At 70.0% G+C, this 55133-nt stretch carries 56 protein-coding genes, 2 tRNA genes, 4 pseudogenes and 1 riboswitch (1 of these 63 running past the window's edge); of the genes and pseudogenes, 30 read left to right on the top strand and 32 right to left on the bottom strand.

The annotated features are described in order from the left end of the window. The 4 genes from ACFU53_RS11495 to ACFU53_RS11480 all read right to left on the bottom strand — a co-directional run. Window positions 1-345 carry the start of an RNA polymerase sigma factor gene (locus tag ACFU53_RS11495; RefSeq protein ID WP_383989269.1) on the bottom strand. Its footprint begins 882 nt before the window's first position, so the window shows 345 of its 1227 coding nt (coding positions 1-345); its start codon is at window positions 343-345; its stop codon lies off the left edge, out of view. Between the two features lie 44 nt (window positions 346-389). After that, window positions 390-803: a YciI family protein gene (locus tag ACFU53_RS11490; protein WP_383989266.1), complete on the bottom strand. Its 414-nt coding sequence runs from the start codon at window positions 801-803 to the stop codon at window positions 390-392. A gap of 283 nt (window positions 804-1086) precedes the next feature. Beyond that, window positions 1087-1332: a hypothetical protein gene (locus ACFU53_RS11485; protein ID WP_383989263.1), complete on the bottom strand. Its 246-nt coding sequence runs from the start codon at window positions 1330-1332 to the stop codon at window positions 1087-1089. A 103-nt stretch (window positions 1333-1435) separates the two neighbouring features. Beyond that, window positions 1436-2020 carry a dihydrofolate reductase family protein gene (locus tag ACFU53_RS11480; protein ID WP_383989260.1) on the bottom strand — a complete coding sequence of 195 codons (585 nt, stop codon included), beginning with the start codon at window positions 2018-2020 and terminating at the stop codon, window positions 1436-1438. A 126-nt stretch (window positions 2021-2146) separates the two neighbouring features. Between ACFU53_RS11480 and ACFU53_RS11475 the strand changes: the two genes are divergently transcribed. Next, window positions 2147-2737, top strand: coding sequence for a TetR/AcrR family transcriptional regulator (locus tag ACFU53_RS11475; protein ID WP_383989257.1), 591 nt, complete (start codon window positions 2147-2149; stop codon window positions 2735-2737). 305 nt (window positions 2738-3042) lie between these two features. Here ACFU53_RS11475 and ACFU53_RS11470 read toward each other — a convergent pair whose 3' ends face one another. Continuing rightward, entirely contained in the window at window positions 3043-4116 is a 1074-nt protein-coding gene (locus ACFU53_RS11470) for a family 2 encapsulin nanocompartment cargo protein polyprenyl transferase (protein ID WP_383989302.1), read from the bottom strand. Window positions 4117-4734: 618 nt separating this feature from the next. Then, entirely contained in the window at window positions 4735-6141 is a 1407-nt protein-coding gene (locus tag ACFU53_RS11465; protein ID WP_383989253.1) for a family 2B encapsulin nanocompartment shell protein, read from the bottom strand. Between the two features lie 302 nt (window positions 6142-6443). Between ACFU53_RS11465 and ACFU53_RS11460 the strand changes: the two genes are divergently transcribed. Beyond that, entirely contained in the window at window positions 6444-7034 is a 591-nt protein-coding gene (locus ACFU53_RS11460; RefSeq protein ID WP_383989251.1) for an N-acetylmuramoyl-L-alanine amidase, read from the top strand. A 56-nt stretch (window positions 7035-7090) separates the two neighbouring features. After that, entirely contained in the window at window positions 7091-8026 is a 936-nt protein-coding gene (locus ACFU53_RS11455; RefSeq protein ID WP_383989248.1) for a 1-aminocyclopropane-1-carboxylate deaminase/D-cysteine desulfhydrase, read from the top strand. Here the strand turns inward: ACFU53_RS11455 and ACFU53_RS11450 are convergent. Next, a complete protein-coding gene (locus ACFU53_RS11450) occupies window positions 8023-9618 on the bottom strand; it encodes a Na+/H+ antiporter (RefSeq protein ID WP_383989245.1) in 1596 nt (531 codons plus the stop codon). The two genes, ACFU53_RS11455 and ACFU53_RS11450, sit on opposite strands and share 4 nt — an antisense overlap. A gap of 59 nt (window positions 9619-9677) precedes the next feature. Between ACFU53_RS11450 and ACFU53_RS11445 the strand changes: the two genes are divergently transcribed. The 3 genes from ACFU53_RS11445 to ACFU53_RS11435 all read left to right on the top strand — a co-directional run bounded on the left by ACFU53_RS11445 (window position 9678) and on the right by ACFU53_RS11435 (window position 11823). Next, on the top strand, window positions 9678-9938 hold the full coding sequence (locus tag ACFU53_RS11445) for a UBP-type zinc finger domain-containing protein (protein ID WP_383989242.1): 261 nt from the start codon (window positions 9678-9680) through the stop codon (window positions 9936-9938). A 317-nt stretch (window positions 9939-10255) separates the two neighbouring features. Next, entirely contained in the window at window positions 10256-10669 is a 414-nt protein-coding gene (locus ACFU53_RS11440) for an anti-sigma regulatory factor (protein ID WP_200304968.1), read from the top strand. Continuing rightward, window positions 10666-11823 carry a SigB/SigF/SigG family RNA polymerase sigma factor gene (locus ACFU53_RS11435; protein WP_383989239.1) on the top strand — a complete coding sequence of 386 codons (1158 nt, stop codon included), beginning with the start codon at window positions 10666-10668 and terminating at the stop codon, window positions 11821-11823. The genes ACFU53_RS11440 and ACFU53_RS11435 overlap by 4 nt, the downstream gene beginning before the upstream one ends. A gap of 50 nt (window positions 11824-11873) precedes the next feature. On the opposite strand, the gene ACFU53_RS11430 is transcribed toward ACFU53_RS11435, so the two are convergent. Next, complete coding sequence (locus ACFU53_RS11430; protein ID WP_383989236.1) at window positions 11874-12326, bottom strand: hypothetical protein; 453 nt, start codon at window positions 12324-12326, stop codon at window positions 11874-11876. Window positions 12327-12532: 206 nt separating this feature from the next. On the opposite strand from ACFU53_RS11430, the gene ACFU53_RS11425 reads away from it, so the two are divergent. Beyond that, window positions 12533-13504 carry a diacylglycerol/lipid kinase family protein gene (locus ACFU53_RS11425; RefSeq protein WP_383989233.1) on the top strand — a complete coding sequence of 324 codons (972 nt, stop codon included), beginning with the start codon at window positions 12533-12535 and terminating at the stop codon, window positions 13502-13504. A gap of 318 nt (window positions 13505-13822) precedes the next feature. Next, window positions 13823-14080, top strand: a complete 258-nt coding sequence (locus ACFU53_RS11420) for a WhiB family transcriptional regulator (protein ID WP_003992873.1) — start codon at window positions 13823-13825, stop codon at window positions 14078-14080. A gap of 233 nt (window positions 14081-14313) precedes the next feature. Here ACFU53_RS11420 and ACFU53_RS11415 read toward each other — a convergent pair whose 3' ends face one another. Further along, complete coding sequence (locus ACFU53_RS11415; RefSeq protein ID WP_383989231.1) at window positions 14314-15789, bottom strand: sensor histidine kinase; 1476 nt, start codon at window positions 15787-15789, stop codon at window positions 14314-14316. A gap of 498 nt (window positions 15790-16287) precedes the next feature. Further along, window positions 16288-16884, bottom strand: coding sequence for a TetR/AcrR family transcriptional regulator (locus ACFU53_RS11410; protein WP_383989228.1), 597 nt, complete (start codon window positions 16882-16884; stop codon window positions 16288-16290). Window positions 16885-16980: 96 nt separating this feature from the next. Here ACFU53_RS11410 and ACFU53_RS11405 point away from each other — a divergent pair, with 96 nt between their 5' ends. Next, window positions 16981-17730, top strand: a complete 750-nt coding sequence (locus tag ACFU53_RS11405; RefSeq protein WP_383989225.1) for an SDR family oxidoreductase — start codon at window positions 16981-16983, stop codon at window positions 17728-17730. Between the two features lie 153 nt (window positions 17731-17883). Beyond that, on the top strand, window positions 17884-18669 hold the full coding sequence (gene nagB, locus ACFU53_RS11400; protein WP_383989222.1) for a glucosamine-6-phosphate deaminase: 786 nt from the start codon (window positions 17884-17886) through the stop codon (window positions 18667-18669). A 208-nt stretch (window positions 18670-18877) separates the two neighbouring features. Here nagB and ACFU53_RS11395 read toward each other — a convergent pair whose 3' ends face one another. From ACFU53_RS11395 to ACFU53_RS11380, 4 genes are all read right to left on the bottom strand, one after another. Continuing rightward, window positions 18878-20425: a glycoside hydrolase family 3 protein gene (locus ACFU53_RS11395; RefSeq protein ID WP_383989219.1), complete on the bottom strand. Its 1548-nt coding sequence runs from the start codon at window positions 20423-20425 to the stop codon at window positions 18878-18880. 7 nt (window positions 20426-20432) lie between these two features. Then, a complete protein-coding gene (locus ACFU53_RS11390) occupies window positions 20433-21275 on the bottom strand; it encodes a carbohydrate ABC transporter permease (RefSeq protein WP_383989216.1) in 843 nt (280 codons plus the stop codon). Beyond that, entirely contained in the window at window positions 21272-22264 is a 993-nt protein-coding gene (locus ACFU53_RS11385) for a carbohydrate ABC transporter permease (protein ID WP_383989213.1), read from the bottom strand. Before ACFU53_RS11385 ends, ACFU53_RS11390 begins: the two co-directional genes overlap by 4 nt. Window positions 22265-22489: 225 nt before the next feature. Continuing rightward, entirely contained in the window at window positions 22490-23770 is a 1281-nt protein-coding gene (locus ACFU53_RS11380; protein ID WP_383989210.1) for an extracellular solute-binding protein, read from the bottom strand. Window positions 23771-24138: 368 nt separating this feature from the next. On the opposite strand from ACFU53_RS11380, the gene ACFU53_RS11375 reads away from it, so the two are divergent. The 10 genes and pseudogenes from ACFU53_RS11375 to ACFU53_RS11330 all read left to right on the top strand — a co-directional run bounded on the left by ACFU53_RS11375 (window position 24139) and on the right by ACFU53_RS11330 (window position 33735). Continuing rightward, a complete protein-coding gene (locus tag ACFU53_RS11375) occupies window positions 24139-24903 on the top strand; it encodes a GntR family transcriptional regulator (protein ID WP_383989207.1) in 765 nt (254 codons plus the stop codon). A gap of 176 nt (window positions 24904-25079) precedes the next feature. Further along, window positions 25080-25524: pseudogene (locus ACFU53_RS11370) on the top strand (carbon starvation CstA family protein); the annotation flags it as partial. A gap of 79 nt (window positions 25525-25603) precedes the next feature. After that, a pseudogene (locus ACFU53_RS11365) lies at window positions 25604-25732 on the top strand (carbon starvation CstA family protein); the annotation flags it as partial. Window positions 25733-26000: 268 nt separating this feature from the next. Continuing rightward, window positions 26001-26147 carry a YbdD/YjiX family protein gene (locus tag ACFU53_RS11360; RefSeq protein WP_383989299.1) on the top strand — a complete coding sequence of 49 codons (147 nt, stop codon included), beginning with the start codon at window positions 26001-26003 and terminating at the stop codon, window positions 26145-26147. A gap of 120 nt (window positions 26148-26267) precedes the next feature. Then, on the top strand, window positions 26268-26540 hold the full coding sequence (locus tag ACFU53_RS11355; protein ID WP_383989204.1) for a DUF3311 domain-containing protein: 273 nt from the start codon (window positions 26268-26270) through the stop codon (window positions 26538-26540). Next, entirely contained in the window at window positions 26537-28162 is a 1626-nt protein-coding gene (gene mctP, locus ACFU53_RS11350) for a monocarboxylate uptake permease MctP (RefSeq protein ID WP_383989201.1), read from the top strand. The genes ACFU53_RS11355 and mctP overlap by 4 nt, the downstream gene beginning before the upstream one ends. A 195-nt stretch (window positions 28163-28357) precedes the next feature. After that, entirely contained in the window at window positions 28358-29347 is a 990-nt protein-coding gene (locus tag ACFU53_RS11345; protein WP_383989198.1) for a nucleoside hydrolase, read from the top strand. Between the two features lie 107 nt (window positions 29348-29454). Further along, window positions 29455-29961 carry a GNAT family N-acetyltransferase gene (locus ACFU53_RS11340; RefSeq protein WP_383989195.1) on the top strand — a complete coding sequence of 169 codons (507 nt, stop codon included), beginning with the start codon at window positions 29455-29457 and terminating at the stop codon, window positions 29959-29961. 88 nt (window positions 29962-30049) lie between these two features. Next, window positions 30050-30127: riboswitch (cobalamin riboswitch) on the top strand. Window positions 30128-30271: 144 nt separating this feature from the next. After that, a complete protein-coding gene (locus tag ACFU53_RS11335) occupies window positions 30272-32725 on the top strand; it encodes a ribonucleoside-diphosphate reductase subunit alpha (protein WP_383989192.1) in 2454 nt (817 codons plus the stop codon). Next, complete coding sequence (locus tag ACFU53_RS11330) at window positions 32725-33735, top strand: ribonucleotide-diphosphate reductase subunit beta (protein ID WP_383989189.1); 1011 nt, start codon at window positions 32725-32727, stop codon at window positions 33733-33735. The genes ACFU53_RS11335 and ACFU53_RS11330 overlap by 1 nt, the downstream gene beginning before the upstream one ends. Window positions 33736-33747: 12 nt before the next feature. On the opposite strand, the pseudogene ACFU53_RS11325 reads toward ACFU53_RS11330, so the two are convergent. Together ACFU53_RS11325 and ACFU53_RS11320 are read right to left on the bottom strand one after the other, a co-directional pair. After that, a pseudogene (locus ACFU53_RS11325) lies at window positions 33748-34547 on the bottom strand (hypothetical protein). A 63-nt stretch (window positions 34548-34610) separates the two neighbouring features. Then, the gene (locus ACFU53_RS11320) at window positions 34611-34781 is read right to left on the bottom strand and encodes a hypothetical protein (RefSeq protein ID WP_383989186.1); all 171 of its coding nucleotides are present in this window, start codon (window positions 34779-34781) and stop codon (window positions 34611-34613) included. A gap of 93 nt (window positions 34782-34874) precedes the next feature. Between ACFU53_RS11320 and ACFU53_RS11315 the strand changes: the two genes are divergently transcribed. Further along, on the top strand, window positions 34875-35837 hold the full coding sequence (locus tag ACFU53_RS11315) for a GlxA family transcriptional regulator (RefSeq protein ID WP_383989183.1): 963 nt from the start codon (window positions 34875-34877) through the stop codon (window positions 35835-35837). A gap of 52 nt (window positions 35838-35889) precedes the next feature. Here ACFU53_RS11315 and def read toward each other — a convergent pair whose 3' ends face one another. From def to ACFU53_RS11300, 3 genes and pseudogenes are all read right to left on the bottom strand, one after another. Next, a complete protein-coding gene (gene def, locus ACFU53_RS11310; RefSeq protein ID WP_383989180.1) occupies window positions 35890-36540 on the bottom strand; it encodes a peptide deformylase in 651 nt (216 codons plus the stop codon). Window positions 36541-36687: 147 nt separating this feature from the next. Next, complete coding sequence (locus ACFU53_RS11305; RefSeq protein WP_383989177.1) at window positions 36688-37695, bottom strand: tetratricopeptide repeat protein; 1008 nt, start codon at window positions 37693-37695, stop codon at window positions 36688-36690. 127 nt (window positions 37696-37822) lie between these two features. Next, window positions 37823-38440 (bottom strand): annotated as a pseudogene (locus tag ACFU53_RS11300) (HD-GYP domain-containing protein); the annotation flags it as partial. On the opposite strand from ACFU53_RS11300, the gene ACFU53_RS11295 reads away from it, so the two are divergent. Continuing rightward, entirely contained in the window at window positions 38422-38661 is a 240-nt protein-coding gene (locus tag ACFU53_RS11295) for a hypothetical protein (RefSeq protein WP_383989305.1), read from the top strand. The pseudogene ACFU53_RS11300 and the gene ACFU53_RS11295 overlap by 19 nt on opposite strands. Window positions 38662-38741: 80 nt before the next feature. Here ACFU53_RS11295 and ACFU53_RS11290 read toward each other — a convergent pair whose 3' ends face one another. The 5 genes from ACFU53_RS11290 to ACFU53_RS11270 all read right to left on the bottom strand — a co-directional run bounded on the left by ACFU53_RS11290 (window position 38742) and on the right by ACFU53_RS11270 (window position 41623). Beyond that, window positions 38742-39029 (bottom strand): hypothetical protein, encoded by a 288-nt coding sequence (locus tag ACFU53_RS11290; RefSeq protein WP_383989174.1) that lies wholly within the window; start codon window positions 39027-39029, stop codon window positions 38742-38744. A 288-nt stretch (window positions 39030-39317) separates the two neighbouring features. Further along, on the bottom strand, window positions 39318-39707 hold the full coding sequence (locus ACFU53_RS11285) for a roadblock/LC7 domain-containing protein (protein ID WP_383989171.1): 390 nt from the start codon (window positions 39705-39707) through the stop codon (window positions 39318-39320). A 217-nt stretch (window positions 39708-39924) separates the two neighbouring features. After that, on the bottom strand, window positions 39925-40449 hold the full coding sequence (locus ACFU53_RS11280) for a hypothetical protein (RefSeq protein ID WP_383989169.1): 525 nt from the start codon (window positions 40447-40449) through the stop codon (window positions 39925-39927). Further along, window positions 40449-41285 carry a hypothetical protein gene (locus tag ACFU53_RS11275; protein WP_383989166.1) on the bottom strand — a complete coding sequence of 279 codons (837 nt, stop codon included), beginning with the start codon at window positions 41283-41285 and terminating at the stop codon, window positions 40449-40451. Before ACFU53_RS11275 ends, ACFU53_RS11280 begins: the two co-directional genes overlap by 1 nt. After that, entirely contained in the window at window positions 41282-41623 is a 342-nt protein-coding gene (locus tag ACFU53_RS11270) for a hypothetical protein (protein WP_383989296.1), read from the bottom strand. The genes ACFU53_RS11275 and ACFU53_RS11270 overlap by 4 nt, the downstream gene beginning before the upstream one ends. 196 nt (window positions 41624-41819) lie before the next feature. On the opposite strand from ACFU53_RS11270, the gene ACFU53_RS11265 reads away from it, so the two are divergent. Further along, window positions 41820-42185: a hypothetical protein gene (locus ACFU53_RS11265; protein ID WP_383989163.1), complete on the top strand. Its 366-nt coding sequence runs from the start codon at window positions 41820-41822 to the stop codon at window positions 42183-42185. 134 nt (window positions 42186-42319) lie between these two features. On the opposite strand, the gene rsrA is transcribed toward ACFU53_RS11265, so the two are convergent. The 4 genes from rsrA to ACFU53_RS11245 form a co-directional block, all read right to left on the bottom strand. Beyond that, the gene (rsrA, locus tag ACFU53_RS11260; RefSeq protein ID WP_383989160.1) at window positions 42320-42631 is read right to left on the bottom strand and encodes a mycothiol system anti-sigma-R factor; all 312 of its coding nucleotides are present in this window, start codon (window positions 42629-42631) and stop codon (window positions 42320-42322) included. After that, window positions 42628-43299 carry an RNA polymerase sigma factor SigR gene (sigR, locus tag ACFU53_RS11255; protein WP_045559042.1) on the bottom strand — a complete coding sequence of 224 codons (672 nt, stop codon included), beginning with the start codon at window positions 43297-43299 and terminating at the stop codon, window positions 42628-42630. Before sigR ends, rsrA begins: the two co-directional genes overlap by 4 nt. A gap of 268 nt (window positions 43300-43567) precedes the next feature. After that, window positions 43568-44212: an alpha/beta family hydrolase gene (locus ACFU53_RS11250; RefSeq protein WP_383989157.1), complete on the bottom strand. Its 645-nt coding sequence runs from the start codon at window positions 44210-44212 to the stop codon at window positions 43568-43570. 1 nt (window position 44213) lies between these two features. Then, window positions 44214-45029 (bottom strand): SOS response-associated peptidase, encoded by an 816-nt coding sequence (locus tag ACFU53_RS11245; RefSeq protein WP_383989154.1) that lies wholly within the window; start codon window positions 45027-45029, stop codon window positions 44214-44216. Window positions 45030-45132: 103 nt separating this feature from the next. Between ACFU53_RS11245 and ACFU53_RS11240 the strand changes: the two genes are divergently transcribed. The 4 genes from ACFU53_RS11240 (at window position 45133) to ACFU53_RS11225 (ending at window position 48908) form a co-directional block, all read left to right on the top strand. Then, window positions 45133-45855 carry a M50 family metallopeptidase gene (locus ACFU53_RS11240; protein WP_383989151.1) on the top strand — a complete coding sequence of 241 codons (723 nt, stop codon included), beginning with the start codon at window positions 45133-45135 and terminating at the stop codon, window positions 45853-45855. Between the two features lie 238 nt (window positions 45856-46093). Further along, window positions 46094-47425 (top strand): 3-phosphoshikimate 1-carboxyvinyltransferase, encoded by a 1332-nt coding sequence (gene aroA, locus ACFU53_RS11235; protein WP_383989148.1) that lies wholly within the window; start codon window positions 46094-46096, stop codon window positions 47423-47425. A gap of 16 nt (window positions 47426-47441) precedes the next feature. After that, window positions 47442-48455, top strand: a complete 1014-nt coding sequence (gene rsgA / locus ACFU53_RS11230) for a ribosome small subunit-dependent GTPase A (RefSeq protein WP_383989145.1) — start codon at window positions 47442-47444, stop codon at window positions 48453-48455. A 129-nt stretch (window positions 48456-48584) separates the two neighbouring features. Continuing rightward, window positions 48585-48908: a multidrug efflux SMR transporter gene (locus tag ACFU53_RS11225; protein ID WP_200304996.1), complete on the top strand. Its 324-nt coding sequence runs from the start codon at window positions 48585-48587 to the stop codon at window positions 48906-48908. Between the two features lie 37 nt (window positions 48909-48945). On the opposite strand, the gene ACFU53_RS11220 is transcribed toward ACFU53_RS11225, so the two are convergent. Further along, window positions 48946-49572, bottom strand: coding sequence for a TetR/AcrR family transcriptional regulator (locus ACFU53_RS11220; protein ID WP_383989293.1), 627 nt, complete (start codon window positions 49570-49572; stop codon window positions 48946-48948). A gap of 560 nt (window positions 49573-50132) precedes the next feature. Here ACFU53_RS11220 and hisN point away from each other — a divergent pair. The 3 genes from hisN to ACFU53_RS11205 all read left to right on the top strand — a co-directional run bounded on the left by hisN (window position 50133) and on the right by ACFU53_RS11205 (window position 52235). Next, window positions 50133-50933, top strand: coding sequence for a histidinol-phosphatase (gene hisN / locus ACFU53_RS11215; protein WP_383989141.1), 801 nt, complete (start codon window positions 50133-50135; stop codon window positions 50931-50933). Between the two features lie 233 nt (window positions 50934-51166). Next, a complete protein-coding gene (locus ACFU53_RS11210) occupies window positions 51167-51559 on the top strand; it encodes a cyclic nucleotide-binding/CBS domain-containing protein (RefSeq protein WP_383989138.1) in 393 nt (130 codons plus the stop codon). Between the two features lie 259 nt (window positions 51560-51818). After that, window positions 51819-52235: a Fur family transcriptional regulator gene (locus ACFU53_RS11205; RefSeq protein WP_383989135.1), complete on the top strand. Its 417-nt coding sequence runs from the start codon at window positions 51819-51821 to the stop codon at window positions 52233-52235. A gap of 139 nt (window positions 52236-52374) precedes the next feature. Here ACFU53_RS11205 and ACFU53_RS11200 read toward each other — a convergent pair. The 3 genes from ACFU53_RS11200 to ACFU53_RS11190 form a co-directional block, all read right to left on the bottom strand. Next, window positions 52375-52448 (bottom strand) — tRNA-Met (locus ACFU53_RS11200). Between the two features lie 428 nt (window positions 52449-52876). Next, window positions 52877-54865 carry a sel1 repeat family protein gene (locus ACFU53_RS11195; protein ID WP_383989131.1) on the bottom strand — a complete coding sequence of 663 codons (1989 nt, stop codon included), beginning with the start codon at window positions 54863-54865 and terminating at the stop codon, window positions 52877-52879. Between the two features lie 171 nt (window positions 54866-55036). Beyond that, window positions 55037-55110, bottom strand: a tRNA-Met gene (locus ACFU53_RS11190). Window positions 55111-55133: the final 23 nt, after the last annotated feature.

Here is a 55133-nt window from a genome sequence, read left to right as displayed (position 1 = left end):
ACAGCACAGGAAGAGCAGGGTCAGGGTGTCGTCCTCGTTCGGCGCCCGGTCCACCCCCGGCTCCGGCGCCACGGACGCGTCGCGCGGCGTCAACGCGGCCGCCCTCTCCTCCCGCAGCCGCCGCGCCTCCTCGCTGCGCAACGCGTCCGTCAGCCGCCGCGAGGCCACCTTGATCAGCCACCCGCGCGGATTCTCCGGCACCCCGTTCGACGGCCACTGCCCGGCCGCCGCGAGCAACGCCTCCTGCACGGCGTCCTCAGCGGCGTAGAAATGCCCGTACCGCCGCACAAGCGCGCCGAGGATCTGCGGCGCACACCGGCGCAACAGGCCCTCGACCTCGCTCATCCCGACCTACCGAACCTCTCGGAGTCCGGCCGTCTCCGGTCGGCTCAGATGTCCCCCGCGCCGTCCAGCACCGGCCGGATGACCACGGGGTACTCCGTGAGCCCCTCGGGGCCGGGGCACTGGGCGACGCGGGCCGCGATCTCCGTGACCCGGTCCAGGCTCGCGCAGTCCAGGAGCCAGTAGCCGGCGAGCAGCTCCTTGGTCTCCGGGTAGGGCCCGTCCGTGATCACCGGCTTGCCGTCGGCGTCGGCCGTGACGAACCGGGTCCGCGCCGGCTCGGCCAGCCCCTGCCCGTCGATCATCTCTCCGGTCTCGGCGAGATCGTCGTTGATCGCGCCCATGTGGGCGTACATGGCCTGCAGCTGCTCCCGCGTCCAGGCCGGGGAGTGCTCGGATCCCTCGCCGCGCATGCCCTCGTAGTCCGCCTGCGTGCCCAGGACCATCACCAGGTACTTCATGAGTCCGCTCCTTCGTCTTCCTCGGTTCGAACCACCCGCGGCGGGCGGCTCTCACAGGAGACGTCGGAGCCGCCCCACACTTCTCGACACACCCGGGCGACTTTCCCCGAGTTCTCTCCGGAGCCACGAACCCACGTGTCCGGCGAGGCCCGTCAGGTCTTCTCTTCGGTCTTCACTTCGGTCTTCGCTTCGGTCTTCGCTTCGGTCTCTCTTCGGTCTCTCTTCGGTCTTCGCCTCGGCCGACACCTCAGTCGTCGCCTCGGGCGTCACCTGGGTCTGCACATCAGCCCTCGCCATGGTGCGCGCCATGGTCGCCGTGCATACCGTGGCTCCCGTGCGTCCGCCGGGCCACGGCCCGGGGCTTCTCCGCGGCGGCCTCCGCGGCCTCGTCGACGTACACCGCACACTCGTGATTCCTGCACGGACCCGGACTCCATACGGGTACCCACGCGCCCAGCGTCTTGTGCCGCCGTACGACCGTGGCCACAGGCTGTCCGCAGACCGGGCAGACATGCTCGTCGATGCCCATACCCTCAGGGTATGACCGTCGGGGGCGGGGCGCTCCCCGCCGTACCCCGGCAATCGGCGACCGGCTCGAGTGCGCGGCGGCTCGAGTACGCCGCGACCGCCCGTCAGCGCTTCCTGCTGTACTTCCGCACCAGCACCCCGTTGTCGAAGCTCCGCACCTCGTCAGGCGTGAAGTCGGAGATCGCGAACCCGGAGCCGAACATCGGCATGCCGCTGCCCTGCACGACCGGGTACGTCTTGATGATCAGCTCGTCGATCTCGTCGATCAGGGCGCCCGCGACGGCCGAGCCGCCGCAGAGGTAGATGCCGAGTTCGCCTTCCTCCGCCTTGAGCTCGCGGACCTTGCCGACCAGGTCGTCCGAGATGATCTCGACGTTCGGGTCGGGCGACTCCTTCAGCGTGCGCGAGGCGACGTACTCGCGCAGATGGGCGTACGGACTGGTGATGCCCGCCTTCAGCGCCACGTCGTAGCTGGCGCGGCCCTGGATGACCGTGTCGTATTCCTTGTTCGGCAGGCCGTCGGTGCCGATGAGGCGCCGCACATGGCTCGGGCTGGTTTCCGGGTACTCCGTATTGAGGTACTCGGCGAAGTCCCCCACCACGAAGGGGTACATGAACGACGCGTCGCCGTCCTGGTCTCCGATGAAGCCGTCGATCGAACAGGCGATGAAGTACGTGAGCTTGCGCAAACCGGTCTCTTTTCGTCGTCCGACGGGTGGATCACCAGGTGACCACCACTCAACCACGTCAGTTATAGTACTTCAATCGTAGTGGTTGCAAGGTATTAGGTAATACCCAGGCGTTAAGGAGCCCGGATGGTCAGGAACCCGGAGCGCAGGGCCGCTCTGCTGGACGCGGCGGTGGAGGTGCTGGCGCGGGAGGGCGCTCGCGGGCTGACGTTCCGGGCGGTGGACGCCGAGGCCGGGGTACCGGTGGGCACCGCGTCGAACTACTTCGCCGACCGTGACTCCCTGCTCCACCAGATCGACGCCCGGCTCAAGGAACGTCTGACCCCCGACCCGGCCGTGGTCGAAGGCCTGCTCGAGTCACCGAAGGACCGGACCCTGGTGATGGCCTTCATGCGCGACCTGCTGGCCCGCGTCACCGGGGACCGCACCGGCTACCTCGCCCACCTCGAACTGCGCCTCGAAGCCACCCGCCGCCCGGCCCTGCACACCTCGTACACCGAGTCGGTACGCGGCGAACTGGAGTTCGGGATGCGCTTCCACCGCGAGGCAGGCCTCCCCGGCGGCGACGAGACGGTCATGGTCCTCTACCTGGCCATGCAGGGCCTGCTCCTCGAACACCTCACCCTGCCGGAGGTCCTCGACGACGCCCTCCCCGGTGTCACGGCCCCCGAGGGTCTGATGGAACGCATCGTGGAAACGATCGTCCCCGAGCACTGACTCCGGCCAAGCAGAACCCCGCCGCCCCGAAAGGGGCGCGGGGAACTGCGCGAGCAACCACGCACAACCCGCACCCGCCGAACACCCCGATCCCCGAGCTCTCAGACGCCAGGAGGGCGAAGGGGCACAGCAGCACAGCCCCTGGGATGGGACGGACAGGGGCGGCGGAGGCGAAAAACCGGCGGGCCCCGCACACCGTGGGGATGTGCGGGACCCGCCGACCATCCGAAGGCACCGGTACCGCGCAGGGTCAGGTCAGCACGGCGCCAACACCTCCGGAGCATCACCCGGCACTCGGCCCCACCTCAACTGCTGCGACGCGTCACGAACTCGGCCAGCGCCAGGAGCCCACCGGCCGACTCCGGGTCCGGGACCGCACGGGCGAGTTCGTGCATGGCCCGGGCCATACGGTCGGCGGCCTGGATCTGTGCCCAGTCGCGACCGCCGGCCCGCTCCACCACGAGCGCCGTACGCTCCAGATCTCCCTCCTCGTACGGCAGTCCGTACAGCTCGGCGAGTTCGGCGGCCTCCGGGGTGCCGGAGGTGAGCGCGGCGACCACCGGGAGGGACTTCTTGCGGACCATGAGATCCGCCCCGGCCGGCTTGCCGGTGCGGCTCGGGTCCCCCCAGATACCGATAACGTCGTCGATGAGCTGGAAGGCGAGCCCGGCCTCCCGCCCGAACGCGTCCAGGGCCTCGACGTCCTCCTCACCGGCGCCCGCGTACAGCGCCCCCAGCGCACAGGCGCAGCCGAGCAGCGCGCCCGTCTTCGCCTCGGCCATGGCCAGCACCTCGTCGAGGGTGACCTCCTCGGGCCGACGCCCCTCCATCTCGGTGTCCGTGTGCTGTCCCGCGCACAGTTCGACGACACAGGACGCGAGCCGTGCGGAGGCCGCGGCCGACGCCGGATGCGGGTCCTCGGCGAGCAGCAGCTGAGCCAGGGCCTGCAGCGCGTCCCCGGCGAGGATCGCGTCGGGGACACCGAACACGGTCCACGCGGTGGCCCGGTGCCTGCGGGTGGTGTCCCGGTCCATCACGTCGTCGTGCAGCAGCGTGAAGTTGTGCACCAGCTCCACCGCGGCGGCGGCCCGGACGGCGGCGGACTCGCGCCCGCCGAGCGCGGCGACGGCGGCCAGGACCAGCGCCGGGCGTATCGCCTTGCCCGCGTTCCCCGCGGCCGGGTTGCCGTCCGCGTCCTCCCAGCCGAAGTGGTAGCGCGCGACCCGGCGCATCGAACCGGGCAACGACTCGACGGCCCGGCGCAGTTCGGGGTCGACGGACACCCGAGCCTGCTCCAGAATCCCCGCCGCCTCCTGCCCGTCGAATCGGCTCGCCCCACCCGCCCGACCGACCGAACCCCGGTCACCGGCGGGAGACACAGCCCTCACCGGCTCCCCGGCTCCCTTCGGATCCTCCGCTCCCTCCGAACCCAGAGCGCTCCTCCGCTTTCGGTCCGCGGCTCCCGCCGAGCTCAGGGCCCCATCCGGATCCAAGCCCCCTGCTAAATCCACGACACCCGGCAGATCCGCAGGCCTCGTCGACGGCCCGTTCCCCGGCGGATGCACGGGCCTCGACGTTTCCCCGTCCCCAGGCAGATTCCCGGACCTCGTCGATTGTCCCTTCCCTGGCGAATCCACAGCTCCCGCCGGTTCCACCACCCGTACCGGTTCCACCACCCGTACCGGGCCCACCACCCCCGTAGGCTCCTCGGCCCCGGACGGCTCCTCGGCCCCCGCCGGATCCCCCGCTTCGACCGGGCCCGGGGCAACCCGGACGGGCCTCCGCCTTTCCGGGATGTCGCCGCTCAACGCGCCGCCGCTCAACGCGCCGCCGCCGTCCAGCGTTTCGGTGGGGCTCTGCTTCGTCTCCGTCATGAACTCACCCATGGGATCGCCTCGGAGAGTCTGCGGACGGTGGCGGTTCCGCTGCCGATGGGCGCGTACCCCCGGAGTGTCCCCGCCCTGACCAGCGGGGACACGGCGTCCGGTCGGACAAGGTCACCGCCAGCGGCCGATCTCGACGTTCTCCAGAACGCCGAGCGCGTCGGGGACCAGGACCGCGGCCGAGTAGTAGGCCGTCACGAGGTACTTGATGATCGCCTGTTCGTTGATGCCCATGAAGCGCACGGACAGGCTGGGCTCGATCTCGTCCGGGATGCTCGCGGCCCGCAGACCGATGACGCCCTGGTCGTCCTCGCCGGTACGCATGGCGATGATCGACGTGGTCCTGGCATCGGTCACCGGGATCTTGTTGCACGGGTAGATCGGTACGCCGCGCCAGGTGGGGATGCGGTTGCCGGCGATGTCGATGGTCTCCGGGACCAGTCCGCGCTTGTTCAGCTCGCGGCCGAACGCGGAGATCGCGCGCGGGTGGGCGAGCAACAGCTTGGTGCCCCGTCGGCGGCAGAGCAGTTCGTCCAGGTCGTCCGGGCCGGGCACACCGTCGTGCGGCTGGAGCCGCTGTTCGTACTCGCAGTTGTGGAGGAGGCCGAACTCGCGGTTGTTGATGAGCTCGTGCTCCTGGCGCTCCTTCAACGCCTCGACCGTGAGCCTGATCTGCTGCTCGGTCTGGTTCATCGGCTGGTTGTAGAGGTCGGCCACGCGCGTGTGGATGCGCAGTACGGTCTGGGCGACGCTGAGTTCGTACTCGCGCGGCGCTGCCTCGTAGTCGACGAAGGTGTGCGGGATGTCCGGCTCACCGCTGTGGCCGGCGGCGAGGTCGATCTCCTTCTCGCCGTACTTGTTGGTGCGCTGCGACGGGATCGCACGCTGCTCCCGAAGGTGCTCGCTCAGGGTCTCGGCGCGCTCCGCGAGCTGCTCGACGGCCTGACGCGGCAGGACGAGCACCGTGCACGCGGTGACCGCGCGGGCCGTGTACTCCCAGATCGCGTCGGGGTCGAGCAGGGACTGGTCGCCGAAGTAGGCCCCGTCGGCCAGCACACCGAGGACCGCGTCGTCGCCATAGGGCCCGGTCCCGATCTTCTCGACCTTGCCGTGCGCGAGCAGGAACACCTCCTCCGCCTGACTGCCGAACTCGGCCAGCACGTCACCGGGCGCGAACTCCCGCTGCTCGCACCGCTGGGCCAGCTCACCCAGCACGTCGATGTCCTCGTAAGTCCGCAGGACCGGCAGTTCGCCGAGCTCCGCGGGGATGACGGCCACCCGGTCGCCGGTCTTCACAAAGGTGACGCGGCCGTCACCGACCGCGTAGGTGAGCCGCCTGTTCACCCGGTACGTACCACCCTGCACGTTCACCCAGGGCAGGGTGCGCAGCAGCCAGCGCGAGCTGATCTCCTGCATCTGGGGTGTGGACTTCGTGGTGGTGGCCAGGTTCCGGGCAGCGGCCGTGCCGAGACTCTGCTGCGGCTTGTCCTGCTGCGAGCGAACCTCTTCGCCTACCGACATACGGATTTCCCCTCCGGGTGTGCACTGATATCGCGGTCACCGATCTCGCGATCCAGCCTCGCATCACGGAGCGTGCCGGTGGTATTACCCGAAAGAGCGGGAATGGATCTTAGAAGACTGGGCATATCAGGGGAGTTTGTCGACCACTCGCGCCCTCACCCGTTCCTGTGCCTCTCGCCGAATCTGACCGGATCGACTCGCACGTCCCACCGACAACTGGCTCCCGCCGGGAGTCGGGGGTACAAGCCTGCGTACGAGGCGGCCACGACCAGCGGCCGTCGCACAGCACGAAGGAGTCGGCCATGGCCCCACCCATGTCCGCGGGCAGGTTTCTCACCGTCCTCAAGAACGAGGGCGTCCGGGTCGTCGAGGTCGGCGACTGGGAACATCACAACCGCAACCACGTGGGCCCGTGGGGGCCCGTCCACGGCGTGATGATCCACCACACCGTCACCTCCGGCAGCGAACGCACCGTGCGCATCTGCCGCGACGGGTACTCGGGCCTGCCCGGCCCGTTGTGCCATGGCGTCATCACCAAGGACGGCCGTGTCCACCTCGTCGGCTACGGCCGCGCCAACCACGCCGGTCTCGGCGACGACGACGTGCTGCGGGCGGTGATCGCCGAGAAGGCACTCCCGCTGGACAACGAGGCCAACACCGACGGCAACCGCCACTTCTACGGCTTCGAGTGCGAGAACCTCGGCGACGGCGAGGACCCCTGGCCGGAGGCCCAGCTCGACGCCGTCGAACGGGTCTCCGCCGCCGTCTGCCGCCACCACGGCTGGAACCAGCGGTCCGTCATCGGCCATCTCGAATGGCAGCCCGGCAAGGTCGACCCCCGGGGCTTCACGATGGCCCATATGAGAGACCGCGTACGGGCCCGCCTGAAGTAGGGGCCCGATCGCGGGCGAACCCCACGCCGACCGGTCATGTGTCCGACAATGGGCACGTGACCGGCCAGCCCTCCGCCCCCGATCCCACCGCCGCCCTGAACCCCCGGCTGCCGTCCCCCCTCCAGGAAGTCGTGGACGAGCGCTTCGCCCGCCACGGTGTCCGGCTGCTCCTCAAGCGCGACGACCTGATCCACCCGCAGCTCGTCGGCAACAAGTGGCGCAAGCTGGCCCCCAACCTGCGTGCGGCGGCCGGCCGCCCGCTGCTCACCTTCGGCGGCGCGTACTCGAACCACCTGCGGGCCACCGCCGCCGCGGGCCGCCTCCTTGGCGTGCCCACCATCGGGGTGGTCCGCGGCCAGGAACTGGCCGATCGCCCCCTCAACCCGTCCCTGGCCCGCTGCACTGCGGACGGCATGCGGCTGCTCTTCATCGACAGATCGATGTATCGCCACAAGTCCGACCCGGCCACCCTGGCCGCCGTCCTCCACGCCGCCGACACCAAGGACGCGTATGTCGTCCCCGAGGGCGGCAGCAATGTGCTCGCTGTGCGCGGCTGTCAGGACCTCGGCGCGGAACTGCGCGGCCGGACCGACGTCGTGGCCATCGCCTGCGGCACCGGCGGCACCCTCGCCGGTCTGGCGGCCGGACTGGCCCCCGACCAGCGCGCTCTCGGAATCCCGGTCCTCAAGGGCGGCTTCCTCGAAGAGGAGATACGACGGCTCCAGGACCAGGCCTTCGGCGGCCCACGCGGCGACTGGCGTCTCGACGACCGCTTCCACTTCGGCGGCTACGCCCGCACCACCCCCGAACTGGACGCCTTCGCCACCGACTTCGAGGCCCGCCACTCCCTCCCCGTGGAACGTCTATATGTCGCCAAGTTGCTCTACGGACTGGTCGCCCTGACAGCGGAAGGCGCCTTCCCGCACGGGACGACGATCGCCGCGGTGATCACGGGCCGCCCGTTCCAGGACGTCGCGGGGCGCCCGTCCTAGGACGCCTCCCGGTAGACCGCGGCCTCCTCCAGGTCCAGCCTCCGCAGCAGCGTGCGCAACATCTCGTCGTCGATGTACCGGCCGTCGCGCAGCTTCACGAAGACCTCGCGTTCGGCGCCGATCATCTCCCGGGAGAGGCGGCTGTAGGTGTCGTCGACGCTCTCCCCGGTCACCGGGTTCACCGCGCCGAGCCGCTCCCAGACGGCGTTGCGCCGCCGTTCCAGGACCGTGCGGAGGCGGTCGACGAGCGGTGGCGGCAGTTCGTTGCGCTCGTTCGCGAGGAGTTCGTCGAGGCGGGCCTCGGCGGCCCGGGACGCCTGGGCCTGGGCGTTGGCCTCCGCTAGGGTCTCGGCCTGCTGGTCGCGTCCCGGCAGCTTCAGAATCCGGACCAGCGGCGGCAGGGTCAACCCTTGGATGACGAGCGTCCCGATGACCGTCGTGAAGGTCAGGAAGAGGATCAGGTTCCGCTCGGGGAAGTCGTCCCCGCCGTTCACCGTGAGCGGGATCGAGAAGGCGATGGCCAGCGAGACGACGCCCCGCATGCCGGCCCAGGCGATGACGAACGGCCCCTTCCAGGTGGGGTTGTCCTCCCGTTCCCGGATGCGTCGCGACAGCATCCGGGGCAGGAAGGTCGCCGGATACACCCACACGAACCGGGTTGCGACCACGACGAGGAAGACGGCCACGGCGTACCAGGACGCGCTGACCCCCTCGTACTCGCCCAGCCCTTCGAGGACGACCGGGAGTTGGAGGCCGATGAGGGCGAACACGGTGGATTCCAGCAGGAAGGCGACCATCTTCCAGACGGCCTCCTCCTGGAGGCGGGTGGCGAAGTCGACCTGCCAGTTGCGGTGGCCGAGGTACAGGCCGACGACGACCACGGCGAGCACCCCGGAGGCGTGCACCCACTCGGCGAGCCCGTAGGCGACGAAGGGGATCAGCAGGGAGAGGGTGTTCTGGAGCAGCGCTTCCTTCAGGTGCGTGCGCAGCCAGTGGATCGGCACCATCAGCAGCAGGCCCACCGCGACGCCGCCGACCGCCGCCACCAGGAAGTCGACCGTCCCGCCGGACCAGCTCGCGCCCTCGCCGACGGTGGCTGCGAGGGCCACCCGGTAGGCGGTGATCGCGGTCGCGTCGTTCACCAGGGACTCACCCTGCAGGATCGTGGTGACCCGCGACGGCAGCCCCACCCGCCGGGCGATCGCCGTCGCCGCGACCGCGTCCGGCGGCGCCACCACCGCGCCGAGCACCAGCGCGGCGGTCAGCGGCATGCCCGGCACGATCAGGTACGCGGCCCAGCCGACGGCGAGGGTCGCGAAGAGCACGTAGCCGACCGACAGCAGCGCCACGGGCCGCAGTTGGGCCCGCAGGTCGAGGTAGGAACTGTCGCTGGCAGCCGTGTACAGCAGCGGGGGCAGGATCAGCGGCAGAACGATCTCGGGGTCGAGCTCGTAGTGTGGCACTCCGGGCAGATACGACACCGCGAGCCCCACCGCCACCAGCAGCAGCGGGGCGGGCACCGGCGTACGCCGAGCGGCTCCGGCGACCGTCGCGCTCCCGGCGACCAGCAACAGCAAGGGCAAAAAGTGCATCGCTTCCGCCGCCTTCGTTTCCGCGCGAGGTTCCTCGCACCCGTCGTAACCTGGCAATCATGAAACAGTGCACGCACGCGGACGCGCTGCCGCACCCCGAACCCGAACCTCTGAGCGAGACCTGCCCGAAGTGCCTGGCCGCCGGGAGCCATCCGGTGCAGTTGCGGATATGCCTGGAGTGCGGGCACGTGGGCTGCTGCGACTCCTCGCCGATGCGGCACGCGACCGAGCACCACAAGGAGAGCGGCCATCCCATCATGCGCACGTTCGAGGCCGGCGAGACCTGGCGCTGGTGCTTCGTGGACCATGTACTCGTATGACGCCCCGAAGCCGAGACGTCGCACGACGGAACCATGTCACTCCGTGACACGTCGACGTACTCGTGTGACAAGGTTCGGCAGTCCGACGCCTGGGTACGTCAACCCGGCGCGCGCTCTTCCTATTTGAGGCCCGCAGACCTCTAGCCACCGAGCGTATTCATAGGCTTACTATGAGTGACAGCATGGGGTGGAGTCCCCGGGACCCCGAGGACACGGCACTCGGTAGCGCGATAGCGTCACCGCTGAACCACGTAGCGCGTTACCCCGGGGGGCGACCCTCGGCCCCCGAAAAAGCTTGTACCACCTTGGAGGTGAGGGTGTCCCAGATCGCAGGCGAGCCCGGGACCCAGGACTTCGTGGAAGTCCGGCTGCCGGCCGCGGGTGCCTACCTGTCGGTGCTGCGTACGGCGACGGCCGGCCTCGCGGCCCGTTTGGACTTCACCCTCGACGAGATCGAGGACCTGCGCATCGCGGTCGACGAGGCCTGCGCGATCCTGCTTCAGCAGGCCGTGCCCGGCTCGGTGCTCAGCTGTGTCTTCCGTCTGATCGACGATTCGCTGGAGGTCACCGTCTCGGCCCCCACCACGGACGGCCACGCCCCCGCGCGTGACACCTTCGCCTGGACCGTGCTGTCGGCCCTGGCGGGCAAGGTCTCCTCCGCGGTGGCCGACGACAAAACCGTTTCGATCAGCCTCTACAAACAGCGCGGCGCGGGACCCGGGCCGGCGTGAGGAACGGGGACGGGCCGGTGCGGGACGAAGAACGCGGCACACGGGAACTTCCCGCGGAGGATGACGGCGGTCCGAGCGGACCGGCGCATCTGGCGGACGGCGTCGACGGCATCCCCGAGCAGGCCCGGCCGCACCCGGAGGACGAATCCTCGGCGGCGGCCGGAGCGTCTCGGCGGGCGGAGCCGACCGAAGACGAGGAGCGCGAGGCGCTCTCCGACGGGCAACGGGATCCGGAGGGTGCCCTACGGAGCACCACGTCCTCACGAGGGCGGACTGGGGCCTCCCCCGCTCGAGCACAGTCGAGAGCTGGGGGAACGGTGACGGCGGGCGGGACTATGAGCGAGCACGAGCGACACGACGAGGCGGGCGCGCAGAGCGTGCGAAGCACGCAGCACAGCCCTCAGGACCGCAGCGGGGCGCGAGCCCTGTTCGTAGAGCTGCGCGCCCTGCCGGAGGGCAGTGCCGAGTACGCGGAGCTGCGCAACCGGCTGGTCCGGATGCATCTGCCGCTCGTGGAGCACCTCGCACGCCGGTTCCGCAACCGCGGTGAGCCGCTGGACGACCTGACGCAGGTCGCCACCATCGGCCTGATCAAGTCGGTCGACCGCTTCGACCCGGACCGCGGCGTGGAGTTCTCCACGTACGCGACCCCCACGGTCGTCGGTGAGATCAAGCGGCACTTCCGCGACAAGGGCTGGGCGGTGCGGGTGCCGCGCCGGCTGCAGGAGCTGCGGCTGGCACTGACCACGGCCACGGCCGAGCTGTCCCAGCAGCACGGCCGGTCCCCGACGGTGCACGAGCTGGCCGTGAAGCTGGCCATCTCGGAGGAGGAGGTTCTGGAGGGCCTGGAGTCGGCCAACGCGTACTCCACGCTCTCCCTGGACGTCCCCGACACCGACGACGAGTCACCGGCCGTCGCGGACACCCTCGGCGCGGAGGACGAGGCACTGGAGGGCGTCGAGTACCGGGAATCTTTGAAGCCGCTGCTCGAAGATCTCCCGCCCCGGGAGAAGCGGATTCTGCTCCTGCGTTTCTTCGGCAACATGACCCAGTCGCAGATCGCCCAGGAGGTCGGCATCTCCCAGATGCACGTCTCCCGTCTGCTGGCGAGGACCCTGGCACAGCTGCGGGAGAAGCTGCTCGTCGAGGAGTAGGAGTACGAGCAGCGAAGGTGGAGCAGCGGATACGCCGGTCTCGCGACCGGCTACCGCTTCGTCTCCTCCGCCCGGCCCGGCCCCTCGATTCCGAGGGCCTGGGTCGTAGCGGGATTGATCAGCAGGACCAGCGCGGCGACGGCGACCACGGCCAGCACGATCCCCGCCGGGATCGCCACACTGTCGGCGCGCAGCAGGTTGTAGGCCACCGGCAGCGCCATGATCTGGGTGATGACGGCGGGCCCCCGGCTCCAGCTCCGCCGCAACAGCAGCCCGCGCGCGGCAATCAGCGGCAGCAGGGCCAGCGCGATGAGGGTGATGCCCCCGGTGACGCCGGTGCTCAGGTCGTCCGAGTCGCCGGTGAGGCCCAGGACGAGCATGGCCCCGCCGCCCACCAGCAGGGCCACCCCTTCCAGCGCGGCCAGTGCGGCCGCGGCGGTCAGCCGCCCGGGGCGGGTCTCGGCAGCGGAGGTGTCCGGCGTGGGGTTCTGCTCAGGGCTCACAACTGAAGGGTAGCCGTCACCCCCTGGCCGGCCCCGACCCCGGTACACGGGCCCGATCCGCCCGTCGTACGCGGGCCGATCCGCTCCGGCGCGCGGCACGCACACCGCCTTCGCGCGCCCTCACGTGCTCATCGTCACTACCCGATCTCCCCTTGATCCGCACCTCGGTATGGGCCGGGTACCACCCAGTAGGTACCCTGCAACCCATGCGTGCACTTCTCGTGGTCAATCCGGCGGCAACCACCACAAGCGCACGTACGCGCGATGTGCTGATCCACGCCCTCGCGAGCGAGATGAAGCTCGAGGCGGTCACCACCGAGTACAGGGGCCATGCCCGGGACCTCGCCCGGCAGGCCGCCGAGGGCAAGGACGACATAGAACTGGTCGTCGCGCTCGGCGGCGACGGCACGGTCAACGAGGTCGTCAACGGCCTGCTGTACCACGGCCCCGATCCCGACCGCCTCCCCCGCCTCGCCGTGGTCCCCGGCGGCTCCACCAACGTCTTCGCCCGCGCCCTGGGCCTGCCCAACGACGCCGTGGAGGCGACCGGCGTCCTGCTCGACGCCCTGCGCGAGAGCCGGGAGCGCACAGTCGGCCTGGGCATGGCCTCGGGCACCCCGGGCACGGAGGACGAGGCGGTGCCGTCCCGCTGGTTCACGTTCTGCGCCGGCCTCGGATTCGATGCGGGTGTGATCGGCCGGGTCGAGCAACAGCGGGAACGCGGACGGAAATCCACACACGCTCTTTACCTGCGTCAGGCATTTCGGCAGTTCCTGGAAGAGCCCCACCGCAGACTCGGCACAATCACTTTGGAACAGCCCGGCCAGGACCCGATTTCCGATCTTGTGCTGTCCATAGTCTGCAACACGTCCCCGTGGACGTTTCTGGGCAATCGCCCGGTGTACGCGTCGCCTAAGGCCTCGTTCGATAAGGGCCTCGACGTGCTCGGTCTCAGCCGCATGTCGACGCCCGCGCTCGCCCGTTATGGCACACAGTTGCTCACTTCGTCCCCCGAGCGCGGACCCCATGGCAAGCACGCCACCACCCTGCACGATCTGACCGACTTCACCTTGCATTCGAAGGCCCCCCTCCCCCTCCAGATGGACGGCGACCACCTCGGACTGCGTACGAGCGTGACGTTCACAGGCGTACGCCGTGCACTGCGTGTGATTGTGTGAGCGGAACGGGCAAAAGTCCTTCCACTCGAACGTTTAGGCCAGCATCCACCCCATGGAAGTACGGCTGTGACACAGTCGACACCGAGGAATCAAAAAAAACTTTCCGGTAGGGGTTGTATCCGCCGCTGAGGTTTGCGAGTCTCTACGTGGCGCTCGGGACAGCCCGCAACACCGGCTCACGAGAGCGCCAGAACCCCTCCTCAATCCACAGGACCACACCAGTCCGTCTGGTGATCGGCCCTTCACTTGTTGAGGGATTCGTGAAAGCGTTCACATTCACAAGCAACGTGCAAGTAATACCAAGGAGAGGTAGCAGCCATGGACTGGCGTCACAACGCCGTTTGCCGCGAGGAAGACCCCGAGCTCTTCTTCCCCATCGGCAACACCGGTCCTGCGCTGCTGCAGATCGAGGAAGCCAAGGCTGTCTGCCGTCGCTGCCCGGTTATCGAGCAGTGTCTGCAGTGGGCGCTTGAGTCCGGCCAGGACTCCGGCGTCTGGGGTGGTCTCAGCGAGGACGAGCGCCGCGCCATGAAGCGCCGCGCCGCCCGCAACAGGGCGCGTCAGGCATCCGCCTGACTCCCACCCAGCAATAGCCTGAGCTTGGCGGCGCGCACAGCGAGTGCGCTTCTCCCGCCCCCGAGCCGCAGCGCGCAGTACCCCCGGTGCGCTTAACCAGCCACGAGCCCGAGCCCCGGACCACATCATGGTCCGGGGCTCGGTGCTGTTCGCGGTGCTGTTTTCCGTACGCCGGTCGCGGTGACCACGAGGGGTGCATCCGCCGTACCCACGGCCGACTCCTCCCGAGCCCGCTACTTCTGTGCCCGCACCGGGATGTCGAGGATCACCTGAGTACCGCGCTCGGGAGCCGCGACCATGTCGAAGGTGCCGCTCAACTCCCCCTCCACCAGCGTCCGTACGATCTGCAGGCCGAGGTTGCCCGAACGGTGCGGGTCGAAACCCTCGGGCAGGCCGACGCCGTCGTCCTGGACGGTGACGAGGAGACGGGTCTCCTTGGTGGTGCCGCCGCGCACGGCCGAGACCTCGACGGTGCCGGTCTCCCCCTCGCGGAAGCCGTGCTCGAGGGCGTTCTGCAGGATCTCGGTGAGGACCATGGAGAGCGGGGTCGCGACCTCCGCGTCCAGGATGCCGAAGCGGCCGGTCCGCCGGCCGGCGACCTTGCCCGGTGAGATCTCGGCGACCATGGCGAGCACCCGGTCGGCGATCTCGTCGAACTCCACCCGCTCGTCCAGGTTCTGGGACAGCGTCTCATGCACGATCGCGATCGACCCGACCCGTCGTACGGCCTCTTCGAGAGCCTCGCGGCCACGCTCGGACTCGATGCGCCGGGCCTGGAGGCGCAACAGCGCGGCGACGGTCTGGAGGTTGTTCTTCACCCGGTGGTGGATCTCCCGGATGGTCGCGTCCTTGGTGATCAATTCGCGCTCGCGGCGCCGCAGTTCTGTCACGTCCCGCAGCAGCACCAGCGAACCGATGCGCGGGCCCTTGGGTTTGAGGGGGATCGCGCGGAACTGGATCACCCCGTCGATGGACTCGATCTCGAACTCGCGAGGCGCCCACCCGCTCGCCACCTTGGCAAGCGCCTCGTCCACCGGCCCCCGGGAGGGGGCGAGTTCGGCGGTCGTACGGCCGAGATGGCAGCCGACGAGGTCGGCGGCGAGGCCGAGGCGATGGTACGCGGAGAGGGCGTTCGGAGAGGCGTACTGGACGATGCCGTCGGCGTCGAGCCTGATCAGGCCGTCGCCGACGCGCGGCGAGGCGTCCATGTCGACCTGCTGGTCGGGGAACGGGAACGCGCCCGCGGCGATCATCTGCGCCAGGTCGGACGCGCTCTGGAGGTACGTCAACTCCAGTCGGCTCGGGGTCCGCACGGTCAGCAGATTGGTGTTGCGCGCGATGACACCGAGCACGCGCCCCTCCCTGCGCACGGGGATGGACTCGACCCGTACGGGCACCTCCTCACGCCACTCGGGGTCGCCCTCGCGAACGATGCGGCCCTCGTCGTGGGCGACGTCGAGGAGGGGCCGGCGGCCGCGCGGGACCAGGTGGCCGACCATGTCGTCCTGGTACGAGGTGGGGCCGGTGTTGGGGCGCATCTGGGCCACGGAGACATAGCGCGTGCCGTCGCGCGTGGGGACCCAGAGGACCAGGTCGGCGAAGGACAGGTCGGACAGCAGCTGCCACTCCGACACCAGCAGATGCAACCACTCCAGGTCGGAGTCGCTGAGAGCGGTGTGCTGGCGGACGAGTTCGTTCATGGAGGGCACGTGTGCGAGCGTACCTGGCGGTACGGACATGACCGGAAAAGGCGGTTGGCGTCGCCGGTACGGGCGCTGGAACCGGCTGCCGCAGGGCCCCGGGAAACACCCGCGGGCCGCGGCGCCTGAGAGGGACCCTCAGCCCTCCCGGCACCGCAGCCCGGAGCAACATCGGCCGTGGGGTGTGCGGTCCCAGTCGGCCGAAGGATGAGGATCCGGAGCAGTCAGGGCAGAGAGCGCCGGGTCCTCGGTCCGCCTTCCTGTGCGGGGAAAGCGGAGGCTTGTTTTTCGTTCGCGTGCGATGGGTCCGCGACCGTGGCCGCTGATCGATCACATGCCCTACCACGCATTGTTGACTAGACCACTGCGTGTGTCCATGCGTTGGCGGATGTTTGTTGTTGTTCCATTGTCCAACATCTGCCGACGGCTCACACGCAGAGTAGCCCGCTTCCGCTTGGGCGCGGGCCGGAATGCCGTGGCTGGTCGCGCGACCGGCCCCGTGGCGCGTCAGGCTCGGGGCCAGATCGCCATGGCGAGTTCGGCGACCGCCTCCAGCTCCTGCCTGGTCGCCCCGTCGCGGGCCTGCTGGGACATGCCCTGGATGACCACTCCGGCGTGCCGGGCCAGGGCGGCCGCGTCGGTGTCCATAGCCAGTTCACCGGCCGCGATGCCCGCTCTTATACGGCTCTCGACAGACGAGATGCCGGCGTTGCGCCGGGTCCGGAGGGACTCCTCCACCTCGGGGCTCGTGCAGTTGGTCGCCGCGTGGACGACCAGGCAGCCGTGCGGGTGGTCCGGGTCCGTGTACTCGGCGGCGGCCTCGCGCAGGATCCGCTCCACGGCGGCCCGGGCGGTCGGCTCCTCGGCGAGGGCGCGTTCGACGAAGGAGCCGTAGCGCGTCCCATACACGCGCACGACCTCCTCGAAGAGGGACTGTTTGTCGCCGAACGCCGAGTACAGGCTCGGGGCGCCGATGCCCATGACACGGGTGAGGTCGGAGACCGAGGTGGCCTCGTAGCCATGCTCCCAGAACGCCATGATCGCCTTCTCCAGGGCGGTCTCGCGGTCGAAGGAGCGGGGTCGGCCGCGCTGTCTGCTCACCATGGGATGGATTTTATAGCGGGCACTAGTGAAATGTCGGCGCGCTGCTGTACGGTCTTTTTTGTAACGACCACTAGATAATTCGAGGGGGGCGCCGACATGGGTGTACTCGCAGGCAGGACGGCTCTGGTCACGGGGGCGAGCAGGGGCATCGGGCGGGGGATCGCCGAGCGGCTCGGGCGGGACGGGGCCCGGGTCGCGGTGCACTACGGCCGCGACGAGGCGGCAGCGAAGGAGACGGCCGCCGCGATCGACGCCGCGGGCGGTTCCGCCTTCGTGATCGGCGTCGAGCTGGGGCTTCCCGGGGACGCCGAGGCCCTGTGGAAGGAGTTCGACCGGCACGCGGACGGGCTGGACATCCTGGTGAACAACGCGGGGATCGGAACGAGCCGGCCGATGGAGGAGATCGGCGAGACCGAGTACGACCGAGTCTTCGCGGTGAACGTGAAGGCGCCGTTTTTCCTCCTCAAGCACGGCATGGGACGCCTGCGCGACGGCGGCAGGGTCATCAACATCTCGTCGGGCCTCGCCCGCACCGCGGCGATGCCGGACAACATGGCCTATGCGATGACGAAGGGCGCGTTGGATCTCCTCTCCCGGGACCTGTCGAAGGTGCTGGGCCCCCGGGGCATCACGGTGAACTCGGTGGCGCCCGGCCTGGTCGAGACCGACAACACCGCCGAGATCCTGGGGACCGAGGCCGGCCGAGCCATGGCCGAGGGGGTATCGGCGCTGGGCCGGATCGGGACACCTGCCGATATCGCGGACGTGGTGGCGTTCCTGGCGTCGGACGAGGGACGGTGGGTCACGGGGAGCTGGGTGGACGCAACGGGAGGATCGCTGACGTAGGAAGCCTGGACCACTCGGGAGGCACAGGAGACGCAGGCTCGGCCCCGGAGAGGACGGGCAGACCTCCGCAAAGGCCCTTCTGCTAGATTGGTCTAAACCACATAGCCTCCAAGTACCAGTCGAGTCCCCTCTTTCCAGATCGGCAGGCCCAGCGTGGAAGTTGTCATCGTTCCGGATGCCAAGGCGGGCGGCGAGCTCATAGCCGAGGCGATGGCGGCGCTGCTCCGGCGCAAGCCCGCGGCGCTGCTCGGGGTCGCCACGGGGTCGACCCCGCTGCCCATCTACACGGCGCTGGCGGAGAAGGTGCGTTCCGGTGCCGTGGACGCCTCGCGGGCGCGGGTCGCGCAGCTCGACGAGTACGTGGGGCTGCCGGCCGAGCACCCCGAGTCGTACCGCTCGGTGCTGCGGCGCGAGGTGCTGGAGCCGTTGGGGCTCGGCCTGGACGCGTTCATGGGGCCCGACGGGACCGCCGAGGACGTGGCGGGAGCGTGCGAGGCCTACGACAGGACGCTGGCCGAGGCGGGGGGTGTGGATCTGCAGTTGCTCGGCATCGGGACCGACGGGCACATCGGGTTCAACGAGCCGTGCTCGTCGCTCGCCTCCCGGACGCGGATCAAGACGCTGACCGAGCAGACGCGGATCGACAACGCGCGGTTCTTCGACGGCGACATCGAGCAGGTGCCGCACCACGTCATCACCCAGGGCATCGGCACGATCCTGGAGGCCCGGCACCTGGTGCTGCTCGCCACGGGCGAGGGCAAGGCGGACGCCGTCGCGGCGACCGTGGAGGGGCCTGTGGCGGCGGTGTGCCCCGCCTCGGCGTTGCAGCTCCACCGCCACGCGACCGTCGTGGTGGACGAGGGTGCCGCGTCGAAGCTGAAGCTGGCGGACTACTTCCGGCACACGTACAGCAACAAGCCTGACTGGCAGGGGATTTAGGGCCACTGGAAGTGCGAGTAGGCGCCACGGCCCGGTGAGAAGGGCTGTGGCGCCTACTTGTGTGGGGCTACGGGTTGTCGGGCGGGTGCGGCTTGTGGGTGGCGTGCGCCCACCCTCCCCCAACGCCCCGGCGGAACGCCTGCCCACACCCCGTACCGGCGGCTTCTCGGAGCCCTCTTCCAGAGCCTGCCCTCTACCGCCCCGGCCCCTATCGCACCCCCGCGATGACCTCCGCCGCTGCCCTGCCGCAGACCCTCGCCGCGCCGTGGGTCGCGATGTGGAGGGTGCCCCGGGGCGGGGACTGGGGGATGCCCATCTCCACGACGATCGTGTCGGGGCGGGTGGTGAGGAGGGTGTCGAGGGCGGTGGTCATCCAGGGGTGGCGGTGTTCGTCGCGGACGACGGCGACGACACGGCGGGTGCCGGCGACCGCCAGGGCCGAGGCACCGGCGCTGTCGCCCGCGAAGGTGCCCGTCTCGGTGCCGGGGAGGAGGCGGGCCAGTTCCGCGCCGACGCCCCAGGGGGTCTCGTCGCCCACGGCGATGTTCGCCACCGGGGTGAAGGCCGCGACGTAGAGGGGCTGCGTGGGCGGCTCGTAGGGCTCCGCGCAGGTCGCCGTGAGGGCGCGGCGGGCAGCCACGAGGCCGACGCCCCCACCGGTGCCGCCGGTCTCCCCGATGACCTCGCGCCCCGTCCCGTCACCGTCTCCCGCTTCCCCTGCAGCCGATCGCGTCCACTTCGCCAGCGCCCGGACCCGGTTCGCCGCGTCCGCCAGACGTTCTTCCTCGAGGTCGCCGTCGCGGACGGCGGTGATGAGGGCGTCGCGGAGACGGCGGACGGTCTCGTCGTCGGCGAGGCCGCCGCCGACGCAGATGGCGTCGGCGCCGGCGGCGAGGGCGAGGACACTGCCGTGTTCGATGCCGTAGGTGCCGGCGATGGCCTGCATCTCCATGCCGTCGGTGACGATGAGGCCGTCGTAGCCGAGTTCGCCGCGGAGGAGGTCCGTGAGGATGCCGTGGGACAACGTTGCCGGAAGGTCGGGGTCCAGGGCCGGGACCAGGATGTGGGCGCTCATCATCGCGCGCGAACCGGCGGCGATGGCGGCGCGGAAGGGGGCCAGGTCCCGGGAGTCCACGAGCGAGCGGTCCGCGTCGATGCGGGGCAGGGAGAGGTGGGAGTCGACAGCGGTGTCGCCGTGGCCCGGGAAGTGCTTGGTGCAGGCGGCGACGCCCGCGGCCTGGAGGCCGGTGACATAGGCGGCCGTGTGGCGGGCGACCAGGCCGGGGTCGGCGCCGAAGGAGCGGACGCCGATGACGGGGTTGGACGGGTTGGCGTTCACGTCGGCCGACGGGGCCCAGTTGAAGTTGACGCCGCACTCCGCCAGGCGGCGGCCCAGGGCGAAGGCGACCTCCCTGGTCAGGTCCACGTCGTCGACCGCGCCCAGGGCGTGGTTGCCCGGGAAGGAGGAGCCGGTGCGGACCTCCAGACGGGTGACGTCGCCGCCCTCCTCGTCGATCGCGACCAGGACGTCCTCGTGCTCCGCGCGCAACCGGTCGGTGAGAGCGGACAGTTGTCCGGGCGAGGTGATGTTGCGGCCGAAGACGCCGACGGAGGCGAGGCCCTCACCGAGGCGGCGCAGCAGCCAGTCGGGGGCGGTGGTTCCCGTGAAGCCGGGCTGCAGGACCGTCAGCGCGTCCCGCGCGAGACCGTCCTGTCCGGAAGGGGAACCGGGCGAGCCAGGGGCGAATGTCGTCATCGGGTGGTTATCCCTTCACGGCGCCCGCGGTGAGGCCCGCGGCCATCTTGCGCTGGACGAGGAGGAAGAGGACGACGATCGGCACGGCCATCATGGTGGAGCCGGCCATCATCGGGGCGTATTCGGTGCCGTGCTTGGTGGTGAAGTTGCCGAGCCAGACGGTCGCGGTCTGGTTCTGCTGGCTCATCAGCATCAGGGCGTACAGGTACTCGTTCCACGCCTGGATGAAGCCGTAGACCGAGGTCGCCACCATGCCCGGCGCGAGCAGTGGGAACACCACGCGGATGAAGGCGGTGGTGCGGGAGCAGCCGTCGACCATGGCCGCCTCCTCCAGTTCGCGCGGGATGTTGACGATGAAGCCGCGCAGGGTCCACACGGTGAACGGGAGGATGAAAGTCAGGTAGGTGATGATCAGGCCGGTCAGGCGGTCGTACTGGCCGAGGTCGTTCAGGAGCAGGAAGACCGGGATGATCATCGCGACCAGCGGGACCATCTGCACCGCCAGGATGCCGACGATGACCACCTTCCGGCCGCGGAAGGCGAAGCGGGAGATGGCGAGGGCGGCCAGCATGCCGACGACGACGCCGATCACGACGACCGTGAGGGAGACGACGAGGCTGCGGCCGACCGGGCCCCAGAAGTCGGCGATGTCCAGCGCCCGGCCGAAGTTGGCGAAGGTGATCGACGTGGGCAGCAGGCTGGGATCGGGGTCGATCGCGTCCTTGGCCGGCTTGAACGCCGTGTTCAGCATCCAGTAGACGGGGAAGCCCGCGGTGACGAAGACGAACAGGCCGAGGAGGTTCCAGCCGAGCTTGGACTTCCGAGGACCGGAGACAGTGGCAGTACTCATTCGACCTCTCCGATCTTCAGCATCTGGCGCATGTAGACGCCGATCACGCCGAGCAGCAACAGCACGGTGAGGAGTGCGATCGCCGAGCCCTGCGCGTAGTCGTTGACCACGAACGCCTTGTCGTACGAGTAGGTGGTGAGCAACTGGAAATCGGCCTCCGGGTGGCCGTTGCGCATCACGAAGACCTGCGGGAAGACGCCCATGTCCCAGATGACGGAGAGGGTCGTGAGCATCACGATGATCGGCTTGAGGATGGGGAGCGTGACGTAGCGGAACACGCCCCACGCGCCGGCGCCGTCGAGTCGGGCGGCCTCCTCCAACTCCTTGGGGACCTGGGTGAGTCCGGCGCTGAGGGTGATGACGACGAACGGCACCGCGCCCCACACCACGAGGAGCGTGATGACGGCGAGGCCCTCGGGGCCGCTGGCGAACCAGTTGTGGCCGATCATGTCGACGCCGGGGAGCTTGCTGAGGAGCGCGTTGAAGATGCCGTAGTCGGAGTCGAAGAGCCACTTGAAAACGGTGGTGGCGACGATGATGGGCATGCCCCAACTCGCCACGAGCGCGATGTTGATGAGCGTCTTCACCCAGCCGGAGACCCGCTGGAGCAGCAGGGCGATCGCCATGCCGATGACCATCGTGAAGATGACGCAGGCGGCGGCGAAGACGATGGTCCGGACGACGACCGTCCAGAACTCGCTGTCACCCAGCACCTTGGAGAAGTTGTCGAAGCCGACCGACTCGGCGGGCTTGAATCCCCACAGCTGGGACTGCCCGAACTCCTGGAAGGACAGGGTGACAAGCCGGACCAGTGGATAGCCGAGAACGACGGCGAGAATCAGCAGGCAGGGGGCCAGGAGGGCCCAGGGAACAGCTGCTCCGCCTGCCAAACGTTTGGCCGAACTCCCGGTAACCACCGGCGGCGACGGCGGCGGCGCCGGCCGCGCGGGCGGCACCTTCGCAGGGGCAGTCGTGTCTGCGGCACTCATCGCGCGCTCCTAAGCAGATAAAGAGGGGCGGGCAGCGCCCCGATGCCCCCGTAGGGGCGCGGGGAACTGCGCGACCGGCCACGACGCACCGGCACCGACCCGACACCCCATCGCGGCACTTTCGTACATCACCCACCGGCCGGACTCATGTCACCCACCAGCCGGCCTCTGTGGCACCCCCGGCCGGGCCCGGCCCCTTCGGCCAGGCCCGGCCGCAGGTCACCGTCACTCGTTGTTGATGACCTTGTCGATCTCGGCGTCCGCTTCCTTCGCGGCCTCCTCGACCGACTGCTTGCCTGTGCCGATGGACTGCAGCATGGCCTGCAGGATCTGCGCCTTCTCGACCTGGCCCCAGCCGGGGGCCATCGGGACGAACCAGTTGGACTCGGCCGCGGTGGCCGGGACCGCCGTCGCCGGGTCGTCCTTCAGGGTGGCGAGGTCGGTCTTGTTGTTGGGCAGGTTGCCCTTCTCGATCAGGCCCTTCTGTCCGGCGGGGCCGGTGAAGGCGTTGATCCACTCAGCGGCGACGGTCTGCGCGTCGGACTTCACCGGGACGGCGAGGTCGGAGCCGCCGAGGAAGACGGGGAGGTTCTTGCCGGACGGGCCGGGCATCACGAAGTTCTCGACGTTGCCCTCGAGCTTGCCGGTCTTGTCGTTCTCCTTGGCCGCGGCGGTCGCGCCCTCCCAGGCGGGGGCGAAGATCATGCCGGACTTGCCCTGGCCGTAGACGATGTAACGGTCGGACTCGTCCTTGGTCTTGTCGCCGTGCATGTACTTGTCGACGACGTTCTTGAACTCGTTGAGCCCCTCGATGGACTCGGGCGAGGAGAGGTTGGCCTTCCACTTGCCGCCCGACTCGACGGCTATGGAGCCGCCGGCGTCGTAGACGAAGGACATGGCCGCGTACCAGTCGCGGGTGGGCTGGTACCAGGCGCTGAACTTGTCGCCCTGCTTCTTCTGGACCTTGTCGAGGGCGGCGGTGAGTTCCTCGTACGTCTTCGGCGTGGACTTGACGCCCGCCGCGGCGAAGACGTCCTTGCGCCAGTTGGCGACGCGGCCACCGGCGTAGTACGGGACGCCGTAGGTCTTGCCCTCGTAGGTGACGGAGGCCTTGAGGCCGTCCAGCCAGGCACCGGAGTTGTCGAACTTCGCCGCGTCGACGGGGGCGAAGGCGCCCTTGACCATGTAGGCGAGCATCTCCGTGTTGCCCATCTCGACCACGTCGGGGGCCTTGTCGGTGGCGAGGACGGCGTCGAGCTTGGCGTTCTTGTCGGGCCAGCCGTAGTACTCGTGCGTGATGGTGATCCCGGGGTGCTTCTTCTCGATCGCCGCGTCGGCGGCCTTGACCAGCTCCGGCCAGTTGTTCTGCGCGTCCACCGTGAGCCAGACCGTCAGCTCCTTGGTGTCCGCCCCCGTGTCCGAGCTCTCGCTCTCGCCGCCCCCGCACGCCGCGATGGAGACCATCATGCCCGCGACACAGATCGCGGTCGTCAGCTTCCTCTTCACGCCACCCTCCTCAGGGATGCCATTGCTCAGGGATGCCACAAACCCCCCTGCTCCCCGCGGTGACAGACGTACCGCCCATGGGGCCAGGACCTGGACCAATGGTGTAGACCAGTACGCCGGAGCTTGGCTCAGACCATTCGATGTGTCAAGGGTGCTCGAACCCCCTCTCACCAGCTGTTATGCGACCTATATATGCAGGAACCTTTATGTAATAAGCCAGCGAAAACCGCGCACCTGAGCCACACTCTTCGGGTAGACCACTGCGCGTTCCTGGAGTAGACCAGCGGTGACCTCTCCGTGGACTAGACCAGCGGGGCCTGCGAAGGTATACAGAGAGATCACGCCACGAGGAGCCGGGAAGGCGGAGCATGAGCACCGACGTCAGCAGTGCGGAGAACGAGAACGGGGCGACCGTCCGTACCGCACGCGTGCCCAAGTACTACCGCCTGAAGAAGCACCTGCTCGACATGACGGAGACGCTGCCGCCCGGCACGCCGGTACCGCCCGAGCGCACCCTCGCCGCCGAGTTCGACACCTCGCGCACGACCGTGCGGCAGGCGTTGCAGGAACTGGTCGTCGAGGGGCGGCTGGAGCGCATCCAGGGCAAGGGCACGTTCGTCGCCAAGCCGAAGGTCTCCCAGTCGCTGCAACTCACCTCGTACACCGAGGACATGCGCGCCCAGGGCCTCGAACCCACCTCCCAGCTGCTGGACATCGGCTACATCACCGCCGACGACACCCTGGCGGGGCAGCTCGACATCACCGCCGGCGGCCGGGTCCTGCGCATCGAGCGCCTCCGCATGGCGAACGGCGAGCCGATGGCGATCGAGACGACCCATCTGAGCGCCAAGCGTTTCCCGGCCCTGCGCAGGTCACTGGTCAAGTACACCTCCCTCTACACCGCGCTGGCCGAGGTGTACGACGTCCGCCTCGCCGAGGCCGAGGAGACCATCGAGACCTCGCTGGCCACCCCGCGCGAGGCCGGTCTGCTGGGCACGGACGTGGGCCTGCCGATGCTGATGCTCTCCCGGCACTCGCTGGACAAAAACGGGCAGCCGGTGGAGTGGGTGCGGTCGGTGTACCGGGGTGACCGGTACAAGTTCGTGGCGAGGCTCAAGCGGCCGCAAGACTGAACCACTCGGGGATTCCCCGAGGCGAGGCACAGGTGGTGCACGCGGTGTAGCGCAACTGCCGCTCCTGCTCTACGGTCCCTGCGTCGCTGCATGGACACGGGAGGCCCCGCTGTGCGTGCCGCGAACGTCCGAGCCATCGTCATCTGGACTCTCGTCGCCCTGGTCGCCGCGACCGGGTGGGCCGCGCTCGCGCCGGCTCGGGGCGAGAACGTGTCGGCGGCCTGGATGGTGGCCGCCCGCTGGGGTCGTACGCGATCGCCTACCGCTTCTACGCCAGGTTCATCGCGTACAAGGTCCTGAAGGTCGACAGGACCCGGGCCGCCCCGGCGGAACGCCTGAACAACGGCATCGACTTCCGACCGACCGCCGGGTGCTGCTGGGCCACCACTTCGCGACGATCGCGGGCGCGGGACCGCTCGTCGGGCCGTGCTCGCGGCGCAGACGGGCTATCTGCCCGGCACGATCGGATCATCGCGGGCGTCATATTCGCGGGCGCGGTCCAGGACATGGTGGTGTGTTCTCTCGACGCGGAGGGACGGCAGGTCACTCGAACGGATGGCCCGAGAGGAGATCGGCCCGTTCGGCGGCACCGCCGCGTTGCTCGCGGCCTTCGCCATCATGATCACCTGCTGGGGTGTGCTGGCACTGGTCATCGTCAACGCCCTCGCGCAGTCGCCGCGGGTCCACCTTCTCCGTCGCGATGACCGTCCCGATCGCCCTGCTGATGGGCTTCTACCTGCGCGCGCTGAGGCCGGGGCGGGTCGCCGAGGTCTCGCTGATCGGCGTCGGCCTGCTGCTCGCGCTGGTGGCCGGCCGCTGCACCATCGTCACCAACTCCACGGTCGACGGTGTGCTGTCGGCGGTCCTCGCCCTGCTGATCATCGTGGTGATCGCGGACGCCGGCCGGGTCTGCGTGCGGCATGTACGCCGCCCCGCGCTGTCCACGCTCAGCGAGGCCAAGTACGTCCGGTCGAAGATCGTCGCCCCGGCCGGGCTGATCCCGACCAAGGAGGAGAAGGAGAAGGCGGCGAGCGATGCGGTCGGTGCCGGGCAGGGCGGTCAGGGCGGCCAGGGGGGTGCGCTGGTAGGTACGCGAGCTGACCGACGAGTCGGCGTACGACCGTTATGTGGAGCATGTGCGCACGTACGACCTAGACGCGCCGGTGCCGTCCCGGCGCGAGTTCGAGTGCATGCGGACGGATCGACAGGAAGCGGACCCCCGGCAGGGGTTCCGCTGCTGCTGAACACACAACCTCCGCATCCGTTATCCGGACAGGGGGTTCCATACGACGGAACCCGTCCCTTACATTTCCTGCGCGTTAGCAGGTGATCAGTGGTGATCAGTGAGGGGACGGAACCGGGACATGTCAGAAGCGCCTGAAGTGAGACCACCGGTGGTGACACCTGCCAGGGTGGCCATCGCCCTGTGCCTGCTCGCCCCGTTCGTGGCGATGCTCTGGGTCGGCTCGTACGCCAAGACGGACCCGGCGTTCATCGGCATCCCCTTCTTCTACTGGTACCAGATGGCCTGGGTGTTCATCTCCACCGCGCTCACCGCCACCGCGTACGTCCTGTGGCAGCGTGACCAGCGCGCCCGCAAGGCTCAGCAGTCCGAGGGCGGGGGTGTCGCGAAGTGAAGGACGGCGTGAACGGCGTGGCACTCGCCGTCTTCATCTTCTTCTTCCTGGCCGTCACGGTCATGGGCTTCCTGGCCGCGCGATGGCGCAAGGCCGAGAACGACAGCCTCGACGAATGGGGCCTCGGCGGCCGGTCGTTCGGCACCTGGGTCACCTGGTTCCTGCTCGGCGGCGACCTCTACACGGCGTACACCTTCGTCGCCGTACCGGCGGCGATCTACGCGGCGGGCGCGGCCGGCTTCTTCGCGGTGCCCTACACGATCCTGGTCTACCCGCTGATCTTCACGTTCCTGCCCCGCCTGTGGTCGGTCTCCCACAAGCACGGCTATGTGACGACCTCGGACTTCGTACGCGGCCGCTTCGGCTCGAAGGGCCTGTCGCTGGCGGTCGCCCTGACCGGCATCCTCGCGACCATGCCGTACATCGCGCTCCAGCTCGTCGGCATCCAGGCCGTCCTGGACGTGATGGGCGTCGGCGGCGGCGAGGACACCAACTGGTTCATCAAGGACCTGCCACTGCTGATCGCGTTCGGCGTCCTGGCGGCCTACACCTACTCCTCCGGCCTCCGGGCCCCCGCGCTGATCGCGTTCGTGAAGGACACCCTGATCTACATCGTCATCGCGGTGGCGATCATCTACATCCCGATCAAGCTCGGCGGCTTCGACGACATCTTCGCCAAGGCCGGTGAGGCGTACAGCCAGACCAACCCGGCGACGGACAAGCCGCGCGGCGCGCTCGTGCCCGGCGACGCCAACCAGTGGACGTACGCGACGCTGGCCCTCGGCTCGGCGCTGGCGCTCTTCATGTACCCGCACTCGATCACGGCGACGCTGTCGTCCAGGAGCCGCGAGGTCATCCGCCGCAACACGACGATCCTGCCGTTGTACTCGCTGATGCTGGGGCTGCTGGCCCTGCTGGGCTTCATGGCGATCGCGGCCGGGATCCAGGTGCAGAACGGCCAGCTGGCGATCCCACAGCTGTTCGAGACGATGTTCCCCGACTGGTTCGCGGGCGTCGCCTTCGCGGCCATCGGCATCGGCGCCCTGGTCCCCGCGGCGATCATGTCCATCGCGGCGGCGAACCTCTTCACCCGCAACATCTACAAGGACTTCATCAAGCCGGACGCCACGCCCGCCCAGGAGACCAAGGTCTCCAAGCTGGTGTCCCTGCTGGTGAAGGTGGGCGCGCTGGCCTTCGTCCTCACCATGGACAAGACCGTCGCCATCAACTTCCAGCTCCTGGGCGGCATCTGGATCCTCCAGACCTTCCCGGCCCTCGTCGGCGGCCTCTTCACCCGCTGGTGCCACCGCTGGGCCCTCCTCGCCGGCTGGGCGGTCGGCATGCTGTACGGGACGATCGCCGCGTACGGCGTGGCCTCTCCCACGCAGAAGCACTTCGGCGGGTCCTCGGCGGAGATCCCCGGAATCGGCGAGATCGGCTACATCGGTCTGACGGCCTTCGTCCTCAACGTCGTGGTCACGGTGGTCCTCACCTTCGCCCTGCGGGCATTCAAGGCCCCCGACGGCATCGACGAGACCAAGCCGGAGGACTACACGGCGGACGCGGGCGACGCGGGAGTACAGGTGGAGCTTCCTCCGGCAACGGCGGGGACGAGCCACTAGAGACACCGAGAAGTTCCCCGCGCCCCGTTTTTAGGGGCGGGGGGAACTTCTCGATCAACCACGTACGACCCTCACCCGCCCGATCGCAGTCCTCCCCGAGCTGTCAGGCCCCCAAGGGTGTCGAAGGGGCACAGCCCTGGGGACGGGGATGGGTAGGGGCGGCGGGGGCGAATCCCACCCGGCTACGCTGGCCAGGTGACCGCTCGCACCCCGATCCTCCTGGACAGCGACCCCGGCATAGACGACGCCGTGGCCCTGCAGTACCTGCTCGGCACAGGCCTGTGGGACCTCAAGGCATACACCTCCGTCGGCGGCAACCTCCCCGTCGAAGCCACCTACGCCAACGCCCGCGGCCTGGCCCGCGCCCTCCGCATCGACGGCGACGTCCCGGTGCACCGGGGCGCGGGCCGCCCCCTGTCCCGCCTTCCCTACCGGGAGGCGTCCGCCTTCCACGGCCCGGCAGGCCTCGGCAACGAGACACTGCCCGACGCGACGGCACCGCACCCGACGGAGTCGTCCGCGCAGGCGCTGCTCCGGCTCTCGCGGGAGTACGAGGGCGAGCTGACGGTGTGCGCCACGGGCCCGCTCACGAACGTGGCCGTCGCGCTGCTGGAGGACCCGGACTTCGCCCGCCGCGTCGGGAAGTTCGTGTTCATGGGCGGCGCCGCGCAGGTGGCGGGGAACTTCACCCCGGTCGCCGAGTTCAACATCTGGGCCGACCCCGACGCCGCCGAGATCGTGCTCTCCTCCGGCATCCCGTTCACCATGGTCGATCTGGACGCCTCGCACCGCTGGCTGTTCCGCCCCGCCGACCTCGCCGCGCTGGAGGCGGCGGGTCCGGGCACGGCGCTCGCCGCCCGGCTGATGCGCACGTACATGGACGCCTACACCCGCCATGGCGGAGACGGCACCTGTCCGCTGCACGATCCGCTGGCCGTGGGGGTCTGCGGGGACGAGGCGTTCGTCGAGGCCGCCGAGGGGGCCGTCGTCGTGGAGTGCGCGAGCGAACTCACGCGCGGCCAGACCGTGTTCGTGCCGGCCGCCGCCCGGCGCGTCTACTACTCCGAGTCCCCCGCCCTGACCGCCCGCCTCCGTGCCACCGGCCGAGTCGCCCTGGGCCCGGGTACCCGCGACTTCAGCAAGGACTTCGTGGCGACGCTGCCGCAGTGGCCGGCGGTGGGCTGACCAGACCCGATCATCCGTTGACTGACCAGATCCGATCATCCGACAAACGACAGCCCCTGTGGAAAACCGCGGCCCCGCGAAGTCGCCCCTGATGCAAACTGCGACGCATGGACATCGCGATCAGGCACGTGGCCCCCGACGAGTACGCCGCCCTCGGCGAAATCACCGCGCAGGCCTACCTCGGCGACGGACTGCTCGACTTCGGGGAGAGCGATGTGTACCTCGGTGAGCTGCGGGACGTGGCGAAGCGGGCCGCCGAGGCCGACGTGCTCGTGGCCGTGGCGGACGGCCGGGTGCTCGGCGGTGTGACCTTCGTCCCGGCGGGCGGCCCCATGGCCGACATCGCCCGTACGGGAGAGGCCGAGATACGGATGCTCGCGGTCGCTCCGGAAGTGCGCGGGCGGGGTGTCGGCGAGGCCCTCGTGCGGGCCTGTGCGGAGCGCGCCCGGACCGTGGACGGCTGTGTACGCGTCGTGCTGTCGACCCAGCGGGCCATGCGCGCGGCCCATCGGATCTACGAACGTCTGGGCTTCACTCGCACACCAGAGCGCGACTGGAACCCCCTTCCCGACCGATTCGACATCACGCTGATCACCTACGAGTTGACGCTCTGACACACTGCGAAGCCGAATGCGACACAACATATGGGGGTGCCATCGCGACCCGGCACTAGATGTATGCTCATGCTCGCTGTCGCCGCAGGGGAATCCGGTGCGAATCCGGAACTGTCCCGCAACGGTGTACTTGCGTGCGTTTGCACGCCTGTTCAGTCCGAACACCTGCCGACAGCGCGCCCGGCCGTCCGGTCCGGGTGCCTGACGTCCGGGCCTCGTGGAATGGGCCGGTGGACGCGACGCCCCCGTGCGCTCGTGTGCTGCTGCCCGCCCTCCGCAAGGCCCCTTGCCGAGCGAGGGAGAGCCCCACGTGACCATCGCGCCAGCCGACCCGGTTTCAGCCGACCCGGTTTCAGCCGACCTGGTTTCAGCCGACCTGGCTTCAGCCGAACCGGCGACGGAGACCGACGGTCCCGGTACCGCGTTGCTGCGGACCCTGACCGAGCTGACCGTCGACCTCCCCGACGCCGACCCCGGCCGAGTCGCCGCCGCCGCGTTGCGCGGCCGGTCCTCGCGTGCGGCCTCCTCCGAAATGGTCGCGGAGCTCCGCGAGCTGGCCACCGAGGCGGCCGCGGGGCTCATCTCCGAGGACCCCGCCTACTCGAAACTGGCCGCTCGTCTGCTGGCCATCGGCATCCGCGCCGAGGCCGCCTCGCAGGGTGTCACGACGTTCACCGAGTCCATCGCCGTGGGCCACCGGGAGGGCCTGGTCGCCGACCGCACCGCGGAGTTCACGCGCGTGCACGCCGCGCGTCTCGACGCCTTGGTCGACCCGGCCGGCGACGACCGCTTCGGCTACTTCGGCCTGCGCACCCTGCACAGCCGCTATCTGCTCCGGCACCCCCTCACCCGCCAGGTCATCGAGACGCCCCAGCACTTCATGCTGCGGGTGGCGAGCGGCCTCGCCGAGGACGACACTCCTCGCGCCGTCGACGAAGTCGCCGCGCTCTACGGGCTCATGAGCCGCCTCGACTACCTGCCCTCCTCCCCCACCCTCTTCAACTCCGGTACGCGACACCCCCAGATGTCGTCCTGCTACCTCCTCGACTCCCCGCTGGACGAGCTGGACTCCATCTACGACCGCTACCACCAGGTGGCCCGCCTCTCGAAGCACGCCGGCGGCATCGGTTTGTCGTACTCCCGTATCCGCTCGCGCGGTTCGCTGATCCGGGGCACCAACGGGCACTCCAACGGCATCGTGCCGTTTCTGAAGACGCTGGACGCCTCGGTCGCCGCCGTGAACCAGGGCGGTCGGCGCAAGGGCGCGGCCGCGGTCTACCTGGAGACCTGGCACTCCGACATCGAGGAGTTCCTGGAGCTGCGCGACAACACCGGTGAGGACGCCCGGCGTACGCACAACCTCAACCTGGCGCACTGGATCCCGGACGAGTTCATGCGCCGGGTGAACGCCGATGAGCGGTGGTCGCTGTTCTCCCCGGCCGACGTGCCCGAGCTGGTGGACCTGTGGGGCGAGGAGTTCGAGGCCGCGTACCGCAAGGCGGAGGCGAACGGCCTGGCGAAGAAGACCATCCCGGCCCGTGACCTGTACGGCCGCATGATGCGCACCCTGGCGCAGACCGGCAACGGCTGGATGACCTTCAAGGACGCGGCCAACCGCACGGCCAACCAGACGGCGGAGCCGGGCCATGTCGTCCACTCCTCCAACCTCTGCACGGAGATCCTGGAGGTCACGGACGACGGCGAGACGGCGGTCTGCAACCTGGGTTCGGTGAACCTGGGCGCGTTCGTCGACCGGGCGACGGGCGACATGGACTGGCAGCGACTGGACGAGACCGTCCGCACCGCCGTCACCTTCCTCGACCGCGTCGTCGACATCAACTTCTACCCGACCGAGCAAGCGGGCCGATCCAACGCCAAGTGGCGCCCGGTCGGCCTCGGCGCGATGGGCCTGCAGGACGTCTTCTTCCAACTGCGCCTGCCCTTCGACTCCCCCGAGGCGAAGGCACTGTCCACGCGGATCGCCGAGCGCATCATGCTCGCCGCGTACGAGGCGTCCGCCGACCTCGCCGAGCGCAACGGCCCGCTGCCGGCCTGGGAGAAGACCCGCACGGCCCGTGGTGTGCTGCACCCCGACCACTACGGCGTCGAGTCCACCTGGCCGAAGCGCTGGGCGGCCCTGCGTGAGCGCGTCGCGACGACGGGCATGCGCAACTCGCTGCTCCTCGCCATCGCGCCGACGGCCACCATCGCCTCGATCGCCGGTGTGTACGAGTGCATCGAGCCGCAGGTGTCCAACCTGTTCAAGCGCGAGACGCTGTCCGGTGAGTTCCTCCAGGTCAACTCGTATCTGGTGAAGGACCTGAAGGAGCTGGGCGTCTGGGACGCCCGCACCCGGGAGGCGCTGCGTGACTCAAGCGGCTCGGTACAGGACTTCGCGTGGATCCCGGCCGACGTACGGGCGCTGTACCGCACGGCCTGGGAGATCCCGCAGCGCGGCCTGATCGACATGGCAGCCGCCCGCACCCCGTATCTGGACCAGTCCCAGTCGCTGAACCTGTTCCTGGAGACACCGACCATCGGCAAGCTCTCCTCGATGTACGCGTACGCCTGGAAGTCGGGCCTGAAGACCACGTACTACCTGCGCTCCCGCCCGGCGACCCGCATCGCCCGCGCCGCCCAGGGCCAGGCCCAGGCGCAGACCCCGTCCCAGCCCGAGAAGACCATCCCCGTCCAGCAGGCGGCCGATCCGGATGCCGTCGCCTGCTCCCTGGAAAACCCCGAGTCCTGCGAGGCCTGCCAGTAATGCCCAGCAACCAGAATCTTCTCGACCCCGGCTTCGAGCTGACTCTCCGTCCCATGCGCTACCCGGACTTCTACGAGCGCTACCGGGACGCGATCAAGAACACCTGGACCGTCGAGGAGGTCGATCTCCACTCGGACGTCTCCGACCTGGCGAAGCTGTCCGAGGGCGAGCAGCACATGATCGGCCGGCTGGTCGCGTTCTTCGCGACGGGCGACTCGATCGTGGCGAACAACCTCGTGCTGACGCTCTACAAGCACATCAACTCCCCCGAGGCGCGGCTCTACCTGAGCCGTCAGCTCTTCGAGGAGGCTGTGCACGTCCAGTTCTACCTGACGCTCCTGGACACCTACCTCCCCGACCCGGAGGACCGGACGGCGGCCTTCGCGGCGGTGGAGAACATCCCCTCCATCCGCGAGAAGGCGGAGTTCTGCTTCAAGTGGATGGACTCGGTGGAGAAGCTGGACCGCCTTGAGTCCAAGGCGGACCGCCGCCGCTTCCTGCTCAACCTGATCTGCTTCGCCGCGTGCATCGAGGGCCTGTTCTTCTACGGCGCCTTCGCGTACGTCTACTGGTTCCGCAGCCGGGGCCTGCTGCACGGTCTGGCGACGGGCACCAACTGGGTGTTCCGCGACGAGACGATGCACATGTCCTTCGCCTTCGAGGTGGTGGACACCGTCCGCAAGGAGGAGCCGGAGCTCTTCGACGAGCGGCTCCAGCAGCAGGTCACGGACATGCTGAGGGAGGCCGTCGAGGCCGAGCTGCAGTTCGGCCGCGACCTGTGCGGTGACGGCCTGCCGGGCATGAACACCGAGTCGATGCGGCAGTACCTGGAGTGCGTGGCCGACCAGCGCCTCACACGCCTCGGCTTCGCGCCGGTCTACGGCTCCGAGAACCCGTTCTCCTTCATGGAGCTGCAGGGCGTCCAGGAGCTGACCAACTTCTTCGAGCGGCGTCCGTCCGCGTACCAGGTCGCGGTGGAGGGCACCGTCGACCTGGACGAGGACTTCTAGGCCGCGCCGAGGTCACTTGAGCGTGACCGCGTCCCCGGCCGACGTGACCCTCGCGGTCGTCGTCGTGCCGGGAAGTACCAGCGCCAGCTGCCCGCCGCCGTGGCGGTCACCTTGGCGCTGAGCTTCCCGGCGCTGCCCGTCTTCACCGTCTTGACGGTGGTGTAGCGGGCGGCGCCCTTCTTCTTGAACTGCAGCTGGACCGACTGCCCGGTGAACCCGGTGTACTTGAGGGTCTCCCAGTTGGCCCGGGTCAGCTTGCCGGTGACGGTGACCTTCGCGCCCTTGGCGACCTTCTCGGGCGTGACGACCGTGGTGAGGGTCGAGGCGCGCTTGACCTTGTACCGGGCGATGTTGTCGGAGATCCAGTAGTCGCCGTCGTTCGCCTTGGCGGTGGCGTTGACCTGCCAGACACCGGCGGCCTTGTTGCTGTCGGTGTCGCTGTAGCCGGGGATCCAGGCCGGGACGATCGACATCGTGGCCGTGCAGACCGATGTGGTTGACGACTTCTTCTTGCAGGTCGTGTCGGTCCAGTCGGCGGAGCCGCCGCCTTCGGCGCTGTACGCGTAGAAGGTGCTGGCGTGCGTGAGCCCCTTCACCCCCGAGTTGTCCTTGATTGTGATGGCAACCGGGAACCTGATGGTCTTCGACGTCCCGACGATGACGTTCTTGCCGCCGTTGACGACCGTCTTGGTGACGCGGACGTCTCCCCTGCCCTCCGCGCGGGCCCCCGTCGCCGCCAGCAGCACCAGGGCCGCCGCCCCGCCCGCCACGGCCAGGGTCCGGCCGTGTGCGGGGCGCGTTCTGTGTCTCATGATCCTCCCCTTGGGTCGAGGAGAGGCTACACAGGGGGTCGGCCGATGCGTACAGATATTCGATCAGGCGGCGCGGGCGATGCGGTGCGAGGCCCGCCGCTCCTCCGCCCGCCTGAGCTGCCGGTCGACGCGCCAGTCGTGCACGACGCCGACGATCGCGGGCAGCACGACCAGGGCGAGCAGTCCGATAACGGCCAGTGTTCCGATGAGTCCTTGCAGCTGTGTCGTTTCCATGGACACCACTGTCGCGCCGAACACTCCTTACAAACAGTGGCAGGACTGCCGCACCCCCTCGAATTCCTGCCACTTTCGAGGCAGACTGACACCATGCTGAAGAACGTGGCCACCGTCCTCATGGAGGGCGTGCATCCCTTCGAACTGGGTGTCGTCTGCGAGGTCTTCGGCCTCGACCGCAGCGACGAGGGTCTGCCGGTGTACGACTTCGCGGTCACGTCGGCGGAGGGCCCGACCCTGCGGACGCACGCCGGGTTCACGATCTCCACGCCGTACGGCCTGGACCGGCTCGAAGAGGCCGACCTGGTCGTCGTACCGGCGGGCGAGAGCTATGTGCGGCGGATCTACCCGGCCGAGCTGCTGGACGCGCTGCGCCGGGCCGCCGACCGGGGCGCCCGGGTGCTGAGCGTGTGCTCGGGGGTGTTCGTACTCGGCGCGGCAGGCCTGCTGGACGGGCGGCCGTGCGCGGTGCACTGGCGGCATGCCGAGGAGCTGGCCCGGCAGTATCCGCGGGCGGTGGTCGAACCGGACGTGCTGTACGTGGACGCGGACCCGGTGATCACCTCGGCGGGCACGGCGGCCGGCATCGACGCCTGTCTGCACATCGTCCGCAAGGAGCAGGGACCGGAGGTCGCCAACAAGATCGCCCGGCGGATGGTGGTACCGCCGCACCGCGACGGCGGCCAGGCGCAGTACATCGACCGACCGCTGCCCCGCTCGCAGTGCGACACGGTCGGCGAGGTGCTCGCGTGGATGGAGCAGCACCTCGACGAGGAGGTCACTGTCGAGCAGCTCGCCGCCCGCGCGCACATGTCACCGCGCACGTTCGCCCGCCGCTTCCAGCAGGAGACCGGGACCACGCCGTACCGCTGGATCCTGCGCCAACGGGTACTGCTGGCCCAGCGGTTGCTGGAGGCGACGGACGAGACGGTGGACGCGATCGCCTGGCGCACCGGCTTCGGCACCGCCGCCGCCCTGCGCCATCAGTTCGTACGGTCACTGGGCACGACTCCGCAGGCCTACCGCCGGACCTTCCGGGGCCCGCAGGTCGCCTGACAGCGGCCCCGGCACGGGCGAAGCCCCGTGCCTCAGCCGCCGTTCCCCGTTCTCAGTCGTTCGCGACCACGGGGTACCGGGGCTCGCTCTCGGCCATCTGCCGCAGCGCGTCCTTGCGGTCGCGCTTGGAGAGTCGGTCGATGTACAGGTAGCCGTACAGGTGGTCGGTCTCGTGCTGCAGACAACGCGCGAAGTAGCCGGTGCCACGCACCTTGATCGGGTTGCCCTTCTCGTCCTGCCCGGTGACCTCGGCGTAGTCGGGGCGGGCGAGCGGCATGTACGCGGTCGGCACCGACAGGCAGCCCTCGTTGCTGTCGTCCAACCGGCGCGTCTCGGCGGGCAGTTCGACCAGCTTGGGGTTGCAGATCACACCGGTGTGCCGCTTGCCCTCGTCGTCCGGGCAGTCGTACACGAACACCTTCAGATCGACGCCGACCTGATTCGCGGCCAGGCCCACGCCCTCCGCCGTGCGCTGGCTGGCGAACATGTCGTCCACCAGCTTCGCCAGTTCGTCGCCGAACTCCGTGACGTCCTTGCACTCCTTGTGCAGCACCGGGTTCCCGACCACGGTGATCGGCAGCGACGTGCCACGCTCCCGATACGCCTGCTCACGCTCCTCGCAGTCCTCCGTGTCGACGACGAACCCCTCGTCATCGACGGGGAGCACGCCCGCGTGCTGCTGATCGGTGTCCTGCTGGGCCATGACAGACGTACGCCTTCCTCAGAAAAACAGGGTGTGAAGCTGCTGATACAGGGTACGGGCACCGCCCCTGCAGGGGTGCGGGGCTGTGACACTCGCGGCTCCACCGCGCGGGCGCGACCAGCCACACAGCCCGCAGCCGAACGACCGCTAACAAACCTCTTCCAGATCCCGCCAATCCCTGGAATCAGGGCTGTCGGCGACCCACCCGTCCAACAACCCCCGAACCAACGAAGCCGGCGCGGCGATCCCGCACTCCCGCTCCGGCGCCCACAACTGCCCGTCCGTCACATGCCCCAGCGGCCCGGGATGTCCCGGCTCACTGTGATCGTGCGGATCGAGATGATCCCCGTCGCCCTCGTCCGAAGGCATCCGCGACTCCGAGCACAGCCGGCACAACAACCGCACCGACGACGACCAGTCCTCCGCCGCGAACCCGGCGTCCGCCGCGAGCCGCTCCAGCGCGTCCCGGTCCGCCTCGGTCGCGGCCTCCAGCAGCACCACCCACGTCGGCACCGGAGACGGCGCCCACAACTCGATCTCGTCGAACACCGGATACGCGTGCCCCACGGCCGTGGTCCGCTCCCCGTGCGGCACCCCGTCGTGCAGGACGACCTCACCCCAGCGCCGCCCGGACGACGGCAGCGGAATGGAGAGCACCTCGATCCGCGCGGGATCGAGCCGCCGCCCCCACACGACCTCGGCCTCGCCCTCCGGCGAGAGCCGTACGACCGCGCTGCCGAGGTCCATGCCCACCGGCTCCCCGGTGTCGCCGGGGCCGCTCCCCGGCTTCGACCGGGAGCCGCCTCCGGGCACTCGCAGCCCGTACGCCTGCCAGGCGCGGCGGGCCAGTGGCCAGTCCTGCAGAGCGGTCGCGGCGATGCCCACATTCCACCAGTCGGGCGCGCCGGTCTCGCGGTCGAGCAGCGCGACGGCCCTGAGACCGGCCGCCCGCGCCTGCTCCCAGTCATGCCGGAACTTGTGCAGCAGGGCGAGGTTGAACCAGGACTCGGACAGCCACGGCTCCAGGTCCGCGGCACGTGTCAGCAACGCGCCCGCGTCCTCGTACCGACCGTCGCCGATCAGCGTGAACGCACGATCGGTGGCCTGCCGCCAAGAGGCGGAGGGCCGATGCCGTCCCTTGCCGAAGATCCTCACGATTCCCGCCTGCCAGTTACGGTTCCCGCCTGCCAGTTCCATCGGAGTGGGCTGGCCGTCGCCCCCGGTACACCCTCTCCCTCGCATCCAACCACGACCGGATGTAAGGCCGCTCATTACCCATGGGTTACCCCACCGCGGGCAGGGTCAGACAGTCTCTCGACAGTACCCTCGCGAGCGATTCCACCACCTCCGGGTGATAGTCCCGGGCCGTCCCCAGCCGCAGTTCCTCCAGCGCCCTGAGCGGCCCTCCGGGCCCTGCTGCCCGGACCTTCTCCTCGTATGCGTTCACGACCCGCACGATCCGCGCGCCCACCGGCTGCTCACGGTACGGATCCGCCTGCCGCTCCACCACCACGGCGACCGCGGCGTCCACCCCGGTCTGCCGTACGACAGCGCCGCCCAACAGCGCGATCCGGCGCTGCTCGGTCACCGGGAGCCCGGCGGTGGCCCCGGCCGGCACGGGGTCGACGAGGCTCAGCCGGTCGATGTCGTGCATCAGTGCCGCGTACTCCAGCACGGTCAGCTCCGGCTCGCCGAGCCCCAGCTCCCGCCCCACCCCACGGCTGAGGACGGCCACGCGCCGGGCGTGCCCGGCCGGGGTGTACCCGGCGATCTCCGTGGCCCGGGCGAGCGAGGCGATGGTCTGCCGGTAGGTGGTCCGCACGGCCGCGTACCGCCGGAACGACTGCTGGGTGAGCAGGAGGGGGAGGGAGAAGACCGGCAGTGCCCACAGCCCCTCAAGCCGGCGAGCCCGTGCACGGTGACGGGCGCCGACGACCGCGGGAAGAGCCCCTTCCAGGCTCCCCGCACGGGCACCCGCTCGGCGAGCACCAGGATGCCGCCGTCGAGCAGGGTGAGCACCGCGCAGAACACCAGCGCCGCGGCCCCGGCGGGCAGCAGTGCGTACGGGAAGTCGGGGCCGGCGACCGCGTCCCGGCCGCCGAGCGCCCCGTGCGCGCGTGAGGCGGCCCACACCGCGAGGGCGGGCCGGCCGGCCCGCCGGATCCGCCGGAGCCCTCGCGGCCGCTGCTCGACCCGGGAGATCAGCGCCCCCGGCACGGCCACGAGCGCTGCGGCGGGCGGCGGGCGGCGGGCGGCGGCAGCAGAAAGGCCCCGGCGAGGAGGACCGGGAAGAAGGTGCCCACCCCCTTGGGAGCGCGGTGGCCCATGAAAGGGCACCGGGTGATCTGCTCGTACCCGGCGTACAGCGCGGCGAGCAGGACCACCGCCCACCACGGGACGTGGACGTCCGGCAACGGTGCGAGACAGGCCAGGGCGCCGAGCACGACACAGGCGACGTACACACGTGCCCATGTCGGCACCGGCCCCATGGCACCCTCCCGAGTTCAGGCTCCGGAGCCTGGGACGGGCCGGAACGGGAGGGGGCGGCTACGGGTGAATCCATGGGGCCACGATGGCCGGATTAACTCCTTCGAGTGAAGCAGCGAAGTGCCGTTCCTGTCACGACCGTTCCTGTGACGACCGTTCCTGTGACGACCGTTCCGAAAGCGGCCGCGGGCCGTTTCCCGGCGACGGACCGCACAACGGACCGCACAGGCGACGAACTCCGACGGCCGGCACCGCACCGGCGGTCGACGAAACCGTCGACACCCTTCGTTTCAGTGCGCCACGTCCGCGGCGAGCACCTTGTTGAGCTGCTCCACGGTCGCCAACGACTCGCGCTGGAAGGCGGCGAGGTCGAGGCCGTCGTCACCCATGACGGTCAGGAGGGTGCGCTCGCCGACGGCGACGACGATGACGTGCCCGGCGCCGCACCGGACGACGACCTCGCGGAGCGCGCCGACGCCGGACTGGTCTGCCATGCGTCGGCCGATGCCGAGCGTGGCGGCGGCGAGCGCGGCGACGGACTCGGGGTGGACCTTGTCGACGTCGGCGACGACGAGGAGTCCGTCCACGGTGGACAGGACGCTCTCGGCGACGCCCATCACCCGGTCACGCAGCGAGGCCAGGATGCCTGTCAGCGATTCGGTCGATGCGTGTGCGGTCATGGGCACGTGCTCCTTGGTCCAGACGTCTGCGGTGGGTGTGCGGTCGGAGCGGCAGGGTGTTGTGAAAAGTCCTGTGCGGTGCCCGCGGTGTCCGGTGCGCGGCCTCGGCGTGCCGGACGAAGGTCCTCGATGGGGGCACCTCCCGCTCGAGCGAAGCCGAGAGGGAGGAGAGCGTGCCGGGCGCCGCGGGTGCTGTGCGGGACTTTCACAACACCCCCTAGTCGGACAGGTGCCGGTCGGACTCGGGGAGAGCCCGCAGCCCGCGGCGGACGCGCCGCAGCATTTCGACGGAGGGTTGGTCGGCGCGCAGTTCCTCGGCCGACAGCAGGGACAGGGGCGGGAAGGGGGGCGGCACGGTCGGGATGTCCGAGGTGTCGCCCCCGGCGGGTGCGGGAACCGGTGCGGCGCCCCGTACGGGTAACGGCGGCGGTCCCGCGGCGGCGCCACCGGGTTCGGCGCGCGACGGCCGTTCTGCGGCAGCGACGCCGGACGGGGTGGACGGTGGCTGTTCGGCCGCCGTGCCACCCGGCTCGGTGGACGGCGGCTGTGCCGCGGTCGTGCCACCCGGCTCGGTGGACGGCGGCTGTGCCGCGGTCGTGGGGACAGGTGCGGTGGGCGGTGGGGTTTCGGCGGGCGGGACCGGGCGGTCGTCCGCGGCTGCTCTCGGGGCCGAACGCCGTCGGAGGCGGGCGGCCTTGCTGCGTATGCGGCGCTTGCGGGCCGGGTCTTTGTTGGGGCTCACTACCCGTCCTTCGCTCCGAGGTCTCCGGTGGGAGAGCCTCCACCGGGCCTGCGTCTGGGCAGGGGACCGGCTCTCGGTGGCGGTTCGTCGGATGCCGACTGCCCCTGTGGGTGCCGGGGCGCGGTGCTGGGCCGGGTGTCGGGCGCGGTCCTGGTCTCCCATCGGACGGCCTGGAGCGATTCCAGCCGGATGAGGTCCAGCATCACCGCATAGAGGCCGCGCCCCTGGGCGAAGGCCATGTCACGCGGAGTGCGGCGCCCGTTGACGCTCTCGACGAGGGCCCGGTGCCGTCGGGTCAGCCGCCCGTCGGATTCCGGGGTGCCGCGGCCGGTGACCGGTTCGGGCCGGACGCGGGCCAGTTCGCCCGCGGGGCCCCACAGTCCGGTCAGCAGCGCCATGCGGCGGGTGGTCTCCTCGGCCAGCGGCCGCGGCTCGACGCCGGGCCGGGCGAGGAGAGTGGGTTGCCGTTCGGTCAGCTCCCAGCCGCCGGGCGGGCTGAGCGACATCGCGAAGGCCCCGTCGAACACGGCCGCCGTGCAGACGACCTCCAGCTCGGCAGCGCCGATCAGTCCGGCGGCCGCCAGGTGTAAGTCGAGCCGGTCGGCGTCCGGTTCGGCCGCGCAGGCCGCCAGCCAGGCGTCGTCGTCGATCCGGCCCGAGGCGAGCAGCGTGGACGTCGCGGTCGGCGCGCCCGGTGTCTCGATCGCGCCGATCAGGCCGTCCCGCAGGTGAATCGTGCCACCAGGGGAGCCGGAGACCCGTACCGTGCCGGTGTAGCCCTCCTGATGCAGTGCCTGTAGAAGCGCGGGTACGTTGCGTGCCGAGGGAGTCTTCACGCCAGCACCTCTCGGGCCCGGTCGCCGAGACTGCGCAGCGCCAGAGCCACGTTCGCCCGGTCGCGGTCGAGACCGGCTGCCAGCAGCAGCGGGTCGCCGGCCGACCGGTCCACGGAGAGCAGCACCTGATGGCGTCTCCTGCTGGTCATGACCACGCTTTCCAACTCCCCCTCGGCCCCCGCCGCGCCGAGCCGCTCGGAGATGAGGGTGGCGAGATCCGAGCACTCCGCCCCCGTCCCCGCCTGGGCGACGTCGCCCGCCGCGGCGTAAGTGAGACCCGTGACCGCGTCGATCAGAGCGACGCCGGTGACGCCTGGAGAGTCGAGAAGCCGGTCCAGGGAGGCCTGGAGCGCAGGCTTCCTTTCCTCAAGTCCCCCCATTCGCCCTCCAAGTCCACGCGCCGCACAGTACTTTGAACGCCAACTTCCGTAACCCGCAGAAAAGTTGATGTTTGTGACCGGTGGGTCACTCGTGTTCGATCGTAGTTGGCCGGACAGTGACCGGTCAGCAGCACTGAGGAATTGGGGCAGCAATATGAACATCGAGACCGCGCTCAAGGAAGCCATGACCCTCGACGGTGCGATCGGTGTCGCGCTGGTCGACTACGAGAGCGGTATGTCGCTCGGCGCGCTCGGCGGCGGGCAGAACCTCGACCTGGAACTCGCGGCGGCCGGCAACACCGAGGTGGTGCGCTCCAAGATGCGCACGCTGGCCTCGCTGGACATGAACGACGTGATCGAGGACATCCTGATCACGCTGGGCCGGCAGTACCACCTGATCCGCCCGCTGAGCAGCAGCAAGGGGTCGCTCTTCCTCTACCTGGCGCTGGACCGCTCCCGCAGCAACCTGGCGCTGGCCCGGCACGGCCTGAAGCGCATCGAGAACGGCCTCGAGGTCTGAGCCCGTCCACCACCGGCTCAAGACCTGAGCCCGTTCCACGAACGGCCGGACGGCCGCTCCCGGGACGGGCTCAGGGATCAGGGCTGCAATGCGAACGGATGACCGTCAGGTCTCCCGCATGCGAACGAACCGGTTCAGGTCTCCTGCGGTGTGACCGGCGAGGCCGTCACATCATGCTCGGGCACAGTCTGTCCCGACCGGATCAGATCGATCCGGCCCATCACCTTGGCCCGTAGATCGGTGGGCACGTCGTCCTGCCCGCAGCATCGCTTGACCAGCTTCTTGACGGCCTGTTCGAGCCCGTACTTCTCCAGGCAGGGCGAGCACTCCTCGAAGTGGTGCTCGAACTTGGTGCAGTCGGCGTCGGGCATCTCCCGGTCGAGGAACTCGTAGAGATGATCGAGGATTTCGCTGCAATCCGTCTCATGCGGCTCTCCGCAGCTCATGAGCCCGAGCCTTTCGCTTCGTTCGACTCTCCGGCGCCGGCCGGGACAAGCCCGCGGTCACGGGCGTAGTCCTCGAGCATGCCGCGCAGTTGACGGCGGCCACGGTGCAGCCGGGACATCACCGTACCGATGGGTGTCCCCATGATGTCGGCGATCTCCTTGTACGCAAAGCCCTCGACATCGGCGAGATAGACGGCGATGCGGAACTCCTCGGGGATCGCCTGCAGCGCTGCCTTCACGTCCGAGTCGGGCAGGTGATCGAGCGCCTGCGACTCGGCGGAACGCAGTCCGGTCGACATGTGCGACTCGGCGCGCGCCAGCTGCCAGTCCTCGATCTCCTCGGCCGCGGAGCGCTGGGGTTCGCGCTGCTTCTTGCGGTACGAGTTGATGAAGGTGTTCGTGAGGATGCGGTACAGCCAGGCCTTCAGGTTGGTGCCCTCGCGGAACTGGTGGAAGGACGCGTACGCCTTCGCGTACGTCTCCTGCACCAGGTCCTCGGCGTCGGCCGGATTGCGCGTCATGCGCAGCGCGGCCGAGTACATCTGGTCGAGGAATTCCAGAGCGTCCCGCTCGAAACGGGCGCTGCGCTCCGCTGCGGTCTCGGTGCCCTCGGGCTGCTCCGCCTGGCCCCGTTCGGTCCCTGCGTCGGTCCCAGTGACCGGACCCACCTCCTCCAGCGTCTGGGCGATACCGAAACCGGTACCACCAGAATCGGAGGATAGACGACGATCCATGCCCGCCGCCGCCCGAACAGGGCCGCTCTTGGCCGCGTGCAGCACCGTCCAGTCCAGGTCGGCGCGGCTGCTGCGGCTCGGGCAGAAGGTCGAACCCATGCGGCGGACTTCCTCTCCTACGACGGTCAGCACGGTCTTTCGCGCTGTCTGATCCGCACAACAGAGGCCCACCGCTCAGCATTCCCGCCCGCCGCCCGGCCCGTCATCCGAGTGACGCGATCCACTCCACGACACCGTCGGTGATCACCGTCAGAGCCTCCTCCTGCCCGAGGGGCGCCCGCTTCGGCACGGCGAACCCGTGATCGCCGTAGGGCACCTCCACGAGCCCGTAGGAGCCCTCCGGGAACTCCGCCGGCCTCCCGAACGGATCGTTCCCGCCCTGGACGACGAGTGTGGGCACCCCGGCCCCGAGCAGTTCGTCGGCCCGGGACTTCTCCGGCTTGCCCGGCGGATGCAGCGGAAAACTCAGTGCCAGTACGGCCGCCGCGCCCAGCTCCGTCGCCGTACGACAGGCCACCCGGGCCCCGGCGCTCCGCCCACCCGCGAGCACCGGCAGCCCCGGCTTCGCCAGCGCGGGCCACAGACCCCGCCAGCCCACGTCCAGCGTCTTCGGCGCGGGCGCCAGCTTCTTCCCGGCCACCCGCCACGGCTGCTCCACCAGGGCGACGGTCACCCCGTGCGCCGGGAGCACGGCGGCGAGGGCCTGAAGATCACGTGACTCGATCCCACCACCCGCGCCATGACTGACGGCGAGGACCACTTTCGGCCTCTCGGCCTCGTACCAGGTGATGCGGGCCGTACCGGCCTCGGTGTCGATCTCTTCTCGCGCTGCCTCGATCTCGGTCACGTCAGAAGAGTGTGCCCTCCTCGGGCCCCTCCAGCTCCTTCAGCAGCTCCGGGCTGTTGTTGCGGACGTTGCTGACGGCCGTGGAGACGGGATAGGCGCGCATCAGCCCGGCGGGCGGCGGTTCGAGCAGCCCGCGCAGGTCGTCGAGGTCCGTGCGGGCCGGATCGAGCCAATCGTCCCAGCGGTCGGGCGTGAGCATCAGCGGCATCCGGGGGTGAATCTCGGCCAACGCGTGCGGGCCGTCCTCCGGGGCCACGGCCAGCAGGGTCGTCTCGGCCTCCGTCGTGATCACCGAGCAGGTCGCCCACCAGGCCTGCGGGTGGTCGTCCGGCAGCGTCTTGTCCCGCCAGAACTCGTACAGCCCGGCCATCGCGAAGACCGACCCGTCGGCCGGGAGCACGAAGTACGGCTGCTTGCGCGGCCGCTTCTTCTTCCCCTCGGCCTCCAGCTCCCGCTCCCCCTTGCCGGTGACCCACTCGAAGTAGCCGTCGGCGGGCAGGATGCAGCGCCGGGTGGCGAAGGCACGGCGGTACGACGGCTTCTCGTGCACGGTCTCCGCGCGGGCGTTGATCATCCGGGCGGCGCCCTCGGGGTTCTTGGACCAGGACGGGACCAGACCCCACTTCAGCTTCCGCAGCTGGCGAACCGGCGACTTGTCGTCGGCGTCCTTCAAAGGGCGGTCGAGAACCGCGTAGACCTCCTTGGTGGGAGCCACGTTGTAGTCGGGCTCCAGGGTCTCCTCCGGCTCCCACTTCTCGATCTCAAAGATTCCTGCGAGATCCTCGGGCCTACGACTCGACGCATACCGTCCGCACATAAGTGCCACACTGCCAGGCCCACCCGTCACCCGACCACCACCCCCGACGACGGCGCTCCGCGCCGGCCCGATCGATCGCGACCCCGAGGAGCCACCGCAGAACATGGAAAGCACCGCAGCCACCTCGCTGGCCTCCCTGTGGAACGAGGTCTTCGGCACCCAGCCCGACCCCGACCTCTGGGTCGTCATAGCCACCGCCGTCGCCGCGCTCGCGGCGATCGTCCCGCACGGCGTCTGGCGGCTCTCGCGCAACGCCATCACCATCGCGCACGAGGGCGGCCACGGACTGCTCGCCCTGCTCACCGGCCGCACCCTGACCGGCATCCGGCTGCACTCCGACACCAGCGGCCTCACCGTCAGCCGCGGCAAGCCCACCGGCCTCGGCATGATCCTCACCGCCGCCGCCGGCTACACCGCTCCCCCGCTACTCGGCCTCGGCGGCGCCGCCCTCCTCGGCTCCGGCCGCATCACCCTCCTCCTCTGGCTCGCCACGATCCTGCTGGTCGCCATGCTGGTCATGATCCGCAACGCCTACGGCGCCCTGACGGTCGTCCTCTCCGGCGGCACCTTCGTGATCGTCTCCTGGCTGGCGGGCCCCCAGGTCCAGGCCGCCTTCGCCTACGCGGTGGTCTGGTTCCTGCTGCTGGGGGGCGTACGCCCGGCGTTCGAACTCCAGGCGAAGCGCCGCCGGGGAGGGGCCGGCGACTCCGACGCGGACCAGTTGTCCCGCCTGACCCACGTACCGCCGACGGTATGGCTCCTGATGTTCCACGTGGTCTCGGTATGCGCGCTGCTGGGCGGCGGCCGCTGGCTCCTGAACCTGTGAAACTCTTTGACTCCGGAACTTTTCACCCCCGGTCGCGGTGCGCCCCACAAGGGGCGCGGGGCTATATCGATTTACGGCGCCGCCGCGTGGGCGCGACCGGCCACAACAAACCCGCGGCCGCCGACGTCGATCACGAGGCACCCCATCCCGCGACCAGCCCCGACGAACGCCGCACCCGACAAGCGACGCACGTCAACCGGCTGAACCCGACGGAGCGAACCCCCACTAAAGTGGGCCCATGGCCCTGAACGCACAGCCCGCCCTCTGGCCCGCCCCCCACGCGAGCGGAGCCGTCGACGCGACGGTCCACGTCCCGGGGTCCAAGTCGGTCACCAACCGCGCTCTCGTGCTCGCCGCCCTCGCGAGCGAGCCCGGCTGGCTGCGCCGCCCCCTCCGCTCCCGCGACACCCTCCTGATGGCGGCCGCGCTGCGCGCGATGGGCGTCGGCATCGAGGAGACCGTGTCGTCCAGCTCCTCCGTCGCTGGCGGCTCCGGCGAGGCCTGGCGCGTCCTGCCCACCGGACTGCACGGCCCGGCCACGGTGGATGTCGGCAACGCGGGCACGGTCATGCGCTTCCTCCCCCCGGTGGCCGCCCTCGCCGACGGCCCCATCCGCTTCGACGGCGACCCCCGGTCGTACGAGCGCCCCCTGAACGGCGTGATCGACGCCCTGCGCGTCCTCGGCGCCCGGATCGACGACGACGGCCGGGGCGCCCTCCCGCTGACGGTCCACGGCAGCGGAGCCCTGGACGGCGGCCCAGTGGCGATCGACGCGTCCTCGTCATCGCAGTTCGTCTCGGCGCTCCTGCTGTCCGCCCCGCGCTTCAACCAGGGCGTCGAAGTCCGTCACATCGGCTCGACGCTGCCCTCCATGCCGCACATCCGGATGACCGTCGACATGCTGCGCTCGGTCGGCGCGCAGGTGGACACCCCGGAGTCGGGCGGCGAGCCGAACGTCTGGCGGGTCACGCCGGGCGCCCTGCTCGGCCGCGACCTGACGATCGAGCCGGACCTGTCCAACGCCCAGCCGTTCCTGGCGGCGGCCCTGGTGACCGGCGGCAAGGTCGTCGTCCCCGACTGGCCCACGCGCACCACCCAGCCCGGTGACCAGCTCCGCGAGATCTTCACGGAGATGGGCGGCACCTGCGAACTGACCGAGTACGGCCTGGTGTTCACGGGTTCCGGTTCGATCCACGGCATCGACGTGGACCTGGGCGAGGTCGGCGAGCTGACCCCGGGCATCGCGGCGGTCGCAGCCCTCGCCGACTCCCCCTCGACCCTGCGCGGCGTCGCCCACCTCCGCCTCCACGAGACGGACCGCCTGGCCGCGCTCACCAAGGAGATCAACGAACTCGGCGGCGACGTCACCGAGACCGCCGACGGCCTCCACATCCGCCCGCGCCCCCTGCACGGCGGCGTCTTCCACACGTACGACGACCACCGCATGGCCACCGCCGCCGCGATCATCGGCCTCGCGGTGGAGGGTGTGCGGATCGAGAACGTGGCGACGACGGCCAAGACCCTGCCGGACTTCCCCGAACTGTGGGCCGGGATGCTCGGGAAGAACTGACGGGCGGACCGGGATCATGCGCCGTTACGGCAAGCACACCGACGAGGACGACATCCGCAGCCGCCCGAACCGCAAGGGCAACCGTCCCCGTACGCACATCCGCCCGAAGCACGAGGACGCCGCCGAGGGCATGGTCCTCACCGTCGACCGTGGCCGGCTGACCTGTCTCGTCGAGGGCCGGATCGTCCTCGCGATGAAGGCCCGCGAACTGGGCCGCAAGGCCGCGGTCGTCGGCGACACCGTCGCCCTCGTCGGCGACCTCTCCGGCAAGAAGGACACCCTCGCCCGGATCGTCCGCATCGCCGACCGTACGTCGGTGCTGCGCCGCACGGCCGACGACGACGACCCGTACGAGCGCGTCGTCGTCGCCAACGCCGACCAACTCGCCATCGTCACCGCTCTCGCCGACCCCGAACCCCGCCCCCGTCTGATCGACCGCTGCCTGGTGGCGGCGTACGACGCCGGCCTGGATCCCCTCCTCGTACTGACGAAGTCGGACCTGGCCTCGCCCGACAAACTCCTGGAGCTCTACGGCGACATCGACATCCCGTACGTCGTGACGAGCCGTGAGGAACTGGAGACGGGCGGTGCCGCCGACCGCATCCGCGAACACCTCGACCGCAAGGTCACGGCGTTCGTCGGCCACTCCGGCGTGGGCAAGACGACCTTGGTGAACGCACTCGTTCCCGAGGACCGCCGCCGCACGACGGGCCATGTGAACGCGGTGACGGGCCGCGGCCGGCACACCACGACCTCCGCGCTGGCCCTGCCCCTGGCGGACTCGGACGGCGGCTGGGTGGTGGACACCCCGGGCGTACGGTCGTTCGGGCTGGCCCACATCGACCCGTCCCGGGTCATCAACGCCTTCCCGGACCTGGTGCCGGGCACGGAGGGCTGCCCGCGTGCGTGCAGTCACGACGAGCAGGACTGCGCGCTGGATCAGTGGGTCGCGGACGGGCACGCGGACCCCGCCCGCCTTTACTCGCTGCGCAGGCTCCTCTCGACACGCGAACGACGGGAAGGCGACTGACCTCCGCGTTGTTTGCGCCCCCGTCCAGCCGGTAAGTGCATAATCACACCAAGTCGGACCCAGACCAGACGAGATCAGCCGAGAACAGACGAAGCGGTCACGGAACGTGGGGACACGGGAGGACGAGACATGGCGTGGCTGCTGGTTGTCGTGGCGGGACTGCTGGAGACCGGATTCGCCGTCTGTCTGAAGCTCTCGCACGGATTCACCAGGCTCTGGCCCACGGTCGCCTTCTGCGTTTTCGCGCTCGGCAGCTTCGGCCTGTTGACCCTCTCCCTGAAGAAGCTCGACGTCGGCCCCGCCTACGCCGTCTGGACGGGCATCGGCGCGGCCGGCACCGCGATCTACGGGATGATCTTCCTCGGCGACATCGTGTCGACTTTGAAGATCGTCTCGATCAGCCTGGTGATCGTGGGGGTCGTGGGCCTGCAACTGTCGGGTTCGGCGCAATAGTTCCCGACGGGGGCTGCAGCTGGTTGAGGTACGGGGGCTACAGCTGGTTGAGGTGCCGACTGAACTGGCGGGGCAGCGCGGTCCGCACGAGATCCGTGACTCCGCCCTCGCCCGGGGGTGCCGCCACACAGGACAGGGCGAGCCGCACGGCGAGTTCGCAGGAACGGGCCAGCTCCACCGTGTCCGACTTGGGGGTGCCGGGCGCGGACAGCACAGTGACGGCGCGCTCGCGCACCAGGGCCACGAAGTCGGCCGGCGCGGGCAACGGTCCGTCCGCGCGGCGCTGCGCGGGCACCGCGGAGGACGAGGGCACCGCCGAGAGCGTCGGCGAGGGCAGATGCTCGCTCCAGCAGCCGGTGAGCATGGCCCGGACGAGCGCGTTGTTCCGGGAGGCCGCCACGGTCCACTCGGCGGTCGCGGCCAGCCGGTCCCGGGTGTCCGCGGGGGTGGCCAGCGCCCGGTCGACGCCCGCCAGATAGCCGTCCGCTTCCCTCCGCACCAGGGCCCTGGCGAGCCCGTCCTTGCTGCCGAACTCGTTGTACAGCGTCTGACGTGACACTCCGGCCACCGCCGCCACGTCCACCATCCGCACGGCGGACCACGGCCGGCGCACCAGCGCCGTGTAAGCGGCGTCCAACAAGGATTCCCGCGCTGCAGGCATCATCGCCTCCCTAAAAGCGAGCGGGCGGCTCTGGCCCTCAGATTTGACGCGCATCGAGTCACTGTCAAGGGTTCGCGGCGGCCCCTGGGGGCGCACACCAGCCAACATGCGCGGCACACTCCAGCCCCACCCCAACGACGCCCAACCGCACCACGGAATGCCACGACAGCTACGCCGAGGCACACCGCCGACCACTGCGACAGCAGCACAGGGCAAACAACTTCGAGCACCTGGAGTCGCCCCCACCCGACAGCGACACCGAGTCGTGTGCCCACCACCACCGGGGACATGCGTGCCGCATCGACGGCGCCCACACACCAGCTCACTTGTCCGCACTGCGGGCAATCGTGCCGCTGGGGCGATAGGTGTACCTCCCGCTCGAGCGAAACCGAGAGTGGGGAGGGTGGAAGCAGGCGGCACCCCGTGAGCGCCGGGCTGCGCGACCTCCCCCGCCCAACCCCGCCCGCCGGGCGCCCGACCGCCGCCGCCCCGATCCCCGCGCCCCCAGCCGACCCCCGGCCCCCTGTAGCCCCGTACCGACCTCGACAGATACCGTTCGCCACATGGCCGAATACCTCGACGACCTCCGCTTCGCCCACGTCCTCGCGGACGCCGCCGACGCGACCACCATGGCCCGCTTCAAGGCCCTCGACCTGAAGGTCGAGACGAAGCCGGACATGACGCCGGTCAGCGAGGCCGACAAGGCCACCGAGGAACTCATCCGAGGCCAACTCCAGCGCGCCCGCCCCCGAGACGCGATCCTCGGTGAGGAGTTCGGCCTCGAGGGCACCGGCCCCCGCCGCTGGGTCGTCGACCCGATCGACGGCACCAAGAACTACGTCCGCGGCGTCCCCGTCTGGGCCACCCTGATCTCCCTGATGGAGGCGGCCGAGGGCGGCTACCAGCCCGTCGTCGGCGTCGTCTCCGCTCCCGCCCTGGGCCGCCGCTGGTGGGCCGCGAAGGGCCACGGCGCCTTCACCGGCCGCAGCCTCAGCTCGGCCTCCCGCCTGCACGTCTCCCGCGTTGCCGAGCTGTCGGACGCCTCCTTCGCGTACTCCTCCCTCAGCGGCTGGGAGGAGCGCGGCCACCTCAACGGATTCCTGGACCTGACCCGCGAGGTGTGGCGCACGCGCGCGTACGGCGACTTCTGGCCGTACATGCTGGTCGCCGAGGGCGCGGTGGACATCTGCGCCGAACCCGAGCTCTCCCTCTGGGACATGGCCGCCAACGCGATCATCGTCACCGAGTCGGGCGGCAGCTTCACCGGACTCGACGGCCGCCCCGGCCCGCACAGCGGCAACGCGGCCGCCTCGAACGGCCTGCTCCACGACGAGCTACTGGGATACCTGAACCAACGCTACTGACCGGTCCCGTTGACTCCTGCCGTCTCCCACCGTCTCCCACCGATAGGTACGGGGCCCCGGAGTGATCCCTGGGCGCCCCGAACTGACCACGCACGCCCCCTTGTTGACCTCTGCTTTACCTGCCACATTGAGAGTCCCCCCACTTGTGAACTTGTGCAGCGCTCAATAGGCGTCTCCGGCGCCGGGGCCTGAACTGTCTGTCACCGGGGTCCTCCAGGAGGTGGCTGAACTCCATGCTCGTCCGCGACGCCATGAGCACACTGGTCCTCACCATCGGCCCCGATCACACTCTCCGCCAAGCCGCCGCCCTGATGTCGGCACGCCGGATCGGCGCGGCCGTGGTCCTCGACCCGGACGCCGGCGGACTCGGCATCCTGACCGAACGCGATGTTCTCAACTCCGTCGGCCTGGGCCAGAGCCCCGACACCGAGCGGGCCCACGCCCACACCACCACCGACGTCGTGTTCGCGGCGCCGTCCTGGACCCTGGAGGAAGCGGCCCGCGCCATGACCCACGGCGGTTTCCGCCACCTGATCGTCCTCGACCAGGGAGCCCCCATCGGCATCGTCTCCGTCCGCGACATCATCCGCTGCTGGACCCCGGCCCGACAGCCCGCGCCGGCATAGACGGCCCCGGACCCACGGACGGCCCCGGACCACAGACACACGAACGGGCCGGGAACCTCGAACGAGATCCCGGCCCGTCCCCAACGACAAGCGGTCCAACCCCGGTCAGCCGCACAGGGCCTGGACGGCGGCCTCCAGGCGCTTGCCGAAGCCTCTACCGATCGAACCAGATCTCACATTAGATAAAATCCAATGCAAGTCAAGCTCCAAAATAACACCTGTTCGGGATCTGTTCCCCCTTGCTGTTACGCTGACCGGTATGAGTGACCTTCTGGAGCGGCTGCGCGGACGCGGATGGCGTATGACCGCGCAGCGGCGCGTCGTGGCGGAGGTCCTCGACGGCGAACACGTCCATCTGACGGCCGACGAGGTGCACGTGCGCGCTGTGGCCAAGCTGCCCGAGATCTCCCGGGCGACCGTCTACAACACCCTGGGTGAGCTGGTCTCCCTCGGCGAGGTGCTCGAGGTCGCCACGGACAAGCGCGCCAAGCGGTACGACCCCAACGCGCACCGCCCGCACCACCACCTGGTCTGCGCCCAGTGCGGCACGATCCGCGACGTCCACCCCAACGGCAACCCCCTCGCCGACCTCCCCGCCTCCGAGCGTTTCGGCTTCACCGTCTCGGACGTAGAGGTCACCTACCGAGGCGTCTGCCCGACCTGCACGACGGCATAGCCCCACCGACACACGACAAAGCCCCCGGCGCCAGACAGAACCGCCGGGGGCTTCTCGCTGCCCCGCTCTTTTCCACCAACCGATACGGCAATACACCGAGGGCCCGGAACCTGATCGGTTCCGGGCCCTCGGCCTTCAGTAGCGGGGACAGGATTTGAACCTGCGACCTCTGGGTTATGAGCCCAGCGAGCTACCGAGCTGCTCCACCCCGCGGCGATGAACAGAACACTACGTCACCACGACCGACCAGCGCAAATCCCTTAAGAGCCGCCCCCGCCGCAGCACAGCCGCAGCACAGCCGCAGCACAGCCGCAGTACAGCCGCAGTACAGCCGCAGTACAGCCGCAGTACAGCCACAGACCCACAGGCAGCCACAGGGAGAGGCCCGCCCGCCGTAGCGGGCAACTGTGCCGCCGGGACAGCGCCCACCCAGCGGCGGCAGGGCACGTCCACCTGCCATAGCCGCGGGCAGTCGTGCCGCTGGGGCGATGGGGGTACCTCCCGCTCGAGCAAACCGGGAGTGGGGAGAGTGGGCCCAGCGGCACCCGGCGAGCGCCGGTAAGCGAAACCCGCCCGCGCCCACCCCCAGCACCGGGCACCCTTACAGCCCCGGGCCCGGCGCAACCCCGCCCCACGAACCCCTACGCCGACAACTCGTCCCGCAACGCATCCCGCAACCGCGCCGCCCGCTCCGCAACCTCCGCCGGCCCGAGGGCAACGGCCCGATCGGCCCACCGCTTCCCCTCCACCAGCTCCCCCCGACGCGCGTAGACGAGCGCGAGCCGCAAGGCCGCCCGCCCATGTCCCGCATCGGCGGCCCGAGCCCACCACAACGCGGCCTCCGGCTCACTACCCTCCCGAGCCAGCAGCAGCCCGAGATTGAACGCCCCGTTCCGCGACCCGGACTCCGCAGCGACCCGGTACCACCGAGCCGCCTCCACCACGTCCCCCCGCCCCGCGGCCAGCATCCCGACCCGCACCTGCGCCCGCCGATGCCCCTGCGACGCGGCCCTCTCGTACCACTCCTCGCACTCGTTCTTCTCCCGCCCCGGCTCCCCCAGCTCGTGCGAGGGCGCGGGCGGCCGGCGCGCGTCGAGCACGGCGGCCAGCCGGTACGCGGCCTCCGCGCTGCCCCCACCCGCGGCACATCGCAGATGCCGCTCGGCAGCCCGCTCGTCGCCGTCCCGCAGCCGCGCGATGGCGACCTGGAGCGCCGCCTCGGTGTGCCCGGCGGCGGCCGCCCGCTCGTACCAGACGAGTGCCGTCACATCGTCGCCCCGCCCGGCGAACAGGATGCCCAGATTGAAGGCGGCGTCCACGCTGCCGGCCTCCGCGGCCTTCGAGAACCACGGCTCGGCCCCGGACGCGTCACCGACCTGGAGCAGCAGGATGGCCAGGGCGTTCGCCGCCTCCCGGTGCCCGGCGTACGCGGCACGCCGGTACCACTGCTCGGCCTGCGCGGTCCTCCCCTGCTCGGCACAGAGCAGCCCGAGGTTGTACGCGCCGTTGACGTCACCGGCGTCCATCGCGGCCCGGTACCACCGCTCGGCGGTCTGCGTCTCACCGCGCTCGGCGTGCAGCGCGCCCAGCGCGTTCGCCGCGTTGCCGTTGCCGTCCTGGGCGGCCCGCAGCCACCACACGGCCGCGCTCTCGGTGTCGCCCGCGTCCCGCAGCAGAAACCCGAGCGCGCACGCGGCGCGCGGCTCGCCGTCCTTGGCGGAGGTCAGATACCAGCGCCCGGCCTCCTTGAGCTCCCCGCGCCGCTCCAGGATCGCCCCGAGGTGCAGCGCGGCCCGCCGGTGCCCGCGCGCGGCGGCCTGGCGGTACCACTGCTCGGCCTCCTCGGCGGCGGCTCCCCCGACACCGTTGTCGGCGCCGGGCTCCCCCGCGCGCACTGCGGCGGCACGGGGTTCGCGTACGACGGGACGGCCCCCACGGGCGGCCTCACGGCTCGCGCTTCCGATCTCGAACGCCGCGCGCGCGACTCTGCGCCCCTCGCGCACGGCCGCGCGCTCCTCCTGCTCGGCGAGGTGGTCGAGCGCCCGCGCGAGCCGGTACGCGGCCTCGCGGTGCCCACGTTCGGCGGCGACCCGCATCCACCGCTCGGCGGCGGCGTCGCTGCGGTGCTCCAGCAGGTCGGCGAGGGCGTACGCGCCCAGCGCGTGCCCCTGCTCGGCGGCCTGGCGCAGCCAGTACTCGGCGGCCGGTTCGTCGCCGCGCTCACGGTGGTGCCGACCGAGCGCGTGCGCGGCGGCGGCGGAACCGGCGACGGCCGCGATCCGCCACCAGCTGGCGGCCTCGTCGGCGTACCCGCGCTGGTGCAGCAGGACACCCAGGTTGTTGGCGGCCGCGCGGTCCCCGGCGGCGGTGGCGCCCCGCAGATAGGGCTCGGCTCCGTCGAGGTCGCTGCGGCGCAGCAGCATGGCTCCGAGGACGCTCATCGCCTCGGCGTCACCGGCTTCGGCTGCGAGCCGCTGACGCGCCTCCTCTACGGCGTCCCCCGTCTCGTCCTCGTCCGCCGCCCGCACGGACTCGGCCGGCGAACCGGACTCGGCGGGCATCACAAAGTCGGCAGGCTGCGCAAACCGCCCTGTCTCCAACAGAGTTGCCTTGTCCCCCATAACGTCCATCGTCGCACCACCTGCAACCTGGATACACCTGGTATACCGCAGCCATTGAGGTCACTACAGCGTTTTGTCGACTTGCCCACAGAGCGACAAGTCAAACACAGATTTCCCAACCTCCCCCGGCAACACGTCGAAGGCCCGGATCCTTTAGAGGATCCGGGCCTTCAACTTCAGTAGCGGGGACAGGATTTGAACCTGCGACCTCTGGGTTATGAGCCCAGCGAGTTAATGTTATTCTCCACCCCGCGCCGTTTTGTTTGAACCGTTCGAG

Source organism: Streptomyces sp. NPDC057474, assembly GCF_042802555.1.
GTDB lineage: Bacteria > Actinomycetota > Actinomycetes > Streptomycetales > Streptomycetaceae > Streptomyces.
The sequence above is the reverse complement of the archived record's forward strand: the minus strand, read 5'-3'. Positions and strand labels throughout refer to the sequence as shown.

Bases quoted from the DNA above. Each gene is read 5' to 3' on its own strand.
- ACFU53_RS11490 (WP_383989266.1), bottom strand. From the start codon at position 803: ATGAAGTACCTGGTGATGGTCCTGGGCACGCAGGCGGACTACGAGGGC.
- ACFU53_RS11485 (WP_383989263.1), bottom strand. From the start codon at position 1,332: ATGGGCATCGACGAGCATGTCTGCCCGGTCTGCGGACAGCCTGTGGCC.
- ACFU53_RS11475 (WP_383989257.1), top strand. From the start codon at position 2,147: ATGGTCAGGAACCCGGAGCGCAGGGCCGCTCTGCTGGACGCGGCGGTG.
- ACFU53_RS11465 (WP_383989253.1), bottom strand. From the start codon at position 6,141: ATGTCGGTAGGCGAAGAGGTTCGCTCGCAGCAGGACAAGCCGCAGCAG.
- ACFU53_RS11460 (WP_383989251.1), top strand. From the start codon at position 6,444: ATGGCCCCACCCATGTCCGCGGGCAGGTTTCTCACCGTCCTCAAGAAC.
- ACFU53_RS11450 (WP_383989245.1), bottom strand. From the start codon at position 9,618: ATGCACTTTTTGCCCTTGCTGTTGCTGGTCGCCGGGAGCGCGACGGTC.
- ACFU53_RS11445 (WP_383989242.1), top strand. From the start codon at position 9,678: ATGAAACAGTGCACGCACGCGGACGCGCTGCCGCACCCCGAACCCGAA.
- ACFU53_RS11425 (WP_383989233.1), top strand. From the start codon at position 12,533: ATGCGTGCACTTCTCGTGGTCAATCCGGCGGCAACCACCACAAGCGCA.
- ACFU53_RS11420 (WP_003992873.1), top strand. From the start codon at position 13,823: ATGGACTGGCGTCACAACGCCGTTTGCCGCGAGGAAGACCCCGAGCTC.
- ACFU53_RS11410 (WP_383989228.1), bottom strand. From the start codon at position 16,884: ATGGTGAGCAGACAGCGCGGCCGACCCCGCTCCTTCGACCGCGAGACC.
- ACFU53_RS11405 (WP_383989225.1), top strand. From the start codon at position 16,981: ATGGGTGTACTCGCAGGCAGGACGGCTCTGGTCACGGGGGCGAGCAGG.
- ACFU53_RS11395 (WP_383989219.1), bottom strand. From the start codon at position 20,425: ATGACGACATTCGCCCCTGGCTCGCCCGGTTCCCCTTCCGGACAGGAC.
- ACFU53_RS11390 (WP_383989216.1), bottom strand. From the start codon at position 21,275: ATGAGTACTGCCACTGTCTCCGGTCCTCGGAAGTCCAAGCTCGGCTGG.
- ACFU53_RS11385 (WP_383989213.1), bottom strand. From the start codon at position 22,264: ATGAGTGCCGCAGACACGACTGCCCCTGCGAAGGTGCCGCCCGCGCGG.
- ACFU53_RS11375 (WP_383989207.1), top strand. From the start codon at position 24,139: ATGAGCACCGACGTCAGCAGTGCGGAGAACGAGAACGGGGCGACCGTC.
- ACFU53_RS11355 (WP_383989204.1), top strand. From the start codon at position 26,268: ATGTCAGAAGCGCCTGAAGTGAGACCACCGGTGGTGACACCTGCCAGG.
- ACFU53_RS11340 (WP_383989195.1), top strand. From the start codon at position 29,455: ATGGACATCGCGATCAGGCACGTGGCCCCCGACGAGTACGCCGCCCTC.
- ACFU53_RS11330 (WP_383989189.1), top strand. From the start codon at position 32,725: ATGCCCAGCAACCAGAATCTTCTCGACCCCGGCTTCGAGCTGACTCTC.
- ACFU53_RS11320 (WP_383989186.1), bottom strand. From the start codon at position 34,781: ATGGAAACGACACAGCTGCAAGGACTCATCGGAACACTGGCCGTTATC.
- ACFU53_RS11315 (WP_383989183.1), top strand. From the start codon at position 34,875: ATGCTGAAGAACGTGGCCACCGTCCTCATGGAGGGCGTGCATCCCTTC.
- def (WP_383989180.1), bottom strand. From the start codon at position 36,540: ATGGCCCAGCAGGACACCGATCAGCAGCACGCGGGCGTGCTCCCCGTC.
- ACFU53_RS11290 (WP_383989174.1), bottom strand. From the start codon at position 39,029: ATGGGGCCGGTGCCGACATGGGCACGTGTGTACGTCGCCTGTGTCGTG.
- ACFU53_RS11285 (WP_383989171.1), bottom strand. From the start codon at position 39,707: ATGACCGCACACGCATCGACCGAATCGCTGACAGGCATCCTGGCCTCG.
- ACFU53_RS11265 (WP_383989163.1), top strand. From the start codon at position 41,820: ATGAACATCGAGACCGCGCTCAAGGAAGCCATGACCCTCGACGGTGCG.
- rsrA (WP_383989160.1), bottom strand. From the start codon at position 42,631: ATGAGCTGCGGAGAGCCGCATGAGACGGATTGCAGCGAAATCCTCGAT.
- ACFU53_RS11245 (WP_383989154.1), bottom strand. From the start codon at position 45,029: ATGTGCGGACGGTATGCGTCGAGTCGTAGGCCCGAGGATCTCGCAGGA.
- ACFU53_RS11240 (WP_383989151.1), top strand. From the start codon at position 45,133: ATGGAAAGCACCGCAGCCACCTCGCTGGCCTCCCTGTGGAACGAGGTC.
- aroA (WP_383989148.1), top strand. From the start codon at position 46,094: ATGGCCCTGAACGCACAGCCCGCCCTCTGGCCCGCCCCCCACGCGAGC.
- rsgA (WP_383989145.1), top strand. From the start codon at position 47,442: ATGCGCCGTTACGGCAAGCACACCGACGAGGACGACATCCGCAGCCGC.
- ACFU53_RS11225 (WP_200304996.1), top strand. From the start codon at position 48,585: ATGGCGTGGCTGCTGGTTGTCGTGGCGGGACTGCTGGAGACCGGATTC.
- ACFU53_RS11220 (WP_383989293.1), bottom strand. From the start codon at position 49,572: ATGATGCCTGCAGCGCGGGAATCCTTGTTGGACGCCGCTTACACGGCG.
- hisN (WP_383989141.1), top strand. From the start codon at position 50,133: ATGGCCGAATACCTCGACGACCTCCGCTTCGCCCACGTCCTCGCGGAC.
- ACFU53_RS11210 (WP_383989138.1), top strand. From the start codon at position 51,167: ATGCTCGTCCGCGACGCCATGAGCACACTGGTCCTCACCATCGGCCCC.
- ACFU53_RS11205 (WP_383989135.1), top strand. From the start codon at position 51,819: ATGAGTGACCTTCTGGAGCGGCTGCGCGGACGCGGATGGCGTATGACC.
- ACFU53_RS11195 (WP_383989131.1), bottom strand. From the start codon at position 54,865: ATGGACGTTATGGGGGACAAGGCAACTCTGTTGGAGACAGGGCGGTTT.